General features: G+C 70.3%; 50 protein-coding genes and 1 tRNA gene (1 of these 51 running past the window's edge). 29 read left to right on the top strand and 22 right to left on the bottom strand.

Annotated features, from left to right (window positions below; genetic code table 11):
- On the top strand, window positions 1–429 hold the 3' portion of the coding sequence (locus QRN30_RS05900; protein ID WP_017888102.1) for a DeoR/GlpR family DNA-binding transcription regulator. The gene continues 426 nt to the left of window position 1, outside the view; 429 of the gene's 855 nt are visible here — the last part of the coding sequence; its start codon lies beyond the left edge, outside the window; it ends in the stop codon at window positions 427–429.
- A complete protein-coding gene (locus QRN30_RS05895; protein ID WP_284760628.1) occupies window positions 426–1,358 on the top strand; it encodes an aldose 1-epimerase family protein in 933 nt (310 codons plus the stop codon). Before QRN30_RS05900 ends, QRN30_RS05895 begins: the two co-directional genes overlap by 4 nt.
- Window positions 1,359–1,446: 88 nt before the next feature.
- On the opposite strand, the gene QRN30_RS05890 is transcribed toward QRN30_RS05895, so the two are convergent.
- The 4 genes from QRN30_RS05890 to QRN30_RS05875 form a co-directional block, all read right to left on the bottom strand.
- Window positions 1,447–1,767 carry a hypothetical protein gene (locus QRN30_RS05890; RefSeq protein WP_027466636.1) on the bottom strand — a complete coding sequence of 107 codons (321 nt, stop codon included), beginning with the start codon at window positions 1,765–1,767 and terminating at the stop codon, window positions 1,447–1,449.
- Between the two features lie 176 nt (window positions 1,768–1,943).
- Complete coding sequence (locus tag QRN30_RS05885) at window positions 1,944–2,780, bottom strand: SGNH/GDSL hydrolase family protein (RefSeq protein WP_081612335.1); 837 nt, start codon at window positions 2,778–2,780, stop codon at window positions 1,944–1,946.
- 37 nt (window positions 2,781–2,817) lie between these two features.
- Window positions 2,818–2,893, bottom strand: a tRNA-Lys gene (locus QRN30_RS05880).
- Between the two features lie 53 nt (window positions 2,894–2,946).
- Complete coding sequence (locus QRN30_RS05875) at window positions 2,947–3,108, bottom strand: hypothetical protein (protein WP_017888098.1); 162 nt, start codon at window positions 3,106–3,108, stop codon at window positions 2,947–2,949.
- Window positions 3,109–3,235: 127 nt separating this feature from the next.
- Here QRN30_RS05875 and QRN30_RS05870 point away from each other — a divergent pair, with 127 nt between their 5' ends.
- From QRN30_RS05870 to QRN30_RS05860, 3 genes are all read left to right on the top strand, one after another.
- Window positions 3,236–3,865, top strand: coding sequence for a hypothetical protein (locus QRN30_RS05870; protein ID WP_017888097.1), 630 nt, complete (start codon window positions 3,236–3,238; stop codon window positions 3,863–3,865).
- Window positions 3,866–4,401: 536 nt separating this feature from the next.
- Entirely contained in the window at window positions 4,402–5,001 is a 600-nt protein-coding gene (gene sigK / locus QRN30_RS05865; protein WP_056071845.1) for an ECF RNA polymerase sigma factor SigK, read from the top strand.
- Entirely contained in the window at window positions 4,998–5,864 is an 867-nt protein-coding gene (locus tag QRN30_RS05860) for an anti-sigma factor (RefSeq protein ID WP_284760625.1), read from the top strand. Before sigK ends, QRN30_RS05860 begins: the two co-directional genes overlap by 4 nt.
- A gap of 274 nt (window positions 5,865–6,138) precedes the next feature.
- Here QRN30_RS05860 and pstB read toward each other — a convergent pair whose 3' ends face one another.
- The 6 genes from pstB to QRN30_RS05830 form a co-directional block, all read right to left on the bottom strand.
- The gene (pstB, locus tag QRN30_RS05855) at window positions 6,139–6,918 is read right to left on the bottom strand and encodes a phosphate ABC transporter ATP-binding protein PstB (protein ID WP_017888094.1); all 780 of its coding nucleotides are present in this window, start codon (window positions 6,916–6,918) and stop codon (window positions 6,139–6,141) included.
- 49 nt (window positions 6,919–6,967) lie between these two features.
- Window positions 6,968–8,053: a phosphate ABC transporter permease PstA gene (pstA, locus tag QRN30_RS05850; RefSeq protein WP_017888093.1), complete on the bottom strand. Its 1,086-nt coding sequence runs from the start codon at window positions 8,051–8,053 to the stop codon at window positions 6,968–6,970.
- Between the two features lie 13 nt (window positions 8,054–8,066).
- A complete protein-coding gene (pstC, locus tag QRN30_RS05845; RefSeq protein ID WP_017888092.1) occupies window positions 8,067–9,017 on the bottom strand; it encodes a phosphate ABC transporter permease subunit PstC in 951 nt (316 codons plus the stop codon).
- Window positions 9,018–9,255: 238 nt separating this feature from the next.
- Window positions 9,256–10,362, bottom strand: a complete 1,107-nt coding sequence (locus QRN30_RS05840; protein ID WP_017888091.1) for a phosphate ABC transporter substrate-binding protein PstS — start codon at window positions 10,360–10,362, stop codon at window positions 9,256–9,258.
- 381 nt (window positions 10,363–10,743) lie between these two features.
- Window positions 10,744–11,691, bottom strand: a complete 948-nt coding sequence (locus tag QRN30_RS05835) for an NUDIX hydrolase (protein WP_071250259.1) — start codon at window positions 11,689–11,691, stop codon at window positions 10,744–10,746.
- On the bottom strand, window positions 11,688–13,853 hold the full coding sequence (locus QRN30_RS05830; protein WP_042539263.1) for an RNA degradosome polyphosphate kinase: 2,166 nt from the start codon (window positions 13,851–13,853) through the stop codon (window positions 11,688–11,690). The genes QRN30_RS05835 and QRN30_RS05830 overlap by 4 nt, the downstream gene beginning before the upstream one ends.
- Before the next feature lie 207 nt (window positions 13,854–14,060).
- On the opposite strand from QRN30_RS05830, the gene QRN30_RS05825 reads away from it, so the two are divergent.
- The 7 genes from QRN30_RS05825 to QRN30_RS05795 all read left to right on the top strand — a co-directional run bounded on the left by QRN30_RS05825 (window position 14,061) and on the right by QRN30_RS05795 (window position 22,690).
- Window positions 14,061–14,342, top strand: coding sequence for a hypothetical protein (locus QRN30_RS05825; protein ID WP_017888088.1), 282 nt, complete (start codon window positions 14,061–14,063; stop codon window positions 14,340–14,342).
- 107 nt (window positions 14,343–14,449) lie between these two features.
- Window positions 14,450–19,750 (top strand): DUF6531 domain-containing protein, encoded by a 5,301-nt coding sequence (locus QRN30_RS05820; protein WP_284760623.1) that lies wholly within the window; start codon window positions 14,450–14,452, stop codon window positions 19,748–19,750.
- 104 nt (window positions 19,751–19,854) lie between these two features.
- On the top strand, window positions 19,855–20,235 hold the full coding sequence (locus QRN30_RS05815) for a hypothetical protein (RefSeq protein WP_139179603.1): 381 nt from the start codon (window positions 19,855–19,857) through the stop codon (window positions 20,233–20,235).
- A 954-nt stretch (window positions 20,236–21,189) separates the two neighbouring features.
- On the top strand, window positions 21,190–21,720 hold the full coding sequence (locus tag QRN30_RS05810; protein ID WP_194590034.1) for a hypothetical protein: 531 nt from the start codon (window positions 21,190–21,192) through the stop codon (window positions 21,718–21,720).
- A gap of 111 nt (window positions 21,721–21,831) precedes the next feature.
- Window positions 21,832–22,071, top strand: a complete 240-nt coding sequence (locus tag QRN30_RS05805; RefSeq protein WP_284760622.1) for a hypothetical protein — start codon at window positions 21,832–21,834, stop codon at window positions 22,069–22,071.
- A gap of 39 nt (window positions 22,072–22,110) precedes the next feature.
- Window positions 22,111–22,392: a hypothetical protein gene (locus tag QRN30_RS05800; RefSeq protein ID WP_042539270.1), complete on the top strand. Its 282-nt coding sequence runs from the start codon at window positions 22,111–22,113 to the stop codon at window positions 22,390–22,392.
- Window positions 22,393–22,486: 94 nt separating this feature from the next.
- Entirely contained in the window at window positions 22,487–22,690 is a 204-nt protein-coding gene (locus QRN30_RS05795) for a hypothetical protein (RefSeq protein WP_071250265.1), read from the top strand.
- A 33-nt stretch (window positions 22,691–22,723) separates the two neighbouring features.
- On the opposite strand, the gene QRN30_RS05790 is transcribed toward QRN30_RS05795, so the two are convergent.
- Entirely contained in the window at window positions 22,724–23,317 is a 594-nt protein-coding gene (locus tag QRN30_RS05790) for a hypothetical protein (RefSeq protein ID WP_194590036.1), read from the bottom strand.
- Between the two features lie 391 nt (window positions 23,318–23,708).
- Between QRN30_RS05790 and QRN30_RS05785 the strand changes: the two genes are divergently transcribed.
- Genes QRN30_RS05785 through QRN30_RS05775 form a run of 3 tightly spaced genes read left to right on the top strand, consistent with a single transcriptional unit; the run spans window position 23,709 to window position 32,047 of the window.
- Window positions 23,709–26,327, top strand: coding sequence for a hypothetical protein (locus QRN30_RS05785; RefSeq protein WP_284760621.1), 2,619 nt, complete (start codon window positions 23,709–23,711; stop codon window positions 26,325–26,327).
- Window positions 26,324–27,742 (top strand): type 1 periplasmic-binding domain-containing protein, encoded by a 1,419-nt coding sequence (locus QRN30_RS05780; RefSeq protein WP_284760620.1) that lies wholly within the window; start codon window positions 26,324–26,326, stop codon window positions 27,740–27,742. Before QRN30_RS05785 ends, QRN30_RS05780 begins: the two co-directional genes overlap by 4 nt.
- A 39-nt stretch (window positions 27,743–27,781) precedes the next feature.
- A complete protein-coding gene (locus QRN30_RS05775; RefSeq protein ID WP_284760619.1) occupies window positions 27,782–32,047 on the top strand; it encodes a type VII secretion EssC family protein in 4,266 nt (1,421 codons plus the stop codon).
- 100 nt (window positions 32,048–32,147) lie between these two features.
- On the opposite strand, the gene QRN30_RS05770 is transcribed toward QRN30_RS05775, so the two are convergent.
- Genes QRN30_RS05770 through QRN30_RS05760 form a run of 3 tightly spaced genes read right to left on the bottom strand, consistent with a single transcriptional unit; the run spans window position 32,148 to window position 35,722 of the window.
- Window positions 32,148–34,163 carry a serine/threonine-protein kinase gene (locus QRN30_RS05770; protein ID WP_052481813.1) on the bottom strand — a complete coding sequence of 672 codons (2,016 nt, stop codon included), beginning with the start codon at window positions 34,161–34,163 and terminating at the stop codon, window positions 32,148–32,150.
- A gap of 48 nt (window positions 34,164–34,211) precedes the next feature.
- Window positions 34,212–35,039: a mycothiol synthase gene (gene mshD, locus QRN30_RS05765; protein ID WP_284760616.1), complete on the bottom strand. Its 828-nt coding sequence runs from the start codon at window positions 35,037–35,039 to the stop codon at window positions 34,212–34,214.
- Window positions 35,039–35,722: a response regulator transcription factor gene (locus QRN30_RS05760; RefSeq protein WP_017888078.1), complete on the bottom strand. Its 684-nt coding sequence runs from the start codon at window positions 35,720–35,722 to the stop codon at window positions 35,039–35,041. Before QRN30_RS05760 ends, mshD begins: the two co-directional genes overlap by 1 nt.
- Before the next feature lie 180 nt (window positions 35,723–35,902).
- Between QRN30_RS05760 and QRN30_RS05755 the strand changes: the two genes are divergently transcribed.
- The 3 genes from QRN30_RS05755 (at window position 35,903) to ygfZ (ending at window position 38,006) form a co-directional block, all read left to right on the top strand.
- Complete coding sequence (locus tag QRN30_RS05755) at window positions 35,903–36,184, top strand: hypothetical protein (RefSeq protein ID WP_140448504.1); 282 nt, start codon at window positions 35,903–35,905, stop codon at window positions 36,182–36,184.
- A 137-nt stretch (window positions 36,185–36,321) separates the two neighbouring features.
- Window positions 36,322–36,924, top strand: coding sequence for a heme-binding beta-barrel domain-containing protein (locus QRN30_RS05750; RefSeq protein ID WP_214518638.1), 603 nt, complete (start codon window positions 36,322–36,324; stop codon window positions 36,922–36,924).
- Window positions 36,924–38,006: a CAF17-like 4Fe-4S cluster assembly/insertion protein YgfZ gene (ygfZ, locus tag QRN30_RS05745; protein ID WP_284760615.1), complete on the top strand. Its 1,083-nt coding sequence runs from the start codon at window positions 36,924–36,926 to the stop codon at window positions 38,004–38,006. The genes QRN30_RS05750 and ygfZ overlap by 1 nt, the downstream gene beginning before the upstream one ends.
- A 96-nt stretch (window positions 38,007–38,102) precedes the next feature.
- On the opposite strand, the gene QRN30_RS05740 is transcribed toward ygfZ, so the two are convergent.
- Complete coding sequence (locus QRN30_RS05740) at window positions 38,103–38,876, bottom strand: class I SAM-dependent methyltransferase (protein ID WP_017888073.1); 774 nt, start codon at window positions 38,874–38,876, stop codon at window positions 38,103–38,105.
- Window positions 38,877–38,920: 44 nt separating this feature from the next.
- Between QRN30_RS05740 and QRN30_RS05735 the strand changes: the two genes are divergently transcribed.
- Entirely contained in the window at window positions 38,921–39,667 is a 747-nt protein-coding gene (locus QRN30_RS05735) for a phosphoglyceromutase (RefSeq protein WP_017888072.1), read from the top strand.
- A 183-nt stretch (window positions 39,668–39,850) separates the two neighbouring features.
- On the opposite strand, the gene QRN30_RS05730 is transcribed toward QRN30_RS05735, so the two are convergent.
- Window positions 39,851–40,399, bottom strand: coding sequence for a P-loop nucleotide/nucleoside kinase family protein (locus tag QRN30_RS05730; RefSeq protein ID WP_017888071.1), 549 nt, complete (start codon window positions 40,397–40,399; stop codon window positions 39,851–39,853).
- Between the two features lie 31 nt (window positions 40,400–40,430).
- Complete coding sequence (phoU, locus tag QRN30_RS05725) at window positions 40,431–41,099, bottom strand: phosphate signaling complex protein PhoU (RefSeq protein ID WP_017888070.1); 669 nt, start codon at window positions 41,097–41,099, stop codon at window positions 40,431–40,433.
- Window positions 41,100–41,245: 146 nt separating this feature from the next.
- Here phoU and QRN30_RS05720 point away from each other — a divergent pair, with 146 nt between their 5' ends.
- Both QRN30_RS05720 and QRN30_RS05715 read left to right on the top strand, forming a co-directional pair.
- Window positions 41,246–42,412 carry a sensor histidine kinase gene (locus QRN30_RS05720; RefSeq protein WP_017888069.1) on the top strand — a complete coding sequence of 389 codons (1,167 nt, stop codon included), beginning with the start codon at window positions 41,246–41,248 and terminating at the stop codon, window positions 42,410–42,412.
- Window positions 42,409–43,089 (top strand): response regulator, encoded by a 681-nt coding sequence (locus tag QRN30_RS05715; RefSeq protein ID WP_017888068.1) that lies wholly within the window; start codon window positions 42,409–42,411, stop codon window positions 43,087–43,089. Before QRN30_RS05720 ends, QRN30_RS05715 begins: the two co-directional genes overlap by 4 nt.
- 271 nt (window positions 43,090–43,360) lie before the next feature.
- Here the strand turns inward: QRN30_RS05715 and QRN30_RS05710 are convergent, their stop codons facing one another.
- Window positions 43,361–43,969, bottom strand: coding sequence for a hypothetical protein (locus QRN30_RS05710; protein ID WP_284760614.1), 609 nt, complete (start codon window positions 43,967–43,969; stop codon window positions 43,361–43,363).
- Window positions 43,970–44,110: 141 nt separating this feature from the next.
- On the opposite strand from QRN30_RS05710, the gene QRN30_RS05705 reads away from it, so the two are divergent.
- Genes QRN30_RS05705 through rlmB form a run of 4 tightly spaced genes read left to right on the top strand, consistent with a single transcriptional unit; the run spans window position 44,111 to window position 48,359 of the window.
- On the top strand, window positions 44,111–44,593 hold the full coding sequence (locus tag QRN30_RS05705; protein WP_017888066.1) for a CarD family transcriptional regulator: 483 nt from the start codon (window positions 44,111–44,113) through the stop codon (window positions 44,591–44,593).
- A gap of 4 nt (window positions 44,594–44,597) precedes the next feature.
- Complete coding sequence (ispD, locus tag QRN30_RS05700; RefSeq protein ID WP_489181449.1) at window positions 44,598–45,878, top strand: 2-C-methyl-D-erythritol 4-phosphate cytidylyltransferase; 1,281 nt, start codon at window positions 44,598–44,600, stop codon at window positions 45,876–45,878.
- Window positions 45,879–45,910: 32 nt separating this feature from the next.
- Complete coding sequence (gene cysS, locus QRN30_RS05695; RefSeq protein WP_042539317.1) at window positions 45,911–47,320, top strand: cysteine--tRNA ligase; 1,410 nt, start codon at window positions 45,911–45,913, stop codon at window positions 47,318–47,320.
- Between the two features lie 28 nt (window positions 47,321–47,348).
- A complete protein-coding gene (gene rlmB / locus QRN30_RS05690) occupies window positions 47,349–48,359 on the top strand; it encodes a 23S rRNA (guanosine(2251)-2'-O)-methyltransferase RlmB (protein ID WP_017888063.1) in 1,011 nt (336 codons plus the stop codon).
- A gap of 434 nt (window positions 48,360–48,793) precedes the next feature.
- On the opposite strand, the gene QRN30_RS05685 is transcribed toward rlmB, so the two are convergent.
- Together QRN30_RS05685 and QRN30_RS05680 are read right to left on the bottom strand one after the other, a co-directional pair.
- Window positions 48,794–50,101, bottom strand: a complete 1,308-nt coding sequence (locus QRN30_RS05685) for a DUF4032 domain-containing protein (protein WP_017888062.1) — start codon at window positions 50,099–50,101, stop codon at window positions 48,794–48,796.
- An 84-nt stretch (window positions 50,102–50,185) separates the two neighbouring features.
- Window positions 50,186–51,286 (bottom strand): ABC transporter ATP-binding protein, encoded by a 1,101-nt coding sequence (locus QRN30_RS05680; RefSeq protein ID WP_017888061.1) that lies wholly within the window; start codon window positions 51,284–51,286, stop codon window positions 50,186–50,188.
- Window positions 51,287–51,529: 243 nt separating this feature from the next.
- Between QRN30_RS05680 and QRN30_RS05675 the strand changes: the two genes are divergently transcribed.
- Window positions 51,530–52,462, top strand: coding sequence for a DsbA family protein (locus QRN30_RS05675; RefSeq protein WP_017888060.1), 933 nt, complete (start codon window positions 51,530–51,532; stop codon window positions 52,460–52,462).
- Between the two features lie 102 nt (window positions 52,463–52,564).
- Here the strand turns inward: QRN30_RS05675 and ypfJ are convergent, their stop codons facing one another.
- A complete protein-coding gene (gene ypfJ, locus QRN30_RS05670) occupies window positions 52,565–53,458 on the bottom strand; it encodes a KPN_02809 family neutral zinc metallopeptidase (RefSeq protein ID WP_284760612.1) in 894 nt (297 codons plus the stop codon).
- A gap of 100 nt (window positions 53,459–53,558) precedes the next feature.
- Here ypfJ and QRN30_RS05665 point away from each other — a divergent pair, with 100 nt between their 5' ends.
- Window positions 53,559–54,701 (top strand): glycerol dehydrogenase, encoded by a 1,143-nt coding sequence (locus QRN30_RS05665; protein ID WP_284760611.1) that lies wholly within the window; start codon window positions 53,559–53,561, stop codon window positions 54,699–54,701.
- A 13-nt stretch (window positions 54,702–54,714) separates the two neighbouring features.
- Here the strand turns inward: QRN30_RS05665 and QRN30_RS05660 are convergent, their stop codons facing one another.
- Window positions 54,715–55,518 carry an NAD(P)H-hydrate epimerase gene (locus tag QRN30_RS05660; RefSeq protein WP_284760610.1) on the bottom strand — a complete coding sequence of 268 codons (804 nt, stop codon included), beginning with the start codon at window positions 55,516–55,518 and terminating at the stop codon, window positions 54,715–54,717.
- Between QRN30_RS05660 and QRN30_RS05655 the strand changes: the two genes are divergently transcribed.
- Entirely contained in the window at window positions 55,517–56,302 is a 786-nt protein-coding gene (locus QRN30_RS05655; RefSeq protein WP_042539307.1) for an alpha/beta fold hydrolase, read from the top strand. The genes QRN30_RS05660 and QRN30_RS05655 overlap by 2 nt on opposite strands.
- Before the next feature lie 53 nt (window positions 56,303–56,355).
- A complete protein-coding gene (locus tag QRN30_RS05650) occupies window positions 56,356–57,387 on the top strand; it encodes an aldo/keto reductase (RefSeq protein ID WP_056071789.1) in 1,032 nt (343 codons plus the stop codon).
- The last annotated feature ends 284 nt before the right edge of the window (window positions 57,388–57,671 follow it).

The following is a 57,671-nucleotide window of genomic DNA, read 5'->3' as shown; positions in this document are numbered from 1 at the left end:
GCGCTCGCGCTCGAGCGAGCGGTCCCGCGCTTCACCGTGATCGTCACCGGCGGCACCCTCCGGCCCCTGCAGCACTCGCTCGTCGCACCCTTCAACGGCGCCGTCCTGCCGATGATCGCGGCCGACCTCGTGTTCCTCGGCGGCACCGGCCTCGACGTCGACCACGGCCTGACGAACGTGAACCTGCCCGAGACCGAGGCCAAGCGGATGCTCGCCACGACGGCCCGGCGTACCGTCGTGGTCGCGGACGGGTCGAAGTTCGGCCGGGCCCACATCGGGGTCGTCCGCGCGCTCGAGGACATCGACGTCGTCGTCACCGCCGAGGCCGACGCCGACGCGGTCGCCACGATCCGGGCGGCCGGGGCCCAGGTGATCGTCGCCGACGGCGAGCAGCGCACCGAACCAGCCGGAAGGAAGAACACCCCATGACCGCAGCACCCACTGGTGGGCAGTACCGCCTCCACCACGCCGGACCCGACGGGGTCGTCGAAGCCGTGGTCACCGAGGTCGCCGCGGGCATCCGCGAACTCCGTGTCGCCGGCTTCGACATCACCGAGCCGTTCGCCGTCACCGAGCAGCCGCCGGGCGCGAACGGCATCGTCCTGGCGCCCTGGCCGAACCGCGTCGCCGGTGGTGTGTGGGAGCTCGAGGGCAAGCGGCAGCAGCTCGACATCTCGGAGCCGAAGTACGGCAACGCCTCGCACGGGCTGCTCCGCTTCGCCCCGTACCGGGTGGTGTCGCAGGCCGAGACGTCGATCCAGCAAGAAGCGACGATCCACCCGCAGCACGGGTGGCCCTTCACCCTCGAGACGCGCGTGCTGCACGAGCTCGTCGACGACGGCATCCGTGTCACGCACGAGGTCACGAACCGCTCGGGCGTCCGCGCACCCTTCGCCGTCGGCGCGCACCCGTACCTGCGTGCCGGTGACACCCCCGCCGACGACCTGGTCGTCACGCTCGACGCCGCGACCGCGTTCACCGTCGACGAGCAGAAGGTGCCGAACGGGTCGGTGCCGGTCGAGTGCACGCCGTACGACCTCCGTCAGGGCCGGCGGGCCGGGGACTCGGACCTCGACACTGCGTACACGGACGTCACCCCCGACGCCGAGGGGATCCGCCGCACGACGATGCACGGGCCCGAGGGCGACGGGGTGGAGCTCTGGCAGGACGCCTCGTTCCCGTACGTGCAGGTCTTCACGTCGCGCGAGTACCCGCGCGGCGACGGGAAGGGCCTGGCCGTCGCGGTCGAACCGATGACGGCACCCGCGAACGCCCTGAACTCCGGCGAAGGTCTGCGCTGGCTCGAGCCGGACGAGACCTGGACCGGTTCGTGGGGGATCCGCCGCGTCTGGTCCTGAGGACTCCGGTCGGCTCGCACCGCTGACACGACGAAGGCCCCGCCGGGTGTCCGGCGGGGCCTTGTGCGTTCGTGTCGGAAGCCGGGCGTCAGCCGCGGCGCATCCGGAGCGCCTCGACCGCGAGGGACTCGGTCGCGTACCGGCCGACCTCGTGTGCCCAGGCCGGGTCGTCGCCGCGGAGCGCGATGAAGTCCTTGCGCTGGCGGCAGACGTAGCCGAGCACGGCGGTGGCGGTCGCGACCTCGATGAAGTCCTTGCGGATGTGGCGGGTCGTGACCTGGGCGTTGCGGCGGAGCGTGTCGAGCAGGAGCTCGTTGCTCATCGTCGTGTTGGTCGCTGCTGCGAGCTCGACGATGCGGCGCGCGTCACCGGTGGTGCTGGTCTGCGTGGCTTCGATGGGCTCGATCACGGTGTACCCCGTTCGTTCGTGGTGGTGCGGTGCTGCAGGATCCGGTGATCGGATCCGGGAACGACACTATCGGCGGGAGCCCAACAGTCCGCTGGGGACCGACTGTGCTGTGCAGGGGATCTCCCATGAGCTCGCTGGGGACGGGTTGTACCCCGTTCAGGAGCGGACGGCACCCGTCAGGCGCACCGGGCACTGTCGGCGGGGGTGGCGAGGGCGTCCAGCGCCTCGCTGACGCGGTCAGCCAGGTACTGGTGGCCGGCGTCGTTCGGGTGCCCGCCGTCGGGCGCCGAGTACCCGGGACTGTTCGTGGTCGTGAACCACCGGCCGGCGAGGGCATCGATGTAGGGGACCCCGACTGTGGCTGCAGCCGACGAGACCGAGGCGGCGACACCGACCGTGGTCTTCGCGTGCGGCAGGGGTGCCGACGGACCGAACGCGACGACGACCGCGTCCGGCCAGGTCTGCTGCGCCGTGCGGAGCGTGCGCTCGACGGCGGCGCGCAGGGTGTCGGCGTCGACGAGCCAGTCGTTCTGGCTGCCCTGCACGATCACCAGTTCCGGGTCGAAGGAGGCGTCTCGTTCGATCCGGGGACCGAACGTGAAGTGCGACGAACCGGAGGCGCCGACGTCGACGTAGCCGGTGCCCGGGTAGTCGTCGATCTTTGCCTTCCACCCGCGGTCCTCGCTGATGTCCTGGGCCCAGCCGTGGATCCCGCTGGTCGACCCACGACCGGACGTGTACGAGTCGCCGACGATCAGGACACGCGATCCGGGCTCGATCGCCGCCGCGATCCGCTCGGCCGAGACCCCGGGGGCCGCGACGGCCGAGGCCGAGGTCGACGAGGAGACGGGCTGGCAGGCGCTCGACACGCTCGGCAGGATCAGCAGGAGTCCGGAGACCCCGAGTGCCATGGCGCCGAGGGCGAGTGCGGGGACGAGTCTGCGGCGGCGTCGCGGCATCGTCGCCGGGTCGTTGGGGGTGCCCGGCCGTTCGCGCTGCGATCCTCGGCCCATCGGACCGATTGTAGACAAGAGCAACAGGGAAGACTGGTGGTGGGCCCCGTGGGGCTCGAACCCACGACCCTCGGATTAAAAGTCCGGTGCTCTACCAACTGAGCTAGAGGCCCTCACCCGCAAGGCTAGCGGGTGAGGGCCTCTGGGACAGAACCGTGCGAGCGGGTCAGCCCCGGCGTCCGGTGAGCGTTCGCAGCAGCCACGCGATGACCGCGATGATCAGCAGCACGATGCCGACGTAGAGCAGGAACTTCAGGCTCGCGGCGAACCCGCCGACGAACAGCAGGATGACTGCGATCACAGCCAGGATGATGAGCAGGGCGTTCATGGAAGATCCTCTCCTTCACGTGCAGGGAGGAGCGCCTCCCTGCCGCAACACGGTACGCGCGGCGCAGTCGTTGCGTTCTCGGCGAACGGGCCGCGGGCGTGTCACCGGCCGCGCCTACACTGCTGCGGTGCCTCGCGATCACCACCGTCCTGTCCACTTCACCGACGCCGAGTTCGCCGCCATCCAGGGCGGTGAGGACCCGGCGCTGGTGAACCGTGTCGCGCACGAGACCGCGAACGCCCTGCTGCACCGTGTGCGTGAGGACCCGGACCCCGCCGTGGTCGAGCGGCTCGTCACCTACACCGACGTGCACGGCATCGACGCCATCGCGGAGCTGTGGGCGCGGGTGGGGGCGCACACCCTGCCTGGGGCGCTCTGGCGGGTCTACCTGGTGCGGATCGTCATCCGGCAGAACCCGGAGGAGATCGCGTACCTGTTCGAACGGGGCACGGCGCAGATCGGCACGATCGACCAGGCGGTCGCGGGTGCCGAGGAACCGACCGGCCCGGCCGAGATCCTGACGCTCGCCGACCGCATCCTGCACGGCCTGTACACGGGCGACCTCGCGGTGGCGCTGGACCGCGGGGCATCGTTCTGCCGCCTGACCGCCGCCGGTGCGACCGCCGTGGCGGACGAGTCCGACCTGGTCGCGTCCGAGCGGGCGGGCGAGCTGACGACGCGGGCGCTCCGCCTGACGGAGTTGGCGGCCGACCTGACCGAGGCGGCGGCGCTCTGGCGTCGCGACAGCCTGGACTGAGCGGGCGGCGGGGCGGACCCGCACCCAGCCTCCAGGCCAGGGGCGCGGAGCTTCGCGACGACGCGCACGGTCGCGACCGGACGCGCGAGCGCGGAACGCATCCGGGCATGGAGAAGCCGAGCCGCAGAAAGCGCCTCTCGGCGCGAGGCCGCTCGAAGCGGCGAATTTTGGAGCCCGGGGCTTGCTGCGGCCCGGCGATCACCAGTCTACGAGACGTCGGCTGATCACTCGACCCTGTTCACTCATGGTGGACAGAACCGGCCCCGGGCGTGCCAGCGCACCGCCCGCGGGGAGCCCGCCGCGCCCGCGCCGCCGAGAAATCCCGATCCCCGCCCAATCCACAGCGGGGACCGCGCCGAATCATCATCGTGGCGGACGGAATGCCCGTCACGAAGCGAGAGGCCCGGTGTGACCCGGACCGGCACCGCCGGTCAATTCCCTGTGGGTCACGCCGGCCCCTCGTCTCGACCGCCCATGCGGGGGCTTCGTGCTACCCGCCTGGTCAACGAAAGCAACCGAGAGGAGGGAAACCTGCAATGCTTGCCCTCGTGGATAGCGACACCGAACGCTGGAGCTCGTCAGAGCCAGCTCAGGCATCGCCGGACGACCTCCTCGCCCGGGTCGCCTCCGGTGACCAAGCCGCCTTCGCGGACCTCTACGACGCACTGTCCGGCCGGGTCCTCGGTCTGATCACGCGGCTCCTCCGGGACCGCGCGCAGTCGGAAGAGGTCACGCAGGAGGTCTTCCTGGAAGTCTGGCAGCAGGCCACCCGCTTCGACCGGAAGCGCGGAACGGCCGCCAGCTGGGTCCTCACCATGGCCCACCGCCGCGCGGTCGACCGGGTCCGCGCCTCGCAGTCCTCGCACGACCGCGACACCAAGATCGGCATCCGCGACCTCGAGGCCGGTTTCGACCAGGTCTCCGAGTCCGTCGAGATCCGCATCGAGCACGAGCGCGTCGGCCGAGCGCTGGCGAAGCTCACGGAGTTCCAGCGGCAGGCTGTGCAACTCGCGTACTACGGCGGCTACTCGCACAGCGAGATGGCCGAACACCTCGGTGTCCCCATCGGCACCGTCAAGACCCGTCTCCGTGACGGGATGATCCGACTCCGAGACGAGATGGGGGTGACCTCATGACCGAACGCCACGACGACCCCGCACTGATGACGGGGTCCCACGCACTCGACGCGCTGTCCGATGACGAGCGCGCGCTCCTCGAGGACGCCCTCCGGACGTCCCCCGAGCTGCAGGCCGAGAACGACTCGCTGCGCGAGACCGCGCTGCAGCTCGCCTACGCCGTCGCACCGATCGAGCCCCCCGCGTCGCTGAAGGCGTCGCTGCTGGCCCGGATCGCCACGACCCCGCAGGCCGCACCCCTCGCCGACACGACGGTCGACCAGACCCCGGTCGCCGAGACCACCCCCGCCCAGGAGGCCCGCCCTGCGCCCGTCACCTCGATCGCCGACGGCCCCACCGCCGGTGGCCGGGCGTCGTCCGAGGCTCGCCGCCGCTGGTTCCAGCGTCCGGCGGTGATGCTGACGGCCGCTGCTGCCGTCGCCGCGGTCTTCTTCGGGGGACTCGGCGTCGGATCGGTCTTCGACCCGAACGGCTCCGGACCGGGCACCACGCAGGCCTCGAGCGGCCTTGACCGCATCTACGCCGCGTCGGACTTCCAGCGCACCACGACCAAGGTCGCGGGCGGCGGTTCGGCGACGGTCGTGTGGTCGAACGACCTCGGCAAGTCCGCGGTGATCCTGGACGGCGTCGAGCAGGCGCCGAAGGGCAAGACGTACGAGCTCTGGTACATCGGCTCCGAGGAGCAGGGCGGTGCCATCAAGTCGGCCGGCCTGGTCGACGGCGCGGCGGACGGTGTGCACTCCGCTGTGCTGAAGGGTGCGATGTCCGAGGGTGCGACGATCGGCATGACGGTCGAGCCCGCCGGTGGTTCGAAGCAGCCGACCTCGTCGCCGATCATGGCGGTCCCCACCACCACGGCCTGAGATCCTCCGGAAGGTGCCCGTGCAGTCGATGCGCGGGCACCTTTCGTCGTTCCACGAGTCGATCGACGCGCGGACTGTCGGAACATGCGCACGCAACGTCTGCGTGCGCATCGAACGACGAACCACGAGTCGATCGACGCGTGGATCGTCGGAACATGCGCACGTCTTGCGGGCCGCCGCGGCACCCGGCGCAACCACGAAGGCCCGGTGCGCGTCCGTGGCGGACGTGCACCGGGCCTCCAGGCCGTCCGTCAGCGCGACGGACGGATGCCGATCAACCGAAGCGGCCCGAGACGTAGTCCTCGGTGGCCTGCACGGACGGGTTCGAGAACATCGTCGCGGTGTCGTCGAACTCGATGAGCTTGCCCGGAGCGCCGGTGCCGGCGATGTTGAAGAACGCCGTCTTGTCGCTGACGCGCGACGCCTGCTGCATGTTGTGGGTCACGATCACGATCGTGAACTCCTTCTTGAGCTCCTCGATCAGGTCCTCGATGGCCAGGGTCGAGATCGGGTCGAGGGCCGAGCACGGCTCGTCCATCAGCAGCACGTCCGGCTCGACCGCGATCGCGCGGGCGATGCAGAGCCGCTGCTGCTGGCCACCGGACAGGCCCATGCCGGGCTTGTCGAGGCGGTCCTTGACCTCGTTCCACAGATTCGCACCCTGCAGCGAGCGCTCGACGATGTCGTCGGCCTCGGAGCGGGAGACGCGCTTGTTGTTGAGCTTGACGCCCGCGAGCACGTTGTCGCGGATCGACATCGTCGGGAACGGGTTCGGTCGCTGGAAGACCATGCCGACCTGACGGCGGACGAGCACGGGGTCGACGCCGGGGCCGTACAGGTCGTCGCCGTCGATCTTGACCGATCCCTCGACCCAGGCGCCGGGGATGACCTCGTGCATGCGGTTCAGGGTGCGGAGGAAGGTGGACTTGCCGCAGCCCGACGGGCCGATGAAGGCCGTGACGGTGCGGGGCTCGATGGTGATGTCGACACCCTCGACCGCCTTGAACTTCGAGTAGTAGACGTTGAGGCCGTCGACCTCGATGCGCTTGGACACGTTGATCCTTCTGGGTGGGTGGTGACGCTGGATCCGCGGGGGCGGACGGTCAGCGGCTGAGCTTGGGGGCGAAGAGGCGGGTGATGATCCGGGCAAGCAGGTTGAGCAGCATCACGATCAGGATGAGCACCAGGGCCGCGGTCCACGCCCGGTCGACGAACGGCACCGGGTTGGCGCCCTGCTGCGAGTACTGCGTGTAGGCGTACACCGGCAGGGTCATCATCGGGTCGCGGAACAGGTTGTAGTTCATGCTCGCGGTGAAGCCGGCCGTGACGAGCAGCGGGGCGGTCTCACCGATGACGCGGGCGATCGAGAGCATGATGCCGGTCATGATGCCCGCGAGGCTCGTGGGCAGAACCACCTTGAGGATCGTCAGGTACTTCGGGACACCGAGGGCGTACGAGGCCTCGCGGAGTTCCATCGGGACGATCTTCAGCACCTCTTCGGTGGAGCGCACGACGATCGGGATCATCAGCACCGACAGGGCGACGGAGCCGACCAGACCGAAGCGGGCACCCGGGCCGAGGAACAGGGCGAAGAGCGCGTAGGCGAACAGCCCGGCGACGATCGACGGGATGCCCGTCATGACGTCGACGAAGAACGTGATGCCCTTCGCCAGCGCGCCACGACCGTACTCGACCAGGTAGATCGAGGTGAGCAGACCGATCGGCACCGAGATGAGCGCCGCGAACAGGGTGATCTCGAGGGTGCCGATGAGCGCGTGGACCGCGCCGCCGCCCTCGGAGATGACCCCGCGCATCGAGTACGAGAAGAAGTTCGCGTCGAGGCGGGCGACGCCCTTGGCGATGACCGTCCAGAGCAGCGACACCAGCGGCAGGACCGCGATGACGAACGCCGTGATGACGAGCGAGGTGACCAGGCGGTCGACGGCCTTGCGACCGCCCTCGACGATGCGCGAGACGACGACGATGAGCACGTCGAACAGGACCGTGCCGAGGAAGATCGCGGCGACGACGTTGAAGTCCTTGACGGCGCCACCGGCGTTGAGCAGGGCGAAGACCAGGACGAGGGCGACCCAGCTGCCGACCAGCAGCAGCCACGGGACGGACGCGTGCAGCTTGCCGTTGGCGTAGACGTTGCCGGCGGTGCCGGTCTGACGGAGCGCGAGGGACATCGGGTGCGACCTCTCAGCTGACTCGGCTGCGGACGATGTACCGCGCGAGCATGTTGATGACCAGGGTGATGACGAAGAGGATGAGACCCGACGCGATGAGCGCGTTCAGTGCCGTCCCGGAAGCCTCGGCGAACTGCAGAGCGATGTTCGCGGCGATCGTCGAGGGGTTCTGCGACGTCAGCATCTCGAACGTGACGTTCGTCGAGACCGACAACACCAGCGCGATCGCCATCGTCTCGCCGAGTGCACGACCGAGGCCGAGCATGATCGCGGACACGATGCCGGACTTCGCGAACGGCAGGACAGACAGGCGGATCATCTCCCAGCGGGTCGCGCCGAGGGCCAGGGCCGCTTCCTCGTTGAGGGTCGGGGCCTGCAGGAAGATCTCACGCATGACCGCCGTCATGATCGGGATCGCCATGACGGCGAGGACGATCGAGGCCGTCAGGATCGTGCGGCCGGTGCCGGACACCTGACCGGAGAACAGCGGGAACCAGCCGAGGTACTCGTTCAGGAACACGTAGAAGGGCTTCACCAGGGGAGCCAGCACGGCGATGCCCCAGAGGCCGTAGACGACCGACGGCACCGCGGCCAGCAGGTCGATGACGTAGCCGAGGACCGGAGCGAGTCGACGCGGCGCGAAGTGCGAGATGAAGAGGGCGATCCCGAGGGACAGCGGCACGGCGATCACGAGCGCGATGAGCGCGGACCAGACGGTGCCGAACACCAGGGGGCCGACGAAGTCCCAGAAGTTCGTGGCCTTCCCGGGCAGCTCGCCGACCTTGGCGGAGAACGCCGGGATGCTCTGCCAGACGAGGAACGCGGCGACGAGCACGAGCACGAAGAGGATGAGGCCGCCGGCGATGACCGAGGCGGCGGAGAAGATCCGGTCACCGACGCGGACGACGGCCTTCGGCTTGATCGGGGTGACGGTGGCCCCTGGCTGGGCCGGTGCGGTCGTCATGGGGTACTCCAGTCGGAGGAACGCCGGGGGAGGCGACGGGTGCGGGTGGTGGAGCGGGGTGGGACGTCCGGGTGCGGGCTCTTCCCGGTGGGAGCGGTGATGCTGTGCTCCCGGTGGCGGCAGTCGTGCTGCGCTCCCGGTGGCGGCGGTGGTGCTGCACTCCCGGTGGGGCCCGGACGGGCGAGGGCCCGGACGCCGGTCATGTGGGTGGGACCGGCGTCCGGGCGCTCAGGGGGCCTTACTTGATGGACGCGACCGCGTCCTTGGCCTTCGACGCGAGGTCGGAGGAGAGGGCGGCCGACTTGGCCTCCTTCGCAGCGGCGTCCTGAGCAGCGCTCGAGACGACGTAGTCCAGGTAGCCCTTCACGAGCTCGGCCTTGTCGGCGTCCTTGTACTCCTGGCACGCGATGGCGTAGGAGACGAGGACCAGCGGCCAGGCACCGTCAGCGGTGTCCTTGCGGTCGATGTCGATCGCGAGGTCGTTGTCCTCGCGGCCGGTTGCGATCTTCGAGTCGGCGACGACCTGCGCGGCACCGTCGGCCGAGATCTCGGTCGCCTTGTCGCCGACCATCAGCTTCGCGCGGTCGAGGTCACCGGCGCCGGAGTCGTCGATGTAGGTGATGGCGTTGGTGGCGTTGCCCATCGCGGAGGCGACACCGGAGGTGCCCTTCGCGCTGTCACCGACCGAGTACGGGAAGGTCTGGCTCGGCTCTTCGGTCCAGACGTCGCCGGCGTTCGCGGAGACGTACTCCGAGAAGTTCTGCGTGGTGCCCGAGTCGTCGGAGCGGTGCACGACCGTGATGTTCGCGTCCGGCAGCTTCGCGTCCTTGTTCAGGTCGGCGATCTCCGAGTCGTTCCACTTGGTGATCTTGCCCGAGAAGATGCCCGCGATGGTCTTCGCGTCGAGGGTCAGGTCGCTGACGCCGTCGACCTTGTACGCGATGGCGATCGGGGAGATGTAGACGGGGATGTCGATGCCCTTGGTGTCCGCCTTGCAGGACTCGAACTTGCCCGAGAGCTCCTCGTCCTTCAGCGCCGCGTCGGAGCCGGCGAAGTCCGCGGCACCCGACATGAAGTTCTCGCGGCCGGCGCCGGAGCCGTCCGGCGTGTAGTTCACCGTGACGCCCTTGGCTTCGTCCTGGAAACCGGCGGCCCAGGTGGCCTGCGCGGTCTGCTGTGCGGACGAGCCCGAGCCGGTCAGGGTGCCGGAGAGCTTCGAGTAGTCGCTGCCGCTGGTGGAGGAGGACTTGGTGCTGCCCGCGTCCTCGTTTGCCGCGCACGAGGAGAGCACGACTGCGCCGGCGATCGCGATTGCTGCGATCGAACCGATTCGCTTGATGTTCACAGGGGTCCCTTCGGGAATGGAATGCAGTGGGACCACTGCGGTCCCTGGGCCGGTGCCGACCCGGGAGCGACTGTAGGGACGCGAGGTGACGGGGATCACCCCCGCTGGTGAACGGAAGGTGAACGAGGGGTTGTCCGCGTCGGGGCGGCGTGCGCCGCGCCCGCGCAGGGAGCAGGATCGGGGGCACTGTGCGCGCGTTCGGAAGATACGCACGCATGATCGCGGAAGGGCGGTCGGGAGGCCCGGATCGCGTTCTCCGGGCGCGGCGCGGCCCCGTCATGTGGTCGGGTGCCGAGCGCGTCGGCTGCGGCGCTCTGGTCCGGCGGCGCTGCGGTCCGGCGGCGCTGCGGTGCGGCGGCGCTGCGGTCCGGCGGTGGCCGGCTACGCCGGGATCGTGTTGCGGTGCGTCTCGACCGCGACGAGCGTGTCTCCGGCGATGTGCATGACGGAGAAGTCCCCGACGGACAACATCGCCGCACGACGCAGGTCGAAGCGGCCGGAGTCGTCGGCGGTCACGGTGGCGATCCGGGCGATGATGTCGGGCAGCACCGGGCCGTGCGAGCAGAGCACGGCGGTCTTGCCCTTGTCGAGGCGGCGCCGGACGACACCCTTGACGTCGGCGGCTCCGCGGTCGTGAGCGTCCTGGCTGATGTCCGGGGTGCTCGAGACGCCGAGCTTCGTCGCGGCCGAGAGCGGTTCGACGGTCGCGAGGCACCGCGCCGCCGTGCTGCTCACGATCTTCTTCGGGCCGAACGCCGCGACCGGCGCCGCGGCGGCCTTGGCCTGCGAACGGCCGACGGGCAACAGCGGTCGGGTGGCGTCGGGACCGTCCCAGTCCGAGCCGGGCACGGTCTTCGCGTGGCGCAGCGTGATCAGGGCGAAGGTGCGGTGCTGTCCGGCGGCGGCGCGTTCGGCGAAGCGGTCGAGGATCGCGACGTCCCGCTCGTACGTCAGACGGTTGCGGGCGTCGTCGATGGTGACCCACTCGAGTGCGGCGACCTCGTGGTTCGGCTCGAAGGCCCCGGCGCGGGCGTACTCCTTGGCCGAGACCCGGGCCGCCCAGTAGTGCACGACCTTGTCGCGACCGTTCGGCAGCACGTACTCGGCGGTGCCGAGCGGAGCGCCGAGGTGGACGCGGTAGCCGGTCTCCTCGTCGATCTCGCGCACAGCGGTCGTCGGGACGGCCTCGCCCGGGTCCACCTTGCCCTTGGGCAGGGAGACGTCCTTGTGGTGGTCGCGGTGGATGAGCAGCACGAGGGGTGTGCCGTCCTGTTCGCGCCAGACGACCGCACCCGCAGCGACGACGGGGCCCGAGGGACCGCCGCTCACCGAGTCGAGCGCTTCCGAGCCGAGATCTTCCGCATGGTCACATTCTGCACGTCCTCGAGCGGACGGCCCGCATCGTCGGTGGAGTGCCGCGTCCACTCGCCGTCGGACTCCAGGTGCCACGAGCTGGCGGTGTCGGCCATCGCCAGGTCGAACATCTCCTGGACCTCGTTGATGTGGTCCGGCGCGACCAGCCGCACGAGTGCCTCGACGCGACGGTCGAGGTTGCGGTGCATCATGTCGGCGCTGCCGATGAAGACCGCCGGGTCGCCGTCGTTGTGGAACGCGAAGGCGCGGGAGTGCTCCAGGTAGCGGCCGACGATGCTCCGCACGCGGATGGTGTCGCTGACGCCTTCCATCCCCGGCTTGAGCGAGCAGATGCCCCGGACCCAGACGTCGATCGGCACACCGGCCTGGCTCGCCAGGTAGAGCGCGTCGATGATCTGCTCGTCGACCATCGAGTTGACCTTGATCCGGATGCCCGAGGGCTTGCCGGCACGGGCGTTCGCCGCCTCGGTCTGGATGCGCTTGAGCAGGCCCTTCCGCAGGTGCAGCGGTGCCACGAGCAGGCGCTTGAACTTCTTCTCGATGGCGTAGCCGGACAGCTCGTTGAACAGGCGGGTGAGGTCCTTGCCCACGGTGTCGTCCGAGGTGAACAGGCCCATGTCCTCGTAGATGCGCGAGGTCTTCGGGTTGTAGTTGCCCGTGCCGATGTGGCTGTAGTGCTTGAGCGTCCCGCCCTCTTGCCGGATGACGAGCACCAGCTTCGAGTGCGTCTTCAGCCCCACCAGGCCGTAGACGACGTGCACGCCGGCCTTCTCGAGCTTGCGGGCCCAGGTGATGTTGTTCTGCTCGTCGAAGCGCGCCTTGATCTCGACCAGGGCGAGGACCTGCTTGCCGGCGGCCGCTGCGTCGATGAGCGCTTCGACGATGGGGCTGTCGCCGGACGTGCGGTACAGCGTCTGCTTGATCGCCAGGACGTTCGGGTCGGCCGCGGCCTGCTCGAGGAACGCCTGCACGCTCGTGGCGAAGGACTCGTAGGGGTGGTGGACCAGGACGTCGTTCGCCTTGATCGCACGGAACAGGTCGGGCTTCGTGTTCGGTTCACCCGGCTGGAACTGCACCGGGGTCGTCGGCACGTGCTTCGGGTAGTGCAGGTCCGGGCGGCTGATCTTCGAGATCTCGAACAGCCCGCCGAGGTCGAGCGGCGACGGCAGCCGGAACACCTCTTCCTCGGTGATGTCGAGTTCACGCACGAGCAGGTCGAGGGTCACCGGGTCCATGTCCTCGGTGATCTCGAGGCGGATCGGCGGGCCGAACCGGCGGCGCAGGAGCTCGCGCTCGAGGGCCTGGATGAGGTTCTCGGCCTCGTCCTCCTCGATCTCGACGTCCTCGTTGCGGGTGACCCGGAACACGTGGTGCTCGAGGACCTCCATCCCCGGGAACAGGTCGTCGAGGTGGTTCGCGATGAGGTCTTCGAGCGGGATGAAGCGCATCCGCCCGGAGTTGTCGTCCGGCAGCTTGATGAAGCGGGAGAAGTTCTGCGGCACCTTGAGGCGCGCGAACTCCTGGCGCTGCGACTTCGGGTTGCGGACCCGCACCGCCAGGTTGAGTGAGAGCCCGGAGATGTAGGGGAACGGGTGCGCCGGGTCGACCGCCAGCGGCATGAGCACCGGGAAGATCTGCTCGTTGAAGTACTCCCGCATCCGCTGCCGGTCGGCTTCGTCGAGGTCGGACCAGTGCTCGATGTGGATGCCCGCGGCGTCGAGGTCCGGCTTGAGCGACCCGATGAACGCCTGCGCGTGCCGGTCCTGCAGCTCGTGGGCCTTCTTCGCGATGTCGCGCAGGACGTCACTGGGGGCACGGCCGACGTTGGTCGGGACGGCGATGCCGGTGTCGATGCGGCGCTTCAGGCCGGCGACGCGGACCATGAAGAACTCGTCGAGGTTGGACGCGAAGATCGCCAGGAAGTTCGCACGCTCCAGCAGGGGCTGCGTGCGGTCTTCACCCAGCTCGAGCACGCGCTGGTTGAACCTGAGCCAGCTGAGCTCGCGGTCGAAGTAGCGGTCCGTCGGCAGCGACTCGTGCTCGATCTCGACGACCTCGTCGAAGTCGTCGAGGTCGGGTGCGACGGATTCGCCGTCGAGCTGCGGTTCGGTGTCCATCCCCACATCCTGCCACCCGGCCCCTGCTGTCGGAGGGGCCCCGGTGGACGCTGTGGAAACCGGTGGTGAACCGTTCGTGTGTGGAGGAACGGTCACGATATACCGACGGTGACATCTGCCCGGGTTTGTGGGTATGGTGGGCCGTGTCAGAGCCTCCGGGGGGATTCCACTGCGCGGGGGTGCAGCTACGAATGAAAGAGGTTCATCATGTCGCGTGTCCTTTCGACCGAGCAGGCCAAGACCGCCATCCGTCAGGTCCAGTCGATCGTCAACGGTGGTTTCACCGATCAGATCTCGCAGCTCGACGCTCAGGGCCGGATCCTCTCCGACTCGAACGTCTGGGACGGCCCGCTCGCGGCGACGTTCCGTGGGTCCACCTGGCCGGAGACCAAGGCTGCTCTCGACAAGGCGAAGACCGAGCTCGAGCAGCTCCGTACGCAGCTCGACAAGATCTCGCAGGACATCTTCACCGCAGGCGGCGGCGCGTAAGCACCAGCATGTTCCCGCCCGGACCGTCGCATTCGCGGCGGTCCGGGCGTTCGCGGTCGGTGGGGCCGCTTCACCAGCACGATCAGCACGACTTCGGGGGATGAACCATGGTTGACCTGCACGGCAATGAGCCAGTCAAGTTCGACAACGGCACGGCCGATGCACTCAGCACGGCGCTGAACGGCGCGGCCGAGTCGATCGAGGGCCAGGCCGGCTCGCGGCAGTCCTACGTCAACACCGCGTCCCAGGAGTTCCGCGGGCACTTCTCGGAGCTCTTCGCGCAGAACGCCGGTACCGCGAAGAGTGACGCCGAGGACATCGCCACGAACCTGCGCACCGTCGCGGGCTGGGTCGACGAGATGAAGGCGGCCGCCGAGCGCGAGAACGCCCGTCGCAAGAAAGCCCGCGACTGGTACGCCGAGTACGGTGACCGGAACTTCTTCGAGTGGATGCACGACAAGGTCGCCGGCGCACCGGAGCCGCCCAAGGTCGAGCACGAAGACCCTCCGACCTTCGCGCCCGCGAGTGCCAAGTCGACCACGCGCCAGACCCCGAACCCGGGCGCGGGTGGGAGTGGTGGCGGCGGGACCTCGTCCGCCAAGCCGGAGGATCTGCGTTCCTTCGCCGCCGGATCGACCTCGCTCAACAGCGACCTCACCGGGAAGCCCGCGGGGCTCCGCGGCAAGCTCGACGACTTCGCGACGAAGTGCTCGTGGGGCACGATCAACGCCGACGGGCTCGTGTCGGCGTTCGACAAGTGGCTTGCTGCCAACGACCAGGACGTCAAGTGGGCGAACACGATCGCCGATGCATTCGCGGCCGCTGGCGGCGAGGGCTCCGTGTCCACCGTCTCGGATGCTGCGCTCGCCGCAGCCCTGGCTGCCGCCGGGGTCGCGCAGTCCCGCACCGACCTGCAGTTCGATCCACCATCGGCCTACGGCGCTCAGCCCACCACCGGATTCTCGATGGACCCGGTGAACACCACGACGGGCAACTTCCTCGAGCCGGAGCTCGACCTGGCGTTCACCGGTGCATCTGCGGCGCTGCAGGTGACCCGCATGTACAACTCCCTCGACCAGCACGTCGGCCTCTTCGGTCCGGGGTGGGCGTCGATCCTCGAGACCCGCCTGCTCCTCGACGACGAGGGCGCGTCGTTCGTCGGCGCCGACGGTCGTCAGGTGCGCTTCCCACGTGACGGCGAGGGGTGGGCCCGCGGCGTCGGCGAGAACCGCTGGCTCGCGGCCGAGGGCAACCGGCTCGTCGTCCGCGACAACCAGGGTGAGCGCATCGACTTCTCGCCGTCCGGGCTGTGGCTCGGACAGCGCGGTGGGGCCGGCACCGCGGTCCGCGTCGAGCGGGACGCCGACGACGTCGTCGTGCGCCTGCTGCACGAGCGCGGGCGCTCGATCGACATCGACCACGTCGACGGCCGAGTGGCGGTGCTCCGCGCCTCCGACGGTCGCCGGGTCGAGTACGGGTACGACGAGCGCGGCCGACTCGTCTCGGTGACCGACGCCGTCGGCACCCGGACCTACGGCTGGAACGACGACGACCTCATCACGACGGTCACGAGTGCGGCCGGTGTCGTCGAGGTCGACAACACCTACGACGACCAGCGCCGCGTGGTCGAACAGATCAGCCCGCACGGCCGCACCGTGCGCTTCGCGTACCTGCCCGGCCGCGTCACGGTGGTGTCCGACCACGACGGATCGCGGTCGAACTCCTACATCGCCGACGCCAAGGGGCGTCTCGTCGGGGTCATCGACTCCGACGACCGACGCCAGTCGATGAGCTACGACCGGCACGGCAATCTCGTGTCCGCGACCGAGCGCGACGGCTCGGTGACCGTGCACGCGCACGACGACCGAGGCCGGAAGACCCGGACCGTCACGCCGTCCGGCGGCGACCTGACCTACGGGTACGACGACCAGGACCGCGTGACGACGGTCGTAACCGAGGCCGGTGCCGTCGTGAGCTACGAGTACGTGGGCGACGACCGCGACCCGTCGGTCATCGTCGACCCGGTCGGCGGCCGGACGGAGCTGACCTGGCAGGACGGCTCCCTCACCCACGTCGTCGACCCGACCGGCGTGGTCCTGACGCTTTCCTACGACGCGTTCGGTGAGCTCGTCTCGACCACCAACGCCGTCGGCGACACCGCTCGGATCGAGCGCGACGCTGCCGGTCACCCGGTCGCCGCGATCAGCCCCTCCGGCGCACGGAGCGAGTACCGCTACGACGCCGCCGGGCTCCTCGTCGAACGACGTGACGCCGACGGAGCCGTCTGGCGTTTCGAGTACGCCGTTGGAGCGCGGATCGCTGCGATCACGGACCCGCTCGGAGCACGGACGACGCTCGAGTACGCCCCGAACGGCGAGCTCGCGACCACGACCGACCCGCTGGGTCGCCGCGTCTCACGGACGTTCGACGACCAGGGGAACCTGGCGGAGCTCGCATTGCCGGGCGGCGCGGTCTGGACGTTCGCGCACGACGCCTTGTCGCGCCTCCAGGCCGTCATCGACCCCGCGGGCGCGACGTGGCGTCGCGAGTACGACGTCGTCGGCGAGCTGACGGCGACCGTCGACCCGACGGGCGTCCGCCAGGAGTTCTCGGACGACGTCGCGACCGGCGTCGCGACCTTGCGCGACGCCTTCGACACCGCGACCGTCCGGTTCGACGAGTACGGCCGACCTGTCGAGTCCACGTCTGACGAGACCGGTTCCGAACTCATCACCTACGACGCCGCCGGTCGCCCCGTCGAACTCGTCGACGGCGAAGGCGGACTGACCCGACTCGAGCGCGACCTCGCCGGTCGCGTCGTCGCGTTGGTCGCCCCCTCGGGCGCGCGCTCCACGTACGAGTACGACGCCTGCGGGCGTCCCGCCGCAGCCACCGACGCCGCGGGGGCGCGGACGACGCTCACCTACGACGCGGACTCCCGTGTCGTGGCCCGGACCCTGCCCACCGGCGAGGTCGAGGAGATCACGTACGACGCCGTCGGGCGCGTGGTCACGCAGACGACTCCGGGTTCCGGTACCGCGCGGTTCCGCTATGACCAGGCCGGGAGGCTCGTCTCCAGCCATGACGCACGCTTCGGCCGTCGTCGGTTCCGCTACGACCCCGCCGGGCAGCTGATCCAGGTCGTCAACGGTCTCGACGGGGTCACCTCGTTCGAGTACGACGAGCGCGGGCGCCTGGTGACGATCACCGACCCTGTCGGCGGGGCCACCCGACGCGAGTACGACGCCGCTGACCACGTGGTCGCTGTCACCGATCCGCTCGGACGGACCACCACGGCGGCCTACGACCCGGCCGGGCGCCAGATCCGCCAGACGGATCCCGACGGCCGGACCACGGAATGGACCTACGACGCGGCCGGTCGACAGCGGGCCGTGCTCGTCGACGGTGCGGTGCAGTCGGAGATCACCCGCGACGCCGTCCACCGAACTGTCGTCGTGTCGGACCACACCTGTGGTGCAGGGCGGACGATCGAGCACGAGCTTCAGCACGACCGCCGTGGCCTGCTCGTCCGCCGAGCCCGGGGCGACCAGTCCGTCGCGTGGGAGTACGACGCTGACGGCAACCGCGCCGCTCGGGTCGACCCGAACGGCACCCGAACCACCTACCGTCGCGATGCCGTCGGCCGTGTCGTCGAGGTGGACCGTGACGGCACCGCTGCCGGCGCGTTCACCTACGACGCCTCGGGTCGTATCGTCCAGGCGGCCACGGGCGACCTGGTGCAGTCGTGGTCGTACGAGGGAGGCGCCCTCGTCGCGCACACCTCGACCACGCTCGACGGTGCCACCAGTACGCGGATCGAGCGCGATGCCGACGCGCGGATCACCGCGGTCGACGGACCGTCCGGGGCGGTGTCGTACGAGTACGACGCCGCCGGGCAGCTCGTGCGCGCCGGGGACTCGACGTGGGCCTACGACGACGGTGGGCGACTCGTCGTCGAATCCGTCGGCGATGTCGAGACGCGCCACGAGTACGACGCTGCCGGACAGCTGGTCGCGACGACCACCGAGGCCGGCCGCACCGAGTACGTCCACGACGGTCTCGGCCGCCGCATCCGGCGGACAGCAGCCGATGGTTCGACCACCGAGTACGCATGGTCCGACCTGGGGCACCTCGCTGCCGTCGTCGACCGCGACGCCTCGTACGCCGAGACCGGTCGGCTCGACGTCTGGGTCGACGCGCTCGGTGAGCTCGCCGAGGTGGGTGGGGTCGCCACGTGGTGGGACTCCGCCGCGGTCGTGCCGTCGCTCATCAGCATCGCCGACACGTCGCTGCTCGACCTGCCAGGGGGTGTCACCGCGATCGGCGATGCCGTGACGCAGCCCGCCTGGCGCAGTGCTCGCGCGACCGATGCTGCGGACCCGTGGGCTGCGCTCGCTGCCGTTACCGACGTCGGGCTGCCCGCGGGGGTGTCCCTGACCGGCTCGGGTGGGGTGTCCGTCGCAGGGCTGGAGTGGCTCGGGGCCCGTGTGTACGACCCTGCGGCGCGGGGCTTCCTGACGGTTGATCCGCTCGTGCCGATCCTGGGTGCCGCGTGGTCGGGGAACCCGTACTCGTACGCGGGCAACGATCCGTTGCAGGCCGTCGACCCGCTCGGGTTGCGGCCGGCGACTGACAAGGACTTGCAGGCGTACCGGGATGCGAATCAGGGTGCAATCGCCAATGTGCGTGACTGGGCCGACGAGCACTCGGAGCTGATCTCGAACATCGCCATCGGCCTCGGCGTCGCAGCGACAGTCCTCGCGATGTGCACACCGATCGGCCCGGTAGTCGCGATTGCCGTGATGGCAGGCGGCGGAGCTGCTTTGGCCGGGGGGCTATCGATCAAGGAAAACAGGGGGGAGAACGGCAAGGTCGATTGGGGAAAGGTCGGCCTGGACACTCTCGTTGGTGGTGTGTCGGGAGCTGCCGGAGGGGGAAGCGCGCTGGGTCTCTCGAAACTCGGGACAGCGGCTGCTCGCGCAGGTGCTCCAGTGCTCCAGCGGATCGGCACGCAGGCCTTGACATCGACTACTCGCTCGGCGATCTCGTCAGGAGTGTCAGGTGCCACGCAGAACGTCGGCGGGTACATGTTCGACGAAGACGTCTCGCACACTGCCGGCGGTTACGCGGCGTCTGCGGCGTCCGGCTTCGGTCTGGGGGCGGGCTTCAGCCTGGGATCCGGGGCGCTCGGAGCTAAGATCGTCAAGAACTTGGACCTCAGTTCTCCATCAGCGACCGCTTTGATCGGTGGTGCGGTGAACCACAGTGCAGGCGGCTTTGGTGCCGTGGCAAATGAGCTGGTCCGCCCGGGCGGGGATCAGAGTCGCGCAAACCTTGTCCAGACCTTTGGAACAGGGTTCCTTGCAGGGGCGCGGGGTCCTACCGTCACTTCACATCGTGCGCCATGAGTGGCGGGCGACGAGAGAAAGAGAGCGTAACCGTGCCGAATACGGAGACCCGGCTTGGGACGGACGTCGCCCGGCGGCGTGTATTTCGGAACCGCACCATCGCCGTGCTCTTGCTCTTCCTCGTCGTTGTCTTCCCGATCTTGGCATTCTTTGTAGCGCCGATCGCTTTGGGCGTGTACGACGATTCTCACCCAATGTCCGTAACTTGCACTGTTGAATCCGCAAAAGCGGGGAGTACTTCGAGTCGTTCCTTGAAGGGCGTCGGGAGTTCGGGCAGTCAGGTTGTCATCGAGACAAAAGGCTGTGGGCGGTTGCTGATCGACTCAGGTATCAACAAGGACAATGTCGATCGGGTGGCCGACGAACTCAAGGCGGGGCAGCGCTACCGATTCATAGTTGGAGAGGGGACCTACCGGTTGCGCTCGGTTCTTCAGCTGGTCAAGGTCGCACCTGATGTGCGCGACTTCAAGGCAACCCAGGAGTAGCGTGCGACGCGGTCTCGACGTTCACGCATGGTCTCTAGGGGTTGGGTCCCCGCACGCGGGTGGCGTCGAGCAGCATCGCGGCGTCCTCATGGCTGCGGCGACGATCGGTGCACTCGGAATCGCCTTGCCCCTCGTGCTCGCTGGTGATCATGCTTTCGCAGCGACGCCGTACTCGGTCCTCGGCGGTCCGTGCCCTCGATGGCGGTGGCCGGACGTGCAAGGCGATGATTTCGGCAGGACCTTACTGAGCGGGGCCATACGCGGCGCTGAAGAGCCGATGTGCGGGTCCCAGCCGCGCACAGAGGCCAGGGTCGGCTGGTGAAGTCCACCGAAGACGATCGGGTTGCGTCGAAGCTGCTCCGAAAGAGGAAAAGCAGGGCACCCGTCTGGGGGAATCGAGTGATTGCAGTAGCAATCGTGCTAGGCGTCATCGTGATTCCTCTCCTGGCATTAACGGTCGGACCGACCTGGCTCGGGCGATACGATGATTCTCATCGAATCAAAGTAACCTGCAAAGTTGATTCCGCCGAAGCAAACATTGCTTCTTCACGGTCTGCGAAAGGCGCGGGAGGCTCGCGACCGCAGGTGACCTTCCATACAGACTGCGGGAATCTCATCTACGCAGACGGGGTCGAACGATCGAGTATGAAACGAATAGCCGGCTCGGTTGAATCGAACGCGCCGTATCGGTTCGAAGTTAGTGCTGGCTCGTTCAATCTGCGGAAGGGTCTCAAGTTTGTCAAAGTAGCTCCGACGGTTTACGGCTATAGCCAAGTCCGCAAGTAGGGGCGAAAGAGTTCAGTGAAGCACCTAGCTGCTTTCCTCTACGGGATTTCGAACAGGTTTGTGTGGAAGATGAGCTATCGACCGAAGCCAGTGACCTCGCTTTTTCTACTATCCACCTCGACCCCGGACTTCCCAGCGGAGCGGACGCGATGCGGGGATCCATGGCACGTGGAGACACCGAACGTCCGGTTGGCGAAGAAGGCGGCTGGAGGCGATCATTTACTGGTGAGTGCTGCTTCTGATGGCACGTTTCGTCCTGCTCATAAGAGCCCTGCACGTGTCTTTCTTGAGCGGTTGCAGGCCGTCGGACTGTTGTTCTTGATCATCGGGCTCCCGGTGGCCACGTTCGGTTTCGGCCCGTCGATTCTCGGGCGGTACGACGATGGGCACCGCATGAAGGTCGTGTGTCGGGTCGATTCGGCAGAGGCGAACATGTCGTCTTCCCGGTCCGCGAAGGGAGCCGACGGTGCACAACCCCAGGTCACCTTCCACACGAATTGCGGGAATCTCCTCTACCTGGAAGGCGTCGATCGGTCCAGCATGCAGCGGATAGCGTCCGCGGTGGAACCAGGCGAGCGCTACCGATTTACTGTCGGTGCTGGCTCTTTCAGGCTGCGTGCCGGCCTCAAGGTCCTGAAGGTAGCGCCGGAGATCTACAGCTACACCGCAGTGCTCGCCTCGGAGACGCCCCGGCGTTGATTGCGTGACAGCCCAAACGACGAGTGAGCCGGAGCGGTGATGTTGAGACGAAGGAGCACACGGGACGAGGTCGTCGTGCTGTGCAACGAGGTGGCCGGATTCCTCTGCCGGATGGGGGCTCGTGAGGCGGAGGGCTTCTACCTCCGCCAGGCCGAGGCACTCCGCGTCGAGGAGGCGTGGCTTGCTCGGCGGCGGATCTACCGAAGGATCTACTCCGCGTCGAACACGGGGGCAGGGGGCATGGGCGACATGTTCGTGGTCACGCCTGACGGCGCGGGCGATGTCCCTGCGACCGAAGCGTTCCAGCGGTCACTCTCCGCGCTGCTGCGGGTGACGCGCACATTCCCGTGATGGACTCGCTGTTCCAGCGCTGAAGGGGCACGGCAGAACATGACCTTGTCGGAATTGCTCAAGCAACTCGACGACCACGCCGTCGAGGACGCCGCGTCGGCTGTGCAAATAGCCGCCGTACGATCTGTCCTCATTGCCGCATTCGAGCAGGCGCCCGACCATCCGGCATACCGCAGCGGGATACAGGGCGCCGCCCGCCTTGTTGCCGACACTTGGCCCTACGAGAGCGAGCTGGGGGCGCTGGTGCTGGCCTTTTCCGAAGCGGTGCGACGGAAAGTTGGCCCGCACCGTACGACGGACATCGGGGCTGCAGTCGAGTGACCCAGGACTAAACGGCTGCAGCGTCAGCTCCGCGCACAGCAGTGCGGACTCGTCTCACTCCCTGAAGGGCGTCGGCTCGTCGACGTCGCAGGTCGTGCTCGAGACGTCCGACTGCGGAACGCTCGTGCAGAGCTGGGGTGTGAGCCGCGACAACGAGGACGAACTGGCGCGGGACGTCATCGAGGGGGAGCGCTACCGGTTGAACGCCGGCGAGGGTTCCTTCACGATGCGGGCATTCCTGAACACGATCCGCCAGGCAGTGTACGTGAAGAGCTTCGAGCCCGTGCGAACACGGTAGGTCCGTCGGCCCAGTGCAGCAGCAGCGCGCCGCTCAGCGCCCGAAGGCCCCGACGAACTCACCCCACTGCGCGGGCGCCCGCTGCTCGAGCCATGCACAGAGCTCGGGATAGGCGGCGTCGATCGACAGGACGCTGATCACGCCGCGTTGGCCGTTCACCTTGATGTCCAGGCCACCGAACCGGTTGGTGGTGGGCCGGATGCGCTTGATCGCCGCCGGGTCGACGGTCCGCGCGGCACGGAACATCGGCGTCACGACCAGCTGCGAGTCGTACGCCTCGACGCGACGGCGCTTCTGACCGACGCCGAGGTAGACGAACAGGATCCCGAACAGCACCATGCCGACGCCGGCGATGAGCATGCCGATCGCATCGGGGTCGTCGAGCAGGCTGAGCGTGGCCAGGAAGAAGAACCCGCCGACGACGACGAAGACGATGCCGATGATGCGGAGCAGCAGGTAGCTGAACCGGCGCGCGCGGACGGTGAAGAGCACGCCGTACGCCTCGTCGCCGACGACGGAGGACGGTGGCCGCTTCCTGTCGCTCTGACGGACGAGCGCGCTGACGACGGCCGGGATGGCGACCATCGCGGCCAGGGCTATCACCACCGGCGACAGGTTGATGTTCACCGGCCCGCCCCTGTTCGTGCGTTCGTGCGCGGTCGTTCGAAGGGCATGACGCCCTGGTCCCCCTGGATCATGCGTGCAGAGTATCAGCGGGCTGTGGACAGGGACGGGCAAGCCCGTAGATGCTCTATGTTGGATTTCAGCGGCGAGCTGTGGCCCGAACGGGGGTGGCTGACGGGGCCGACCCGCCCGGACCCGACGCTGTTCAGCAACTAGCATCGATGTGCTCGACGATTCTCTTGGGGGGAAGACCGTGATCAACCAGCGTGCCGGGAACACCGGAACACGAAGCACCAGTCGCCGACTCGTGGGGGCGGTCGCCGTGACGGGGATCGCTGCGCTGGTACTCGCTGGCTGCACTTCCGACGACAAGCCCGTTGCTGACCCCTCGCGGGTGCTGCAGACCGTCGACACGCGCCTCGCCGCGGACGGTTCGATCACGTCGATCTCGGACACAGCGATCTCGGTCGCCGGCAAGGACTCGTCGTCTGCGATGACCGAGCACGACCCCGCGAAGGCGGCGAGTGACCTGCCACTGCGCATCACGACGCAGTACTCGACGAAGAAGAAGACCGGGACGGACCTCGCCGACCTCGACGGCTACTCGGGTCGGGTGTCGATCGACCTGACGATCGAGAACCTGACGGTCAAGTCGAAGAACCTGACCTACGACGTCGCGGGCACGTCGCGTTCGACCCCGGCACTCGTGGGCGCGCCCTTCAGCATCGCTGCGTCGACCGTGCTGACGGGGACCGCCGCGGACCGCGTCGTGACGGACTCCGCCGACTCCGGCTCCTCGACCGACGGTGTCGTGAGCACCAACGAGGACGGCGACGCGGTCGTCCAGTGGGGACGGCTGCTCGCCCCGCCGACCTCCGGCGCGAGCAGCACGCTGCACCTCGTCGCCGACGTCGAGGACTTCACCGCGCCGACCATCGACGTCGCGGCGCAGCCCGGGCTGTCGACGGACCTGTCCTCGACCGGCGTCGTGAACGCGGCGTTCGGGTCCGACAACGATTCCGAACTGGCGCTGCAGCGCCGCACGATCGACCTCATCGCGCAGGTCAACGAGGTGCTTGCCCGTGCCGGCGGCACCATCACCGAGGTCCGGTCCAACCTCGAGACGACGTCCGAGACCCTCGGCGTCAGGACGGCGGAACGCCTGAAGGAGAGCAGCTCCTCGCTGGCGAGCACGATGCAGTCGCTCTCCGGGCAGCTCGGCTCCCTGAACGGCGATCTCGGCACCACCGTGAAGGCCACGCAGTCGACGGTGTTGCAGCAGCTCCAGCAGACCACCACGAGCCTCGACAGCCTGCTCGGCGACACGTCCGCGACCGCGCCGGCAACGGTGCTCGACGGCAACGGCTGCGCGGCCACACCGAAGACCCCGTCCGCCGGGGGCAGCGTCTACGGCAACCTGCTCCGCGTCTCGGCGCAGCTCACCGGCTACGCCGACGCCAGCGAGGCGTGCAAGCAGCAGGTCAGCACGCAGCTGGCGGGATCCGTCGGCCCGGCGTCGCCGGACGTGGCGACGTGCGCCCCTCAGGAGGCCCGTGGTTCGTTGACCTGCGCGCTCTGGGAATCGTCGCGTGCGGTGAGCACCTCGTTGATCGGTCTGGTCAACACCGGGCAGCAGCTCGCCGACCAGCTCGACCCCAAGCTCGCGGACGCGGCGATCGAGCAGTCGGACGCCCTGCGGGCCAAGCTCGGGGAGATCGACACCGCCGTGCAGGCGCTCGGCAGCGACGGCACCGGTGAGGTCGCGCGCACCCTGCAGGCGTTGCAGGACCTGCGTGACCAGACCGCTGACGACCTCGGCCCTGTGCGCGACGCCGTCACGACGGTGAACCGGCAGGCCATCGCAGCGCGCGCCCTCGTGGGCGGCGCCGGCGACGGTCTGTTCAGCACCTCGATGCAGGCGCAGAACCGCGAGGTCGCCGACCAGCTCTGCGCTCTCGCGGCGACCGACCAGCTCGACGCGGAGCAGGCGGATGCGCTGCGCGGGTACCTGACCACGACGCCGTGCCCCGGTGCCGAAGAAGGCACGACGCTGAAGCCCGGTGGGCGGTTCAGCACCCCGATGGACGAACGCCTCACGGACCAGGCGGAGCAGTGGGATGCGGTGGTCGCGGCGACCGATCTCCGTTCAGCGACCGGTATCGGTGCCGCGGTGACGACGCTGTCCGACGACGTCGAAGCGCTCGACGACGGCATCGCCGAGGTGCGTCGAGCGGTGCGCGACGACGGTGGCTCGGTCGACGGCGCAGCCCGCCAGCTCGAGGAACTCGTCGAGCAGGCAACGAAGTCGAGCGCAGTGGTCGGCACCCAGCTGACCGCGATCAGCACGCAGCAGACCGAGCTGCAGGACGCCGTCCGCAAGGCCTTCGCCGACGCGTCCACCCAGTCCGAGAAGGACGTCCAGAAGATCATCGACCAGCAGGTGCGGCAGGTCAGCGAGACGGCGAAGGGCAGTCGTGACGCCGTCATCTCGGCCTTCGACAAGTCGATCGCCGGCCTCCGTTCCACCTCTGGCGAGGTCACGAAGGACTCGAAGGGCACGATCGACGAGCAGCGGGGGACACTGGAGCGGGAAGGCTCCGAGCTGGCGTCCGCCGTCGACCGCCAGACGGCGTCGAGCCTGGAGCAGATCGCCGCGAGCACGAGTGCTTCGACGCGCGACGTCCAGGGCGCGTCGACACTGCTGACGGGCGACCTCAACCGGGTGATGCTCGACCTGGGTGACCGCAAGGTCAACGGATCCGGCATCCTCGGCGCGATGGCCACGAGCGCGGCGAAGTCCGACTCTGCGGACTACCAGCTCGCCCTGGCATCGCAGAACGCCGCCGGCTACGCGAACGTCCGCGCCGAGGACGTCGCCGGGATACTCCTCCAGCAGGAGCAGTTCCGCGCCTCGATCGACGCGGCGACGACGCTGCCGGCGTTCCAGCTCAAGGTGCCGGCCAGTGCGACGTCGACCACGCTGTACACCTTCCGGATCGGGGCTGAGCGATGAGCGACCAGACGACCGACCAGACGATCGACCAGACCGAGGGCACCGACGCCGGGCGTCCGCGCAACCGACGCCGACTGCTCATCGTCGGCATCGCCGTGCTCCTGGTGGCCGCGGTGGTCGCCGCCGTCCTGACGTTCCGGGCGATCGCCAGCAGCGCGCCTGCCGAAGCCGTCCCGGCCACGGTGCCCGTGGGCGTCACCGTCAGGGGCGTTCCGGAGGACACGAAGATCGGCGTCGTCGTCACCCTGGGCGACGGCGAGGGCTCCGAGTGGAACGAAGCGGCGCAGGGCGCCCTCGTCGCCGAGCGACGACTCGCGCTCGGCGGAACCGACATCACCCTCGTCACGAAGAACGACGGAGGGACGATCGCTGGGGCGAAGGCCGCTGTCGCCGACCTCGCCGAGAGCGGCGTCGCGGGCATCGTCGTCGCTTCGTCCGGAGCGCACGTGACCGGAGCGCTCACCGCTGCGGCGGCGAAGGGCGTCCCGGTCGTGCTGCCCTACGCACCCGCCGAGAAGGACTCCTGGACGACCGCCCCGGCAGCCGGCTCGGTCAGCAGTGCCATGACTGCTGCGCTCGGTGACGCCGGATCACCGCTCCTCGTCGACCTCGGCGGCGGTGCTCCTGCAGGGCTCCGGGTGGCGCACGTCATCGACGGCGACGACACCTCGGACACGGGCTCGCTCGCCGAGACGATCGCCGCACGGACCGGTGTGAGCGGTGCGGGCGAGGGTGCCGACGAAGCGCAGGACACCGACCGCAAGGTGGACCCGGACTCCGATGCGGTCGTCATCAGCGGTTCGGCGCAACGACAGGGCGCCCTGGTGGCAGCACTCCAGGCCGCCGACGTCACGGTGCCGGTCATCCTCACCCCGGACGCGACGAGCCCGGCCTTCGGCGCAGCGCTCGTCGACGGCGGTGGCAGCCTGAGCGGCACCTTCCGGACAGTCGGAGTGGCCACCGACGACGCACGGGCGCTCTCCTCCGACGCCGAGGGGCGGGCGATGTCCGCGTTCCTCGGTGGTGTCCGGGTGCTCGCGGACGATGCAGACGCCCAGAACCTGACGGGCGACCGGCCCTTCTCGGCGGTGGCGGGAGCAGCGGACTCCCGGAGCCACGACGCCGTCGTCGCGCTCGTCCGCGCGGTCGGGAAGGCCCAGAGCGTGGAGCCGACCGACGTCACCGACGCCCTCGCCACGCTCGACCTCGACTCCGCGGCGGGGATCGCCGGCCCGCCGCTCGACTTCACCCGGCAGCAGGCGCTCGGCGCGCGCGCGACCGTGCTGTCGGCCTCGGCGCAGCAGCTCGGTCTCCGACCCGCCAACGTCGCCGCTGGCGGCTCCGATGACGCATCCGGCGACGACGCGGCCCAGGCAACCTCGCTGGTGTGGTTCGAGGACTCCACCGCACGCTGACCCACCCACGCACGGACCCCCGAGAAGGACAACGCGAGCATGCGCCTGCTGATCGAGCTCGACGACCGTCGCGAGGCGGTCGAGGTGGACGGATGGTCCGGCGCGTCCTCCCTCGGAGAACTCGTCGCCGCCGCGATCGGCGTCGAGCTCGACGCCGAGACCTCTCTCGCGGTCGACGGACACCGAACCAGCGCGGCGACTCCGCTGCGTGACCTCGTCCTGCTCGAGGGGTCCCGTGTCGGACGCACGCCGCAGGAGCGCCCGCAGTTGGTCGACGACTGGAGTGTCACACTCGCCGGGGGGCTCGACGCGGGTCTGGTCGTGCCGATCCCGCGCAGCCGGAAGCTCGTCGTGGGCCGGGCACCGCAAGCCGATGTCGTGCTGCCCACCGAGAGCGCGTCGTGGGAGCACTGCACGATCGAGCGCGAGGACGACGGGGTCCGGGTGCGCGACGCCGGTTCGACCAACGGCACCGTGATCGCGGGCGAGCGCATCGATGCCGACGGTGTGCTGCTCACCGGGACCACGAGCGTCATCGTGGGCGGCGCCGTGCTGTTGGTCCGGCCAGCGCTGGACGAGGTCCCCGTGCCAGCCGCGGGCTCGCTGGCCAACCTGACGCCCGCGGCGACCGCGCCGTTCAACCGCCCGCCCCGAGCCGGGCGGAACACCGAGACCGAGACCGTCGACCCACCCGCCAAACGCGAGGTCCCCCAGGCCTCCAAGTTCAGCTGGATCACGGTCGCAGCGCCTCTGGTCCTCGCCGGGGCGATGGTGCTCCTGCTCGGCGACGCACGGTTCGCCCTGTTCGCGCTGCTGTCTCCGGTCACCGCGATCGGCATGTGGTTCGAGCAGAAGCACCGTCGGGCGAAGAACCTGAAGGAGGAGGACACCCGCTTCGCCGAGGCAGTGGAGTCCTTCCGGGGTGAGATCGCCGAGGCCGCAGCGGTCGAGGCCGCCCGTCGGCAGGAACTCGTCCCCGACCCGGCCACCGTCGTCCGCCGGGCCGAGCTCCCCACCACCCTGCTGTGGCAGCGACGCTCCCAGGACACCGACTTCCTGAGCCTGCACGCCGGCACCGGAGACGCACCGTGGCGCCCCGAACTCGATCAGCGGGCCGCGTCGTCCAAGCTCGAGGACGAAGCGAAGGCGGCCATCGCGGACAGTCGCCTGACCGCAGCACCGGTGGTGGCCGACCTGTCCGACGCCGGCGTCGTCGGGATCGTCGGTGACCGCGAGGGAGCACTCGCGCTGGCGCGCAGCCTGCTCGCGCAGGCCACCGTGCACTGCGGTCCCGCCGACCTGACGGTGGGCATCTTCTGTGACGCTGGCCGTGCCGATGACTGGGGGTGGGCCTCGTGGCTGCCGCACGCGCGCGTGGCGGGGAGCAGCACCGGTGCACGTTGGATGTCGGCACAGCGCGACCAGAGCGCGGCGATGCTCCGAGGGCTGCGGGAGTCGCTCGACGAGCTACCGACCCCGAACCTGCTCGTCGTGGTCGACTCCGAGGTGCTCACCGAGGGGCGCGATGCGCCCGCCCGCAACCTGCTCGGCGAAGGGCGCACCGTCCCCGGACAGTCGCTCCGTCCCGGTGAGCAGCCACGCCGGGTGAGCGGGATCGTCATCGCGACCAACGAGCAGCAGCTTCCCGCAGCCTGCACGACGATCGTCACGGTCGGTGCCGACGCCGCCGCGACGGTCTACCGGCCGGAGGACCGGACCCGCGTCGAGGACGTCGTGCTCGCCGGACTCAGCGTCGAGACAGCCGAACGGAGCGCCCGCAGCGTGGCGCACTTCGACGATCCCGAACTGCTGGTTGCGGGGGCGTCCTTGCCGTCGCTCGTCCGCCTGCCGGAGCTGCTCGCGGGGGACGACACGGTTCCGCGAACCCAGACGGCCACGAGCCCCGTCGACACGATCCGAGCGGCGTGGGGCGCCCGCACCGGCTTCTCGACCCCGATCGGGTCCTCGGAGAGCGGCGTCCTCGAGCTCGATCTGGTCCGCGACGGGCCGCACGGTCTGGTCGGTGGCACGACGGGTTCGGGCAAGAGCGAGTTCCTGCGCTCGCTCGTCGCCGGGCTCGCTGCACGCAACGATCCCACCCGCCTCAACTTCCTGCTCGTCGACTTCAAGGGCGGCGCCGCGTTCGCTGCCTGCGAGCGACTGCCGCACACCATCGGCACCATCAGCAACCTGGACGAGCAACTCGCCGACCGTGCGATCCGTGCACTCGAGGCCGAACTCGAGCGTCGTCAGCGGGTGTTCGCCGCAGCCGGCGCGGACATCGACAACCTCGACGCCTACCTGGCGACGAAGCCCGACGAACCGATGCCGCGCCTGCTCCTCGTGGTTGACGAGTTCGCGATGCTGGCGAAGGACTTCCCCGACGTCCTCACCTCGCTCGTCGCCGTCGCCGCGGTCGGTCGGACACTCGGCGTCCACATGATCCTCGCCACCCAGCGGCCTGCTGGCGTCGTGAGCGAGGACATCCTGGCGAACACCAACATGCGGGTGGCGCTGCGGGTGCAGAGCCGCGAGGACTCGACCAACGTGATCGGCGTGCCCACCGCCGCGGGTATCGGTCGCCAACAGACCGGTCGCGCGTACGTGAAGCTCGGGCAGGACGACATCACCCCGGTGCAGACCGCGCTCGTCACCGGCCGTGCTCGCGACGAGCGTGCGGAGCAACCGGTGTCCGTCCGACCGACCGACGTCTTCGGCGTGCCCGCTCCGATGCCCGCTCCGGCGCCGACGGCGGCCGACGTCACCGACCTCGACCAGCTCATCGAGGCGATCGCGCAGGCGAACGCCGCCGCCGGGCACGCCCCGCCGCGACCGATCTGGCCCGAGGCCCTCGGCGATCGCGTCGAGCTGGCCGAGCTGGCGCCCGTCGTCGGACCGCTGCGGACCGTGCCCGTCGCCCTGGCCGACGACCCGGACCACCAGCGCCAGGTCACGACCGGGTGGGACCTCGACGAGGGCAACCTCATGCTCATGGGCATCCCCGGCAGCGGGACGAGCACGGCCCTCGCCACCCTCGCCTTGCAGCTCGCCGAGGCGACGAGCCCGGACGACCTCGACCTGCTGGTGCTCGACATGGGTCCAGGCGACCTGGCGCCCCTCGCGCAGCTTCCGCACACGACCGCCTACGTCGGCTCCGGTGCCGGCGCGGGGGAGGTGCAGGCGCGGTTCCTCCGGCACCTGCGCGTCGAGCTCGAGCGACGTCGCGCCACTCCGGGTGGCCGCCGGGCAGTCGTGTTGATCGACGGCCTCGCGGCCCTGCGCGACGAGTACCAGGACTTCGAGGGGCAGCTGCTGCTCGACGCCCTGTACCGCGTCTACGCCGAGGGGCCCGCGCTCGGCATATCGTTCGCCGTCTCGACGACCCGCGCCAAGGCCGTGCCGTCCGCGATGGACGAAGTGACGACCCAGAAGTGGATGTTCCGCCTGGCCGACCCGTACGACTACGCCTCGATCGGCGTCCGCCCGAAGGACGTCCCACCGCCCGTACCCGGTCGCTTCATCGACTCGATCCTGCGGCTGCAGTCCCACGTGGCGACGCCGGACGTCCCGCTGGCGCAGGCCGTCGATCGCCTCGTCGAGCGCTGGCCCGGCACGGCTCCGAAGGCGAGTGCGGTCGGTCGGCTGCCCGACGCCGTCCTGGTCGACGAACTCGGTACGGGTGCGGTGTTCGCGGGGGAACCGTGGCGGATCCCGATCGGGGTCGCCGAGGACGATCTCCGTCCCGCAGCGCTCGAGGTCTACGACGGCGAACACGTGCTCGTTGCGGGTCCAGCCCGGTCGGGCAAGTCGACCGTGCTCCTGGCGCTCGCGGCCCTCGCTCGCGCCGCGGATGGCGTGCGACCGGCGGTCTGGGCGATCTGTGATCGCCGTTCGCCGCTCGCCTCCGGGGCCTTCGACCGCATCGCCGTCGGCCCCGACGAGGTCCCGGCTCTGCTGGCCGGGCTGCGGCTCGAGCGTGGACCGGTGCTGCTGTTGATCGACGACGCGGAACGCTTCGATGACGGCGACCAGGCCATCGCGACGCTGCTCGCGACCGAGCGCCCCGGGCTCTGCGTCGTCGCGGCGGGCCGCTCGGCGGACCTCCGATCGCTCTACAGCCACTGGACACGAGCGGTCCGCAAGTCGCGTTGCGGCGTCCTCCTGCAGCCGGACGTCGACTACGACGGCGAGTTGCTCGGCGTCACGCTCCCGCGCCGAGCACCGGTGGCGCTGACCGTGGGTCGCGGCTACGCGTCCTCCGGCGGCGCCGTCCGCCTCGTGCAGACCGCGTCCGCAGGCAGCTGACCGACTGACTGACGGACTGGAGGCCCGTGGCGACGCCGCCACGGGCCTCCACGCTGTCAGCTGGTCGCGCGACCGACGCGCTCAGCCCAGACAGGCCCGCTCAGTCGCGCGTCGTGATTCCGAAGGGCGAGCTCTCGAGGTTCGTGAAGTTCCCCACCGTCGCCCGGACGGTGCACGACGGGGCGACGGACAGTGCGGTGACCACGAGCCCGTCGGACGACACGGCCAACGCGCCCGAGCAGCCGTCGGCGAACCGGACGCCGGACTCACCGCCGGCCACGTCGACGAGCATCTGCGACGGCCGCCCGCTGCTCGGACTGCGGTAGAGCGGGTTGAGCTCGTCGGCACCGTTCGGCCACACCGGCACCAGGGTCACCGGCAGCGCCGTCTGGCTGACCGTCCGGTCGGGCGTGCGGACCTCGACGCCCTGCAGCCGCTGGACGGGGTAGGCAGTCCCGCGGACGGCGTCGTCGGTCACGGCTGTGGTGGTCGCCTCGCCGACACCCTCGAGCCAGGTCTGCAGCGCGGCACCGTCCTTGACAGAGAGTGGCACAGAGGCCTCGACCGTGACGTCTCCACCGGCGGGGACCTCGACGCCGGACAGGCTCCACGCACACGCCGTGTCCACACCGGTCAGCGACGGCTGGTTGCGCTTCGCCGTGATGCCCTCGCCGGACCAAGTGGCCGCGGGGCAGGAGGCTCCCGACCGAGCACCTGGCAGCACCTCGAGGAACGGTCCGCTGAGGGTGGCCGCCTGCGCCGCGTACGTGATGCGCAGGTCCACGGTGCCCTTCGCCGGGTCGATGGTGGCACGCCGTGTGGTCGCGAGGCCGGTGGGAAGCGGCTGGTCCTGCTGGTAGGCGTTGGCGGCCTGTGCGGTCGCGGAACCGGGCCCCGGCGTCTTCTGGAGAGCTCCGGGCAGCCACACGACGCCACCGACGATCAGTGCGGCGACGAGCACGACGCCGATGCCGCCGAACAGGAGCGCACGGTTGGTCAGCCATTCGGGGCGGGCGAACCGACGCGTCGGTTCGGGCTCGGCGGCCGGTGCGGCGGGCAGCGGCTGCCGCGCCATCGGCCGGATGACGGTCTGCGACCCGGCGGGGCCGAGCTCCGGGGCCGGCCCGACGACCGCGGTGTCGTCCCCGGTGGCGGTGGTCTGGGATCCCGTCGCGTCGTCGGGGCGGACCCCACGGACGACGGTCGCCGGACGCTCGACCTCGTCGAACGAGTCCGGGTCGCTGGAAGCGACCAGCGCGGATGCCGAGGCGAGGGACCGTGCGAGCCGACGGAGAGTCCCCGCCGCGTCGGCCGCCGACGGCCGGGCGTTCGGGTCCTTCGCCAGCAGGGCAGACACCGCCGTCCACAACGGGTCCGGCACGTCGAGTGGGGGCGGGTTCGACGTGACGTGCCGGTACGCCACTGCGAAGTCCGTGCCAGGCCCGGCGAACGGCGTGCGACCGGACAGCAGCTCGTAGAGCATGACCCCGGCGCCGTAGACGTCGGCGGCCGGACCCGAGCGGCCGTGGCTGATCGACTCGGGTGCCATGTACTGCGGTGTGCCGAGGAGCCCGGTGGTGGTGCGCTCGCGCTCGGCGACGACGGAAGCGATGCCGAAGTCGCTGACCCGGACGTCGCCGGTCGCGCCGGACTCCCACGGGGCCTGGAGCAACACGTTGTCGGGCTTGACGTCACGGTGGGTGACGTCCTGCTCGTGCGCCGCAGCGAGGGCGTCGAGGGTCTCGGCGGTGATGGTCAGGGCGTCACGCGGAGTGAGCGGCCCGTTCGCCGCGAGCAGGTCGCGGGCGGATCCGCCCGGCACCAGGTCCATGACGATCGCGAGCCGGTCACCCTCGACGACCAGGTCACGGACGCGCACGACGGACGGGTGCTGCAGGGCGAGGAGCACGGAGCGCTCCCGGACGAAGCGCTCGACGATCTGCGGGTCGGCGGCGAGTTCGGCACGCAGGAGCTTCGCTGCGAAGGCCTCACCGGTCGCAGTGTGTTCGACGCGCCAGACCTCACCGGTGGCACCGGTCCCGAGCAGTTCGACCAGTCGGTAGGACGCACCGAGCGGTTCGCCCTGGCCGTACTGCCCTTGACGGTCCTGCGCCACGCGTTCCCCGATTCCCCCGATGGCCGACCCCTCGCCGACCACGCAATGTTACCGGCCGGGCTGCTCCGGCGCCGCGTACTGCACGTCGATCGCGTGCTGCGTGAACCCCGAGCGCCGGTACAGCGCGAGCGCCGGCTCGTTGTCCCCCTCGACGTACAGTGCGGCGGCGGTCAGCCCGCGGCCGTGCAGCCGGGCGGTGCCCGCACGCATGAGCACACCACCGAGCCGCTGTCCCTGCAGGTCGGGCCGCACGGCGACGGCGTAGAACTCGCCGATGCCGTCCTCGACCTTGAGCCAGCACGACCCGGCGAGCTGCCCGGAGGCATCGCGGAGCAAGAGCAGGTCGTCGCCGGAGAACCAGGCGTCGGCTTCTCGGGCGTGCAGGTCGTCCAACGTCATCCGCCCCTGCTCGGGGTGGTGCGCGAAGGCTGCGGCGTTCAGCGCGAGCCAGTCGGTCTCGTCGTCGGTGCCCGGGCGGAACGCCGACAGGTTGAACCCGTCGGGCAGCTCGACGTCGGCGGCGACGTCCACCTCGGAGTCGGCGACGGGCGCCCGGAGCTGCAGCAGCGTGCGGACCGCGCGCCAGCCGAACCGGTCGGCCAGCGCCCGCGCTGCCGGGTGGTCCCCGTGCGCCCAGGCGAGCCGGGGAGCGGCCCCGCCGCCCAGCGCGAGCGCCTGCGTCACCAGGGCGGTGCCGATGCCGCGGCCGCGGGCCTCCTGGAGGACGACCATCTCGAGCTCACCGTCACGGACCACGGCGACCCCGTCGCCGACGGACAGGACGCTCGCGCGCCCGGCGCGGACGTCCACCAGGGTCTGGTCGGAGAACGGTGGGGCCTCGCCGGGGGCGACGAAGGCGCCGAGGTCGGGCAGCACTACTGCCCCATCAGGCGCTCGGCCTCGTCGTCGTAGACGTTGAAGCGGTACCCGACGTTGCGGACGGTGCCGATGAGTGACTCGAGGTCGCCGAGCTTGGCGCGGAGCCGTCGGACGTGCACGTCGACGGTGCGGGTGCCACCGAAGTAGTCGTAGCCCCAGACCTCGCTGAGCAGCTGCTCGCGGGTGAAGACGCGTGACGGGTGGGTGGCGAAGAACCGCAGGAGCTCGAACTCCTTGAACGTCAGGTCGAGCGGCCGACCGCGAACCTTGGCGGAGTAGCTGGCCTCGTCGATGACGACACCGGACGCCTGGATCTTCGAGCTCGTCTGGCCCTTCGCGGCACGACCGGCCGACAGGCGGATGCGGGCATCGATCTCGGCGGGGCCGGCGCTCTCGAGCACGACGTCGTCGACGTTCCAGTCGCTGTTCACCGCGGTCAGACCGCCCTCGGTGACGACGAGCACGATCGGCGTGGTCGACCCCGACGATGCGAGGATCTTGCACAGGGCCTTCGCGCTGACCAGGTCGGTGCGGGCGTCCACGAACATCAGGTCGCTCTGCGGGGCGTTGACCAGCTGCGCGGCCTCGGCCGGCACGTGGCGGATCCGGTGGCTCAGGAGGCCCAGGCTCGGCAGGACGTCTCCGGGCGCGGTCGAGGTGAGTACCAGGAGCTGTGCCACAGGACCTCCGGAGGTGGATGACGTCGTGGAGACATCCTAGTGATGCTCGGGAAGGACTCATCCGGCCGGACGGATTGCGCGCCGTCCCGCACAGCACCGCACCGACGGTGCGAGCGTCCCGCACGAGCACCGCACCCGACGGTGCGAGCATTCCGCACGTCCCCTGTCATGATGGATCGCGTGACCGAGCCCGTGCACCCCACCGACCAGCGTCGCCTGCGGCTGACGTCCGTCCTGCCGGTCTGGGTGCTGGCGGTCGTGGGGGCGGTGCTCGTCCTGACCCTGGCCGAGCGTGACTCGTTCGCCTGGCTGCTGCTCGTCTTCGTCGCCTGCGTCATGGTCAGCTTCGTGCTGCAGCTCATCACCGCCACCAAGGACGGGCTGGTCGAACGGATCAGCATCGCGTCGTCCGGGGCGTTCGTCGTGGTGCTCGTCACCGCGGTGGTGCTCCTGGCGCGTTGAGCCGAGCCGCGTAGACTCCGGACCATGGATTCGCTGCTTGCGCTCGAGCTCTTCTACGTCGGCCTCCTCGGCCTGGCGTCGCTCGCGATCGCGTTCATCTCGGTGGTCGTCGTCGTGAAGCTGTTCAAGGGTCAGCGTTGATCGAGCTGCCCGAAGGCCTCGCCCCCGAACTGGTCCCGCTGTCGTGGCTGGTCGGCGTGTGGGAGGGCACCGGTGTGGTCGAGTACCCGGTCGGTGACGACGACGAGGTCCGGAACTACGAGTTCGGCCAGCGCGTCAGCTTCAGCCACGACGGCCTGCCCTACCTGAACTACTCGTCCACCACGTGGCTGCTCGACGACGACCACACCCCGCTCGCCGCCGAGATGGGCTACTGGCGGATCGACCGTCCGACCGAGCCCGGCGACCGCGGCCCCGCGATGCTCCTGGGCGAGGGGCCCACGCCCTTCAGCACGGTCGAGAGCGTCGAGGCGCTCCGCAACACGACCGACGGCTTCGACGTCGAGGCCGCGATCATCCACCCGACGGGCGTCAACGAGCTCTACGTCGGCCGTGTGCTGAAGGGCCGGATCGACCTGTCGACCGACGCCGTGCTGCGCTCGCCGAACGCGAAGGACTACTCCGCCGCGACCCGCCTGTACGGCCTGGTCGAGGGCAAGCTCTTCTGGGCGTGGGACATCGCCGCACTCGGCCGTGAACTCACCTCGCACGCCTCGGGGCAGCTCGCGAAGGTCGAGTGATGTCGGTGTTCGCCGCGCGGGACGGCTTCGTCGCGGCCGATTCGGTCGCCGCGCACTTCGGCAACCCGATCGGGGAGCAGCGCCTGCTGTCCCGCGGCCGCGCCGTCGTCGAGCTCGGTCTGGGTGTCGTCACGGTCTCCGGGCCGGACCGCCTGTCGTGGCTCAACTCGATCACCTCGCAGCAGCTCACCGGGTTGCCCACGGGCGTCAGCACCGAGACGCTCGTGCTCGACCAGGCCGGACGCGTCGAGCACGCGGCCCGGATCGTGGACGACGGTGCGACCGCCTGGCTGCTCTCCGAGCGCCCTGACGCTGCGCCGCTCGCCGGCTGGCTCGACTCGATGCGCTTCATGCTCCGGGTCGAGGTCGCCGACCGTTCGGCCGACTTCGTCACCCTCGGCTGGCTCGGCGAGGCCGCACCGTTCGCCTCCGTCGAACTGCCGAAACCACCCGTCGTCGAGTGGGTCGACCCGTGGGGCGTCGTCACGCCCGGCGGGTGGGGCTACGCCGCCCAGGAGGCCCACCCCGGCTCCGACTGGACCCTCCGCATCGCCGTGGTCACCCCCGGCACTGCGGCCGCGATCGCCGCGTCGGACGTCCCCGTCGCGGGGCTCCTGGCGTACGAGGCGTTGCGGATCGCCGCCTGGCGACCGGTCCTGTCCGACGTCGACGAGCGGACGATCCCGCACGAGCTCGACTGGCTGCGTTCCGCCGTGCACCTGTCGAAGGGCTGCTACCGCGGGCAGGAGACCGTCGCCAAGGTCCACAACCTCGGGCACCCGCCGCGTCGGGCCGTGCTGCTGCACCTGGACGGGTCCGACGGCGTGCTGCCGGCACCCGGCACCCCCGTGCTGCTCGACGACAAGCAGGTCGGTCGGCTGTCGGCGTCGGCGATCCACCACGAGCTCGGTCCGATCGGGCTCGCCGTGGTCAAGCGTTCCCTCGACCCCACCGCGACCCTGCGGCTCGAGGCCGACGACGTCGTGGTGACCGCGGCGCAGGAGACCATCGTCCCGCCCGAGGCCGGTGCGACGGCGAACGTCCCGCGCCTGCCCCGTCTCGGAGCCGTGAAGCGCTCCTAGCCTGCGCGTTGACGGTCGCAAGACACCGGTGTTCGCCGGTCGCACCGCGGTTCGCGGGTGTTCGGAGCGCGAACACCGGTGTTCTGCGCCGCTGCGTCAGGCGGGCTCGACGGCCGACCAGGGGACGCTGAGCTCGCCGAGCCGCCACCTGGTCACGCCGTGCAGCACCGGCCACCCGCGGCCGCGCATGCCGCGCACCGTGGCGATCCACCGCTGCCGGGGTCCGTACGTGCCGAGCGGAGCCGCGACCGCCCACGACAGGTCGAGGTCGCCGAGGAACGCGTGCACCCGTTCGCCGGGCACGTTGCGGTGGATCAGGGCCTTCGGCAGGCGCTCGGCGACGATGGAGGGGACGTCGAGCCCGGCGAGGCGGAGCGACACCGTGAAGGTCCGTGGCGCGACGTCGTCGAGCGTCACCCACGATGCGACCCGGCCGACTTCGTTGCACGTCCCCTCGACGAGCGCACCGCCGGGCTGCAGCCGGTCCTGCATGATCCGCCACGACCCGACCACCGCGGACTCGTCGTACTGCCGCAGCACGTTGAAGGCCCGGATGACGGCGGGTCGGCGCTGCCCGGGCGTCGGCGTCTCGAAGCCACCCAGGCGGAAGGTCACGCCGTCGCGGGTCCCGGCGTTCGCGAGCGCGACCCGCGAGGGCTCGATCTCGATGCCGGTCACCTCGACGTCCGGTCGGACGGCCGCCAGCCGGTCGCGGAGCTCGAGGGTGGTGGTCGGCGATGCCCCGTAGCCGACGTCGGCGACGAGCGGGTCGTCCGTCCGGCGCAGCACCGGCAGGGTCGCGATCCACCGGTCGACGCGGCGGAGCCGGTTGTACCCGGTCGTCCCGCGCGTCACGTTCCCGATGGGCATGCGTCAAGGGTACGGGGCCGGTACCGCTCGGTAGACTCGGAGGCATGACCTCCACGCTCGTCCTGCTCCGTCACGGCAACAGTGACTGGAACCAGAAGAACCTGTTCACCGGTTGGGTCGACGTCCGGCTCAGCGAGCTGGGCGAGAAGGAGGCGAAGCGCGCCGGCGACCTCATCGCCGAGTCCGGCATCGTCCCCGACGTCCTGTACACCTCGCTCCTGACCCGCGCGATCCAGACCGCGGACATCGCGCTGCTGCAGGCCGACCTGGCCTGGCTGCCGGTGAAGCGCGACTGGCGCCTCAACGAGCGCCACTACGGCGCCCTGCAGGGCAAGGACAAGGCCCAGACCCTGGCCGAGTACGGCGAGCAGCAGTTCATGGAGTGGCGCCGCTCGTTCGACGTCCCGCCGCCGCCCATCGCAGACGACGCCGAGTGGTCGCAGTCCGGTGACCGCCGCTACGCCGAGCTCGGCGACCAGCTGCCCCGCACCGAGTCGCTCAAGCTCGTGATCGACCGCCTGCTGCCGTACTGGGAGTCCGACATCACGAAGGACCTCGCCGCTGGCAAGACCGTGCTCGTCACTGCCCACGGCAACTCGCTGCGTGCGCTCGTGAAGCACCTCGACGGCATCTCCGACGATGACATCGCCGGTCTGAACATCCCGACCGGCATCCCGCTGGTGTACGAGCTCGACGACGACTTCACGCCGACGAAGCCCGCGTACTACCTGGACCCCGAGGCCGCCGCTGCCGGCGCCGCCGCCGTGGCCGCCCAGGGCGCCAAGAAGTAGCGCCCACGTAGAACGCCCCGTCCGGCATCCGGGCGGGGCGTTGGTGCGTGTGCCGTACTTCCCGGAAGCGACAGTGGGCCGCCAACGTTCCGCCGACTCCTGTCGCTCTGCCAGGAGGAACGGATCGCCCCGTCGACGACGTGTCGCTTCGGCAGCATGGTCGGCTCGACGAGCCGTGGCTGGTCAGACGAAGTGCGACGCGATCTCCTGCACCAGGGCCCCGACGTCGTAGGGCTTCGTGGTGTCGACCCGGATCACCGGGACACCGGCGAGCCCGACCGGGTGCGCGTCGTCGCCGTGCTCGTCCCAGAAGGCCAGCACGTCGGCCATGTCCCCGTGCACCTCGTGCCGCACCGGCACGGTGCCCGGGTCGTACCGGTCCCGCAGCCGCTGCTCGGCGGTGACGCGGTCCGTGTCGCACCACACCTCGACGGCGCGCGGCGACCCGGCGGAGGCGAGCCCGGCCTCCAGACGGTCCCGGTCGCGGGACGGCAGCCAGACGGCGTCGAGGACGACCCCGTTCTCGACGGCCCGGGCCATGGACCACATCGTGTCCATGGCGATGCCGCCGAGCGGACGGGAGGCGATCATCGGGCCGACGACGTCGGCCAGGGGCTCCTTGATGCGGTCCTTCGACAGGAACGGGCAGCCGAGCACCTCGGCGAGTGCCGTGCCGATCGTGCTCTTGCCGGAACCGGGCATGCCGTTGACGATGATCGCGACCTGGGCCATGCCACGATCCTCGCAGACCGATCGGGTCGGGTCAGACCGCCGCGGTCGAGGTGGACGCGCCGGTCCAGTCGCCGGTCGCCAGGTACTCGACCTTCTTCGCGATCGAGACCGCGTGGTCGGCGAAGCGCTCGTGGTAGCGGGAGGCCAGGGTGGCGTCGACCGTGTCGATCGGGCCGCCCTTCCAGGCCTCGCCGAGCACGAAGTCGAAGACGCTGGCGTGCAGCTCGTCGACGGCGTCGTCCTCGTCGCGGATCTCGGCCGACAGTGCGATGTCCTCGGTGGCGAGCAGGCGCGTGAGCTTCTGCGCCATCGCGACGTCGTGCTTGCCCATCTCCTTGAAGGTGCTGCGGAGGCCCTTCGGCACGACCTTCTCGGGGAAGCGCTGGCGGGCGAGCTGCGCGATGTGCTCGGCCATGTCTCCCATGCGCTCGAGCGAGGAGCTGACGCGCAGGGCGGTGACGACGACGCGCAGGTCGCGGGCCACCGGCGCCTGGCGGGCCAGGATGTCGATCGCGATCTCGTCGAGGCTGTTCGCAGCGAGGTCGATCTTCTCGTCGTCGGCGATCACCTCTTCGGCGAGGGCGACGTCGGAGTCGCCGAAGGCCTGCGTGGCTCGGGTGATGGCGGACTCGACGAGCCCGGCGATCTCGGTCAGTCGCTCCTGGACGTCCTGGAGTTCCTGCTGGAAGACTTCGCGCATGGGGGAGTACCTCTCTCTGCGTACCGGACGAGTGTCGTCAGCGCAGGTGAACGAACGGTGACGCGGGGCTGAACGCTTCGCGTTCTGGCCTTCCGCGGACGGTGAACGGTACCGGAACCCCGCATGACCATCCCTACACTGGCGGCATGGACAACGCGTGGCTCGTGCCACTGTCGATGCTCCTCGGCGGGGTCTTCGGCGCGGGCGTCGTGGTGCTGATCATCACCGCCGAGCGCACGGCACGTGCTGCCGACGTGGCGGAGCGGACCCTGCCGGACGGTGTCGCAGCGGTCATCTCGACGATGCACAACCCGGCGGTCGTCATCGACCCGTCGAACACCGTCGTCGCGGCATCGCCCCAGGCACTCACCGCGGGGCTCGTCGTGCGCCGACGTCTGGTGCACCAGGAACTGCTCGGCCTGATCGACCGGGTGCGCAAGAGCGGGGAGATGGGGGCGGAGGACCTCGAGCTGCCACGCGGCCGCCACGGGGAGCTCATCGGCTACCTCAGCTTCCGCGCCGCCCAGCTGGGCAACCGGTACGTCCTGCTCACCGCGGACGACCTGACCGAGAGCCGCCGCATCGACGAGGTCCGCCGCGACTTCGTCGCCAACATCTCGCACGAGCTGAAGACCCCGATCGGTGCCATCGGGCTGCTGTCGGAGACGCTCGTCCTCGCCGCCGACGACCCCGCGCACGTCAAGAAGTTCGCCGCGCAGCTCATCACCGAGTCCGAGCGGCTCGGGGCGCTGACGAAGGACATCATCGAGCTGTCCCGCCTGCAGTCGGTCGACGCGCTCGAGAACAGCGAGGAGACCGGCATCGACAAGATCGTGCAGGCCGCCATCGACGGCAACGAGGTCGTCGCCCGCGCCCGGTCGATCGAGATCATCCGCGCCAAGAAGTCGAAGCTGCGGGTGATGGGCGACCCGGGCCTGCTGCAGGTCGCGGTGTCGAACCTCATCGCCAACGCGGTGAAGTACTCGCCGGACGGCACCCGCGTCGGTGTGGGCGTCCGGTCGTCGAAGGGCTTCGTCGAGATCGCCGTCACCGACCAGGGTGTCGGCATCCCCGAGGCCGACCTCGACCGCGTCTTCGAACGGTTCTACCGTGTCGATCCCGCACGGTCGCGCGCCACCGGGGGCACCGGCCTCGGGCTCGCGATCGTCAAGCACGTCGTCAGCAACCACGGTGGTGACGTGCGCGTCTGGTCGCAGTCCGGCAAGGGCTCGACCTTCACCATCCGTCTGCCCGAGGCAGATCCCGAACTGACCACAGCCCTCGAAGAGCAACTGGAAGAGCAGCCATCGTGACCAAGATCCTCATCGTCGACGACGAGCCGGCCCTGAGCGAGCCCCTGGAGTTCCTGCTGCAGCGTGAGGGGTACGAGACCTCCGTCGCTGCCGACGGCGTGACAGCGCTGTCGAAGTTCGACACGGAGAACCCCGACCTGGTGCTCCTCGACCTCATGCTGCCGGGCCTGAGCGGCACCGAGGTGTGCCGGCAGATCCGGACCCGCTCGAACGCGCCGATCATCATGCTGACCGCGAAGGACTCGGAGGTGGACATCGTCGTCGGGCTCGAACTCGGCGCCGACGACTACGTCACGAAGCCGTACTCGACGCGGGAGCTCCTGGCCCGGATCCGTGCGGTGCTCCGACGGCGTACCGAGGACGACCCGGCCGACAGCGGCATCCTGCAGGTCGGCGGCATCCGGATGGACGTCGAGCGCCACACGGTGTCCGTCGACGGGTCCGAGACGCCGATGCCGCTCAAGGAGTTCGAGCTCCTCGAGCTGCTGCTCCGGAACGCCGGCCGCGTGCTGACCCGTGGGCAGCTCATCGACCGGGTGTGGGGGTCCGACTACTTCGGCGACACCAAGACCCTCGACGTGCACATCAAGCGCATCCGCTCGAAGATCGAGCGGGTGCCGTCGACCCCCGAGATCCTGGTGACGGTCCGCGGTCTCGGCTACCGCATCGAGGCGTAGGCCCCGCGACCGGTCACGACTCACCGCGCGTCGTCCTGGGAGTGGTCGCAAGTCGTCGCCTCCGGCGCCTTGCAATGACGGTTCGTGACCACTCGACGAGTGGTCTGCGACGAGTCATGACCGGGCCGCGCGCGAGGGCGCGCGCGACGGCTGGCGACGGCTGGTGTGTGCACCGCACGGACAGGAGGCCCGGTGCCGGTCCCTGGGACCGGCACCGGGCCTCCCGGTCTGCAGTGGTCGAGCGTCGCGTCAGCGCGTCAGCGCGGACGGACTACTGGCCGTCCGTCGGCGTGGCCGTCGGGGTCGAGGTCGGCAGCGTGACCGTGTCGGTCGGCTCCGGGGTCGGGCTCGGGCTCGGCGCGAGGGTCTGGTACTCCTCCTGCGAGCTGGTCAGCACCGGCACGTTCGCCGAGGTGCCCTCGGCGTCGGGGTAGCTGAAGTAGACCTTGACGAGCGACCCGGGCTTCGCGTCCGCGTTGTCGAACACGATCGGCTCGGCGTCGGCGGCGGTGGTGCCCTGGGTGGTGTCGCCCTCTTGCACGCTCGACTCGGCGTCGCTGCCCGCACCCGCTGCCATGGCGAGGTCGACGTGGCTGTTCGCCGGCACGTCGACGGTCCGGGTGTCGCCGCCGATCTCGATCGAGACGGTGTAGTCGTCCTGGTCGTCGTTGTTCACGAGCGTGCCGATGAAGCGGGCGCTCTCGCCGTCGTCCGAGATCAGCAGGGCGTTCCGCACGTCGACCTTGCCGGTCGAGACGTCCACGCCGTCGGTGATCTGCTTGATGTCGACGGTGTGGGCCGGCGACATGAACTCGCACCCGGTGGCGCCGAGCGCGATGGTTGCCGCAACGGCGACGGACACGAGTACCCGAGGTCGCAAGAGATTCCTCCGTAAGTCACGATGAGGACCGGGCGGTCCCCGCGCCCATCCTAGCGATCACCGGGAGGGGTGAGCGTTGAGGGTCCCCTTACCGGAACGGCCCTTGTGGTAAACTGGAGGTCTGGGAACGGAGCCTGATACATGCAATTCGAGGTCGGCGAGACCGTCGTCTACCCCCATCACGGGGCGGCAACCATCTCTGAAGTCAAGACTCGCGTCATCAAGGGCGAGGAAAAGGTCTACCTGAAGCTGCGGGTGACGCAGGGCGACCTGACGATCGAGGTCCCGGCGGACAACGTCGACCTGGTCGGCGTCCGCGACGTGATCGGCAAGGAAGGGCTCGACAAGGTGTTCGAGGTCCTCCGGGCGCCGTTCACGGAAGAGCCCACGAACTGGTCACGCCGGTACAAGGCGAACCTCGAGAAGCTCGCTTCCGGTGACGTCATCAAGGTGTCCGAGGTCGTCCGCGACCTCTGGCGGCGCGATCAGGACCGCGGGCTCTCCGCGGGTGAGAAGCGGATGCTGGCCAAGGCCCGGCAGATCCTGATCTCCGAGCTCGCGCTGGCCGAGAAGACCGACGAGGACAAGGCATCGACCGTCCTCGACGAGGTCCTGGCCTCCTGAACGCCTGAACGCTGAACCACTGAGCGCGACAGCACGAACGACGACCGCACGGTTCCCCGACGGGGTGGACCGGGCGGTCGTCGTCGTTGCAGCGGGGTCCGGCACCCGGCTCGGCATCGGGACGGCGAAGGCGTTCGTGCCCGTGGCCGGTTCGCTGATGCTCGCGCGGGCACTCGAGCCCCTGTTCGCGTTGCCGTCGCCGACGCTCGTCGTCGTGGTCGCACCGGCGTCGCACCTGGACGAGTGCCGGCAGGTGGTCGGTTCCGTCGCGGGTGCTGCGGTCGCGTACACGGCCGTCGTGGCCGGAGGCGCGGATCGCCACGGTTCGGTCGAGGCCGGCCTGGCCGTGCTGCCGGACTCCGTCACCACGGTGCTCGTGCACGACGCGGCACGGTGCCTGACACCCGCGGCGCAGTTCGCGCGGGTGTTCGACGCCGTCGCCGCCGGGGACGGTGCGGGCGTCGTGCCGGCACTCCCCGTCACGGACACCGTGAAGCGCGTCGACGGTGACGTCGTCGTCGAGACCGTCGACCGTGCCGCACTCGTCGGGGTGCAGACGCCGCAGGGCTTCCCCCTCGCCGCACTCCGGCGGGCGTACGCGGTGTCGTCGCAGTCCGAGACGGACGATGCCGGCGTGTTCCAGGCCGTCGGGGGCACCGTCCGGTTCGTGCCGGGTGACGCCGACGCCTTCAAGATCACGACGCCGTGGGACCTCGGCCGGGCCGAGTCGATCGTGCGGGCGCGGTCCGAAGCCGGTCCTGGTGCTGGTGCTGGTGCTGGTGCCGGTGCGGCGGGTGCCGGCCAGGCGGACGCCGTCGCGGTCCGACTCGGGCTCGGGGTGGACGTGCACGCCTTCGACGACGCCTCGCCCTGCCGCGTCGGGCTGCTCGACTTCCCCGGCGAACCCGGGCTCTCCGGCCACAGCGACGGCGACGCGGTGGCGCACGCGGTGTGCGACGCCCTGCTCTCCGCCGGGGGGCTCGGCGACATCGGCGGCCGCTTCGGCACCGCCGACCCGCAGTACGCCGGCGCCACGGGCGACGTCTTCGTCCGCGGCGCGGTCACGCTGCTCGCCGACGCGGGGCTCGTGCCGGTGTCGGTCACCGTGCAGGTCATCGGGAACCGGCCGCGCATCGGTCGTCGCCGTGACGAGATGCAGGATGCCCTGTCCGCCGTGGTCGGCGCACCCGTGGCGGTGTCCGGCACCACGACGGACGGACTCGGGTTCACCGGCCGCGGTGAGGGGCTCGCCGCGATCGCCACCGCGCTCGTGCGTCCCTCCTGAAACCGCGGCCCCGCGCCGATTAGGGTTGAGGCGTGACCGTTCGCCTCTACGACTCCCGCGCCGCAGCCGTCGTCGACCTCGTGCCCCTGGTCGACGGACACGTGAGCGTCTACGTCTGTGGGCCGACGGTGCAGTCGTCGCCGCACATCGGGCACCTGCGGTCCGCGCTGGTCTACGACATCTGGCGCCGGTGGCTCACCCACCGCGGGTACCGGGTGACCCTGGTGCGCAACGTCACCGACATCGACGACAAGGTCCTCGACCTGGCTGCCGGCACGGACGAAGCGTGGTTCGCACGCGCCTACCGGGTCGAGCTCGAGTTCACCGCCGCGTACAACGCCCTCGGCATCCTGCCCCCGACCTACGAGCCGCGGGCCACGGCGAGCGTGCCGCAGATGCACGAGATCATCCAGCGTCTCATCGATCGCGGGCACGCCTACGCCGCAGACGACGGCTCGGGCGACGTCTACTTCGACACCGGCAGCTGGGCCGACTACGGGGTGCTCACCCGGCAGCGGCGCGAGGACATGGTCGAGGCTGCCGACGCCGATCCGCGTGGCAAGCGCGACGCCCGTGACTTCGCGCTCTGGAAGGGTGCGAAGCCCGGCGAACCGTCGACCGCCAACTGGGACTCCCCGTGGGGCGCCGGCCGTCCGGGCTGGCACATCGAGTGCTCGGCGATGTCACGTCGGTACCTCGGCCCCGCGTTCGACATCCACGGCGGCGGGCTCGACCTGCGCTTCCCGCACCACGAGAACGAGCTCGCGCAGTCCACGGCCGCCGGGGACCCGTTCGCGTCGTACTGGCTGCACAACGGCCTGGTGACGGTCGAGGGGCAGAAGATGTCGAAGTCGCTCGGCAACTCGATCTTCGCCGCGGACTTCATCGGATCTGCTCGTCCCGCGGTCGTCCGGTACTTCCTCGGCGCCGCCCACTACCGCTCGTCGATCGACCACCACGAGGGCTCCCTGGCCGAGGCCGAGGCGGCGTACGACCGCATCGCCGGGTTCCTGGAGCGCGCCGAGCCCCGGCTCGAGGGCGTCCACCTCACCGATGCCCCATCCGTGCCCGAGGCCTTCGCCGCGGCCATGGACGACGACCTCTCCGTGCCCCAGGCCCTGGCCGTGCTGCACGAGACCGTGCGCACCGGCAACGCCGCCCTGGACGCCGACGATGCGGAAACGCTCGGGACCGCGTACCATCAGGTGGCTGCGATGGTGGAGGTGCTCGGCATCGACCCGCGAGCCGCCCACTGGTCGGGCGGCGGCCACGACACCTCGGCAGGCCCGCTCGCCGCCCTCGTCGAACGCCTCGTGCAGGAGCGCGCGGACGCCAGGGCAGCACGGGACTTCACCGCGGCCGACCGCGTGCGCGACGACCTCGCCGCCGCGGGCATCACGATCGAGGACACGCCGTCCGGAACACGCTGGAGCATCGCCTGAACACGGCAGTGCCGAACAGGAGCTACGCATGAAGAACGTCTCGGGAAGCAAGAAGGGTCGGCCCGGCGCCGTCCGCGCCGGTCGCAAGGGCAACAAGCAGGTCGGTTCCGGCGGACAGGGCGCGCAGGCGCTCGAGGGCCGCAAGCCGACCCCGAAGGCCGAGGACCGCCCGTACCACCCCGCGGGCAAGCGCAAGGCCGCGAAGGACCGCTTCGAGGCAGCCAAGGGTCGGCACGGTTCCTCGAGCACCCCGCAGGGTCGCACCGGCCGTCCGCCGGCACGCAAGACCGACGACTCCGAGCTGGTGACCGGGCGCAACTCGGTGCTCGAGGCGCTGCGCACGAAGACCCCGTCGTCGACGCTCTACATCGCGTCGCGCATCGAGGTCGACGACCGTGTGAAGGAGATCCTCGCGCTCGCGAACCACCGTGGCGTGCCGATCATCGAGCTCATGCGTCCCGAGCTCGACCGCATCACCGGGCACGACAGCGTGCACCAGGGCGTCGCCCTCAAGGTGCCGGCGTACCAGTACGCCGTGTCCGAGGACATCGTCGAGCAGGCGTTCTCGCGCGACCAGGTCCCGCTGCTCGTCGCCCTCGACGGCATCACGGACCCCCGCAACCTCGGTGCGATCATCCGCTCGACCGCGGCCTTCGGTGGACACGGCGTCATCGTGCCGCAGCGTCGCTCGGTCGGTGTGACGGCGTCGGCGTGGAAGACCTCGGCCGGTGCCGCGGCCCGCACCCCCGTCGCGATGGCCCCGAACCTGACGCAGACCCTGAAGTCGCTCAAGTCGATGGGCCTGTTCGTCCTCGGCCTCGACGGCGACGGTGACGTGGAGCTCGACGGCCTCGAGCTCGCCGACCGCCCGATCGTGATCGTCGTCGGTTCCGAGGGCAAGGGCCTGTCGCGCCTGGTCACCGAGACCTGCGACGCCATCGTGTCGATCCCGATCTCGAGCGCCACCGAGTCCCTGAACGCCGGCATCGCCGCGAGCGTCACCCTGTGGGAGGTCGCGCGGCGCCGCCGCACCGCGTAGCCCCGGCGCTTCGTCCGCAGCAACGGTCGCCTCCCCTCGTGGGAGGCGGCCGTTCCTGCGTGCGGCGCCGACCGGGGCAGGCCCGACGGGTCAGGACACGTCGGATGATGCCCGCCGTGTGGTCACGAGTCGTCGCTGCGCGACGCCGCAGGCGACGGTTCGTGACCGGCCGACGTGCACCTGTGGGGTGTCGTGACCGCTCGACGTCCAACGGCACCACCGGCGGTGCAGGTGACGGTCTGGAGGGCCGGCACCGGTTTCCGGGACGCACGCCGGGCCTCCAGGCGGTCGCGTTCTCGAACCCCGAGCGGCCACGACCCGTCGGCGGGTGTCGGCCGTGTGGTCACGCGTCGTCGCTGCGCGACGCCGCCAGCGACGGTCTGTGACCAGTCGGCACCCACCCGGCGGGGCGTCGTGACCGACCGGGGACCGCGTCAGACGGTGGCGCGCCAGTCGTCCACGTCGTCGGACTCATCGGCGGCGTCGTCGTCGAGCACCGGGATCGGCACGGTGATCGACGAGGTCGGCGGGTTGATGAGCAGGCGCTCGTCGCGACGGTGGCGGAGCACGTCGTTGATGTACGCGGTCGTGGCCTCTGGCAGGGAGACGGAACGCTCCTCCTGCTGGGACATGAACCAGCGGTGCTCGAGCAGCTCGTGAAACACCTCGGCGGGTTCGAGCCGACCGCGCAGGTCACGGGGGATCGACCGGACGACGGGCTCGAAGACCCGTGAGACCCACTCGTGCGCCACCATCTCCTCGTCGAGTTCGTCACGGCCGTTGCGGGCACGGTACGAGTCGAGGTCGTTGAGCAGGCGCCGGGCCTGGTTCTCGCCGGCGTCGAGCCCGGTGAGCCGCAGCAGTCGGCGCTGGTGGTGCCCGGCGTCGACGACCTTCGGCTGGATCCGGACCTGCGAGCCGCCCTCGGTCGTGTGGATCGACAGTTCTTCGATGTCGAAGCCGAGCTCGTTCAGGCGCTCCACGCGGTCGTTGATGCGCCAGCGTTCCTTGATGTCGAACTGCTCGGTGCCGGTGAGCTCGGTCCAGAGCGTGCGGTACTGGGCGACGATGCGGTTCGAGACGTCCACGGGGTCGGCGTTCTCGTCGAGCCGTCCGCCGGCCTCCAGGTCGAGGAGCTCGCCGGCGATGTTCACGCGGGCGACCTCGAGGTCGTTCTCGCGCTGGCCGTTCGACAGCCCGCCGGGGTAGAGCTTGCCGGTCTCCGCGTCGACCAGGTACGCGGCGAAGGCTCCGGCGTCGCGACGGAACAGCGTGTTCGACAGGGACACGTCGCCCCAGTAGAAGCCGATGACGTGCAGGCGGACGAGCAGCAGCGCGAGGGCGTCGACCAGACGGGTGGCGGTCTCCGGGCGCAGCGTCTGCGAGTAGAGCGCACGGTAGGGCAGCGAGAACCGCAGGTGACGGGTCACGAGCACGGGGTGCAGTGGTTCACCGTCGGCATCGGCGCGGTTCGTGATGACCGCGACCGGGTCCACGCACGGCACGTCCATGCGCTGCAGGGTCCGGAGCATCTCGTACTCGGACCGGGCGACCTCTTCGCCGGTCTCCTTCACCGCGGCGACGTACCCGCTCAGGTGCACGAACCGCACGAGGTGCCGAGAGATGCCCTTCGGCAGCGCGACGATCGCGTCGTCGGGCCAGTCGGCGAGCGGCAGGTCCCACGGCAGGTCGAGCAGGCCGGGGTCGACGGTGGCGGCGGTGATGGACATCGAGTCGGGCACGGTGGTTCCTCTGGTGTCGGGGACAGCCGAGAGCCCGCGTCCGGCCTGGTGAGGCGGGCGCGGGCTCTCGGGGGAGTGCGCTGGTTACGCGCTGACGACGGCCTTGTCGTCGAGGCGGTCGCCCGACTCGGTGTCGAAGGCGTGCACGTGGCCCTGCTTCGGCGTGATGACGATCGTGTCACCGATCGACGGGTGCGCACGACCGTCGACGCGGGCGACGATGTCGGCGCGCTGGCCGTTCACGTCGGCGTGACCGTAGAGGTAGCCGTCGGCGCCGAGCTCCTCGACGACGTCGACCGTGACGGGCAGGCCCTCGCCGGACTGCGACACGACGACGTCCTCGGGGCGGATGCCGACCGTGATCTGTGCGGCACGGGCGTTCGACAGGGTGTCGCGGTCGATCGCGTGGTTGAGCGTGCCGAACTTGATGCCGCCCTCGATGACGTCGGCGGGCAGCAGGTTCATGGCCGGCGAACCGATGAAGCCGGCGACGAACACGTTGTTCGGCTTCTCGTACAGGTCGCGCGGGGTGCCGACCTGCTGCAGGATGCCGTCCTTGAGCACCGCGATGCGGTCACCCATCGTCAGTGCCTCGGTCTGGTCGTGCGTGACGTAGACCGTGGTGACGCCGAGACGACGCTGCAGCGACGCGATCTGCGTGCGGGTCTGGACGCGGAGCTTGGCGTCGAGGTTCGACAGCGGCTCGTCCATGAGGAACACCTGCGGCTGACGGACGATCGCACGGCCCATCGCGACACGCTGACGCTGACCACCGGAGAGCGCCTTCGGCTTGCGGCCGAGGTAGTCCTCGAGGTCGAGGAGCTTGGCGGCTTCCTGCACGCGGGTGGCGCGCTCTTCCTTGCCGACGCCGGCGATCTTGAGCGCGAAGCCCATGTTCTCGGCGACGGTCATGTGCGGGTACAGCGCGTAGTTCTGGAACACCATCGCGATGTCGCGGTCCTTCGGCGGGACGTCCGTGACGTCGCGGTCGCCGATGCGGATCTGACCGGAGTTGACCTCTTCGAGGCCGGCCAGCATGCGGAGCGAGGTGGACTTGCCGCAGCCCGAGGGGCCGACGAGGACGAGGAACTCGCCGTCGGCGACGTCCAGGTCGAGGGAGTCGACCGCGGGACGGTTGCCTCCGGGGTAGAGACGGGTTGCCTTGTCATAGGTGACGGACGCCATGAGCGTTCGGTCCTTCCTTCACCGGCAGGTACGTGCCGGACGATCCGAGTGAAGCGGTGTGCCCGTACGGGCCCCGGACAGTCGTCGTCGACTGTCGAGCTTCATACAACACGAGTTCACCCGGGTGCGCCAGTGTTTTCCCCCTTGGTCGGCTGCTTCCCAGAGCGCCCCACTACAATCGCCGGGTCCGTCCGCCGAGCAGGGGAACGCCGAGCGGACACCGATCAGGAGGACGACGCACCGATGAACAACCGCCCCGAGGGTGCTGCCCGCGCCGCGCGGAACGAGCGCCGTGAAGCCGCCCGCCAGCGAGCCCAGCGTGCCCGGACCCAGCAGAAGCGACGCCAGCGCGGTGTCCGGCTCGGACTGCAGATCGGGCTCGGGGTCGTGCTCCTCGCCGCCGCGACGATCGTCACGCTCGTGCTGGTCGACTCCGTGAAGCCCGCCGGGCCCGGACCGTCGACGATGTCGCAGGGCGGCATCACGATCGGACAGGACCTGAAGCCGGTCACCGCGTCCGCGTCCGGATCGGCCTCTGCTGCCCCGAGCAACGCCGAGACCGACGGTGCCGGGACCGTCCGGATCACCCTGTACGTCGACTACCTCTGCCCCGGCTGCGGCCAGTTCGAGCGGGCCAACGGTGACTACATCAAGGACCTGGTCGACTCCGGGGCGGCCACGGTCGACATCCACCCGGTCGCGATCCTGTCGAACCGCTCGCAGGGCACGAAGTACTCGCTCCGCGCCGCGAACGCCGCTGCCTGCGTCGCCGAGCACTCGCCGAACCAGTTCTACGCGGTCAACCAGGCGCTCTTCGCGAAGCAGCCGGACGAGGGCACGGCGGGCCTGACGGACGCGGAGCTCACCGACGTCGTCACGGGTGTGCAGGGACTCCAGGAGCGCAGCGCCGTCCGGAGCTGCATCACCGACCAGGACTACGCCAAGTGGGTGGACGAGCAGACGTCGAAGGTGTCCGACGGCACCATCCCCGGGTCGACGCTCAAGGAGTTCCCCGGCACGCCGCTCGTGCTCGTGAACGGCCAGCGGTACGAACTGACCTCGCCGGTCACGAACGACGACTTCCGCACCTTCGTGGTGACGGCCGCCGGGACGACCGACGCGACCCCGACGCCCACCCCGAGCGCGACCCCGACGCCCACGCCGACCAAGCGCTGACGTCCGGACGAGCGCTGACGTCCGGACGAGCGCTGACGCGCTGACCACGGACGGGAGGCCCGGTGCCAGCTGGCACCGGGCCTGACGTCCGCAACGGCGCGGCTACAGGGCCGAACCCGGGATGCTCAGGGTGTCGCAGTGCGTCGCACCCTGCTGGTAGCCCCGCAGGAACCAGCGCTGCCGCTGCTCGCTCGACCCGTGCGTGAACGAGTCCGGGTCGACGCGGCCGGTCGAACGCTCCTGGATGCTGTCGTCGCCCACCGCACTCGCCGCCGACAGGGCGTCCGTGATCTGTGTCCGGGTGATCGGCTCGAAGAAGGTCTCGCCGTCCGCGTCCTCGGTGGTCGCGGCGTCGCCGACCCAGGCCCCGGCGTAGCAGTCCGCCTGCAGCTCGACGCGGACACTGTCCGACGACGCCCCCGTGCCGGAGCGGTCGGTGCTCGCGAAGGATCCCTGCAGCTGCTGGATGTGGTGCCCCCACTCGTGCGCGACGACGTACATCTGCGCGAGCGGACCGCCTGACGAGCCGTACTGCGACTGCAGGTCGTCGTAGAACGCGGTGTCCAGGAAGACCGCCCGGTCCGGCGGGCAGTAGAACGGGCCGGTCGCGGCGGACGCCTGCCCGCACGCGGTGTCGGTGGAGTCCTGGAACAGGAAGAACTCCGGCGAGGTGTACGAGATGCCGAGGGATCGTGCCTCGGACGTCCAGTAGGCGTCGAGGGACTCGGCTGCGCCCTCCATCCGGCACTCGACGCGCAGGTTGGCATCCCGCCCGGTCCGGCACTCGGGGGCGGCGTCGGCGGACTCGCCCCCCTGCTGGATCGTCGTCAGGCCGTTGTCGCCGCCGACGATCCCGCTCAGGTCGACCCCCGTGAACTGCAGGATCAGGAACACCACGACGGCGCCGACACCCACGGCACCACCGCCGATCGCCGTGGTGCGACCCCGCCGCTTGACCTTGCCGCCCCGAAGCCGAGCATCGTCGTTGAACGTCATGGCCCCGAACCTACCGATCAGCGGCCCCGCGTACCGTCGGCGGCGTCGGCCACCCCGACACCTGACGTACACCTGTCGTACAACCGGAAGGAACCGCACGATGGCCACTCCCATCAGCACCGTGATGAGCCCCGCCCGCTACGTCCAGGGCAAGGACGCGATCACCCGCGTCGGCGAGTTCATCGCCCCGATCGGCAAGCGGCCCCTGATCGTCGCCGACGACGTGGTCTGGGGCATCGTCGAGACCGCCGTCACCGAGAGCTTCCGGTCCGCCGACCTGGCCGTCGAGCGTGTCGGGTTCGGCCGCTTCGCCACCCCCGAAGCCGTCGACGAGCTCGTCGAGCAGATCGCCGCGAAGGACGCCGACGTCATCGTGGGACTCGGCGGCGGCTCCGCCATCGACGCCGCGAAGGCCGCCGGACACCTGGCCGGCATCCGGTGGGCGAGCGTCCCGACGGCCGCGTCCACCGACGCCCCCACCTCGGCGCTCGCCGTCATCTACACCGCCGAGGGCGAGTTCATCGAGTACCGCTTCTTCCCGCACAACCCGGACCTCGTGCTCATCGACACCAGGCTCGTCGCCAACGCCCCGGTGCAGTTCCTGGTCGCGGGCATCGGCGACGCGCTGGCGACCTGGGTCGAGGCCCGTGCCGCGAAGCGTGCCAACGCCGACACCATGGCCGGCGGCCTGCAGACCCAGACCGGCGTCGCGCTGGCCGAACTGTCGTGGAAGCTTCTGCACGAGAACGCCCTGCAGGCCATCGAGGCCGTCAAGTCCAAGGTCGTCACCCCCGCGCTCGAGAAGGTCGTCGAGGCGAACACGCTGCTGTCCGGCCTGGGGTTCGAGTCGGGCGGGCTCGCCGCCGCCCACGCGATCCACAACGGGCTGACCGCCGCTCCGCAGGCCCACGGCCTGGCGCACGGGCAGAAGGTCAACATCGGCACGATCGCGCAGCTCGTGCTCGAGGGCGCCCCGGCGGAGGAACTCGAGGACTTCGTCGTCTTCACCACGAAGGTCGGCCTGCCGAACACCCTGACCGAGATCGGCCTGACGGTGGACGACCGCGACGTGCTGCAGGCCGTGGCCGAGGCGGCGACGGTGGAGGGCGAGACCATCCACAACATGCCGTTCCCGGTGACGCCGGAGCTCGTGGTCGACGCCCTGGTCGCGATCGAGGGCATCGCGCGCAGCATCCGCGCCGAGCACGGTCTGCCGGAGCCCGTGCTGTACGAGCACCACTGACCCCGGCGCGGGATCAGGTGCGGATCAGCGGTTCCATCGCCGCCAGGTCCGCACCGATCCCGACGTCGACGAGTTCGATCCGACCCGCGAGGGTGGCGGCGGGTCCGGTCAGCAGTCCGGCCTTCACGCCGCCGAACGTGACGGTGACGTCGGCGTGCAGGACGTGGTCGTCCGCGACACCGCCGGTGTCCACGTCGACGCCGCTCGGCACGTCGACTGCGACGACGAACGGCGCGCGCTGGTCGCGGGCGAGCTCGCGGATCGCGTCCACGACCTCGCGGGCGGGGGACCGCAGTGCGGTCGCGCCGTGCACCCCGATGCCGAGGATGCCGTCGAGCACCAGGTCGGCCTCGAGTGCCGCCTCGGTCGCGACGTCGGCCAGGCGCTCGCCGTCGCTCCGGCCGGCTGCCCGCAGGATGTCGGCCGCTCCGCCCGCGTTCGGTCCCGAGGTGCCGGACGCGCCGTCCAGCAGACGGGCGCCGGCGTCCAGCGCCGCTGCCAGGCCGGCCTCGTGGACACGGGAGCCGACGCGCAGGACCGCCACGTGCCTCCCGGCTGCTGCCAGGCGAGCACCCGCGAACAGGGCGTCCCCGCCGTTGTCGCCGCTGCCCGCCAGCACGAGGACCGATCCCGGCCCGTCGATCGGCCGCACGGCCGGGTCGTCCAGCAGGTCGCCGACGATCCGCGCGAGCCCTGCGGCGGCTCGCTGCATGAGCGGTTCCCCCGCGTCGAGGTGGGGGCGTTCCGCCGCCCGGATCTGATCGCCGCCGTAGCCGTCCATGGCGACCACACTGCCCCGATACGCTGGAGAGGACATGTCACTCGTCCCCGAAGCGCCCCGCCCCCGGTTCGTGATGTCGCCCGACGGGCTGCGACTCGCGACCTACGACTTCGGCGACCCCGACGCCCCGGCCGTCATCGCGGTGCACGGGTTCGCCTCCGGCGCAGTGCTCAACTGGCACGCATCGGGCTGGACGCGACACCTGGTCCGTGCCGGCTACCGCGTGCTGGCGCTCGACCAGCGGGGGCACGGCGCGAGCGCGAAGCCGCACGATCCGGGTGCCTACTCGATGGACCTGCTCGTCGCCGACGTCACCACGGTCATCGACACGTACTTGCTCGACGACGTCGCGTACCTCGGCTACTCGCTCGGCGCCCGCGTCGGCTGGCACACCGCCGAACGCCTGCCGGGCCGGATCTCGCGAGCAGTCTTCGGCGGGATCCCGGACGCCGACCCGATGCGCCGCGTCCGCGTCGACCAGGCGAAGGCCTACATCGCCGACGGCACCCCGATCGAGGACCGCGTGACGAACGGCTACCTGACGATGGCGGGCAACGTCGAGGGCAACGACCTCGGCGCGCTCGTGGCCATGGTCGAGGGGATGCGGAACAGCATCGAGCCGACCCCGCAGAACGCCCCGGCGCAGCCGCTCCTGATCGCGGCCGGCAGTGAGGACGGCATCCGCGACAGTGCGGTCCGGCTCGCCGAGGCCGCACCGGACGCCACCTTCTTCGAGATCCCGGGGCGCAACCACTTCAACGCACCGACCTCGCGGCCGTTCCGCGAAGCGGCGCTGCGGTTCCTGTCCGCCCCGCGCTGAGGGGTACTCGTGGGTCCCCTCGGTCGGACCCCACCGGGCGTACCGTCCCCGCCATGGACTACAGACTCCTCGGCAACAGCGGGACATCGGTGTCGACGCTGACCCTCGGCACCATGACGTTCGGCAGCGAAGCCGACGAACCCACCTCACACGCCATCCTCGACGCCTTCGTGGCCGCCGGTGGCACGCTCGTCGACACGGCGGACGTCTACTCCGGCAACGAGTCCGAGCGGATCATCGGCCGCTGGCTCGCAGCACACCCCACCGAGGCGGCGCAGGTCGTCCTCGCCACCAAGGGCCGGTTCCCGCAGGGCGACGGTCCGAACGACCTCGGGCTGTCCCGACGACACCTGCGCGTGGCCCTCGACGCCTCGCTCGAACGGCTCGGCGTCGACCACATCGACCTGTACCAGATGCACGCCTGGGACGCCCTGACCCCCATCGACGAGACCCTGCGGTTCCTCGACGACGCCGTGTCCGCCGGCAAGATCGGCTCGTACGGGTTCTCGAACTACCTCGGCTACCAGGTCACCAAGGCCGTCTACGAGGCGAAGGCGCACGGCTGGGCACCGCCGGTCACCCTGCAGCCGCAGTACAACCTGCTCGTCCGCGACATCGAGCACGAGGTCGTGCCCGCCTGCCTCGACGCCGGCATCGGCCTGCTGCCCTGGTCGCCCCTGGCCGGCGGCTGGCTGTCGGGCAAGTACCAGCGCGACGAGGCCCCGTCCGGCGCCACCCGCCTGGGCGAGAACCCGGAGCGCGGCATGGAGGCGTGGGAGGCCCGCAACGGCGACGAGCGCACGTGGGAGGTGCTCGACGCCGTCTCCGAGGTGGCCGACGCCCACGACGCGTCGAAGTCGCAGGTCGCACTCGCCTGGCTGCTGGCCCGGCCCGCGGTCACGAGCGTGATCCTCGGTGTCCGCACCCTGTCGCAGCTCGAGGACAACCTCGGTGCCGCGGACCTGGTGCTCACCGACGACGAGCTCGCCCGGCTGACCGACGCCAGCGCTCCCCGCATCGACGACTACCCCTACGGCACGGCCGGCGTCGCGCAGCGGGAACGGAAGATCACCGGCGGGCGCTGAGCCGGCGGGCGCTGAGTCGGCGGGCGTCGGCCGGACCGCGCCGTTTCGCGTTCGTGCACATCGTGCGGATTTCCGCGGATGTGGGGTCAGGGTGTGGACGCGCGGGTCGGTGAGGTGTCATCCTCGTCGCACGACCGGCTGGTTACCGCGTCCAGCGCCCGGAACGCCCCCTGATCCGCGTTCCGTGTGCCGATGCCCCGGGCGAGACTTCGCCCGGGGCATCGCTTCGTCTGGGGCCGGCAGCGGGACTTGAACCCGCAACCCCCGTATTACAAGTACGGTGA

Source organism: Curtobacterium sp. MEB011, from assembly GCF_030209655.1.
GTDB classification, from domain to species: Bacteria; Actinomycetota; Actinomycetes; order Actinomycetales; family Microbacteriaceae; genus Curtobacterium; species Curtobacterium poinsettiae.
This window is presented reverse-complemented; position numbering and strand designations above follow the sequence as displayed.

What these genes read in the sequence shown, in the direction of transcription:
- QRN30_RS05895 (WP_284760628.1), top strand. Translation starts at nt 426, where the DNA reads ATGACCGCAGCACCCACTGGTGGGCAGTACCGCCTCCACCACGCCGGA.
- QRN30_RS05885 (WP_081612335.1), bottom strand. Translation starts at nt 2,780, where the DNA reads ATGGGCCGAGGATCGCAGCGCGAACGGCCGGGCACCCCCAACGACCCG.
- QRN30_RS05875 (WP_017888098.1), bottom strand. Translation starts at nt 3,108, where the DNA reads ATGAACGCCCTGCTCATCATCCTGGCTGTGATCGCAGTCATCCTGCTG.
- sigK (WP_056071845.1), top strand. Translation starts at nt 4,402, where the DNA reads ATGCTTGCCCTCGTGGATAGCGACACCGAACGCTGGAGCTCGTCAGAG.
- QRN30_RS05860 (WP_284760625.1), top strand. Translation starts at nt 4,998, where the DNA reads ATGACCGAACGCCACGACGACCCCGCACTGATGACGGGGTCCCACGCA.
- pstA (WP_017888093.1), bottom strand. Translation starts at nt 8,053, where the DNA reads ATGTCCCTCGCGCTCCGTCAGACCGGCACCGCCGGCAACGTCTACGCC.
- pstC (WP_017888092.1), bottom strand. Translation starts at nt 9,017, where the DNA reads ATGACGACCGCACCGGCCCAGCCAGGGGCCACCGTCACCCCGATCAAG.
- QRN30_RS05830 (WP_042539263.1), bottom strand. Translation starts at nt 13,853, where the DNA reads ATGGACACCGAACCGCAGCTCGACGGCGAATCCGTCGCACCCGACCTC.
- QRN30_RS05825 (WP_017888088.1), top strand. Translation starts at nt 14,061, where the DNA reads ATGTCGCGTGTCCTTTCGACCGAGCAGGCCAAGACCGCCATCCGTCAG.
- QRN30_RS05820 (WP_284760623.1), top strand. Translation starts at nt 14,450, where the DNA reads ATGGTTGACCTGCACGGCAATGAGCCAGTCAAGTTCGACAACGGCACG.
- QRN30_RS05805 (WP_284760622.1), top strand. Translation starts at nt 21,832, where the DNA reads ATGGGGGCTCGTGAGGCGGAGGGCTTCTACCTCCGCCAGGCCGAGGCA.
- QRN30_RS05800 (WP_042539270.1), top strand. Translation starts at nt 22,111, where the DNA reads ATGACCTTGTCGGAATTGCTCAAGCAACTCGACGACCACGCCGTCGAG.
- QRN30_RS05780 (WP_284760620.1), top strand. Translation starts at nt 26,324, where the DNA reads ATGAGCGACCAGACGACCGACCAGACGATCGACCAGACCGAGGGCACC.
- QRN30_RS05775 (WP_284760619.1), top strand. Translation starts at nt 27,782, where the DNA reads ATGCGCCTGCTGATCGAGCTCGACGACCGTCGCGAGGCGGTCGAGGTG.
- ygfZ (WP_284760615.1), top strand. Translation starts at nt 36,924, where the DNA reads ATGTCGGTGTTCGCCGCGCGGGACGGCTTCGTCGCGGCCGATTCGGTC.
- QRN30_RS05740 (WP_017888073.1), bottom strand. Translation starts at nt 38,876, where the DNA reads ATGCCCATCGGGAACGTGACGCGCGGGACGACCGGGTACAACCGGCTC.
- QRN30_RS05735 (WP_017888072.1), top strand. Translation starts at nt 38,921, where the DNA reads ATGACCTCCACGCTCGTCCTGCTCCGTCACGGCAACAGTGACTGGAAC.
- QRN30_RS05730 (WP_017888071.1), bottom strand. Translation starts at nt 40,399, where the DNA reads ATGGCCCAGGTCGCGATCATCGTCAACGGCATGCCCGGTTCCGGCAAG.
- phoU (WP_017888070.1), bottom strand. Translation starts at nt 41,099, where the DNA reads ATGCGCGAAGTCTTCCAGCAGGAACTCCAGGACGTCCAGGAGCGACTG.
- QRN30_RS05720 (WP_017888069.1), top strand. Translation starts at nt 41,246, where the DNA reads ATGGACAACGCGTGGCTCGTGCCACTGTCGATGCTCCTCGGCGGGGTC.
- QRN30_RS05705 (WP_017888066.1), top strand. Translation starts at nt 44,111, where the DNA reads ATGCAATTCGAGGTCGGCGAGACCGTCGTCTACCCCCATCACGGGGCG.
- rlmB (WP_017888063.1), top strand. Translation starts at nt 47,349, where the DNA reads ATGAAGAACGTCTCGGGAAGCAAGAAGGGTCGGCCCGGCGCCGTCCGC.
- QRN30_RS05680 (WP_017888061.1), bottom strand. Translation starts at nt 51,286, where the DNA reads ATGGCGTCCGTCACCTATGACAAGGCAACCCGTCTCTACCCCGGAGGC.
- QRN30_RS05675 (WP_017888060.1), top strand. Translation starts at nt 51,530, where the DNA reads ATGAACAACCGCCCCGAGGGTGCTGCCCGCGCCGCGCGGAACGAGCGC.
- ypfJ (WP_284760612.1), bottom strand. Translation starts at nt 53,458, where the DNA reads ATGACGTTCAACGACGATGCTCGGCTTCGGGGCGGCAAGGTCAAGCGG.
- QRN30_RS05665 (WP_284760611.1), top strand. Translation starts at nt 53,559, where the DNA reads ATGGCCACTCCCATCAGCACCGTGATGAGCCCCGCCCGCTACGTCCAG.
- QRN30_RS05655 (WP_042539307.1), top strand. Translation starts at nt 55,517, where the DNA reads ATGTCACTCGTCCCCGAAGCGCCCCGCCCCCGGTTCGTGATGTCGCCC.
- QRN30_RS05660 (WP_284760610.1), bottom strand. Translation starts at nt 55,518, where the DNA reads ATGTCCTCTCCAGCGTATCGGGGCAGTGTGGTCGCCATGGACGGCTAC.
- QRN30_RS05650 (WP_056071789.1), top strand. Translation starts at nt 56,356, where the DNA reads ATGGACTACAGACTCCTCGGCAACAGCGGGACATCGGTGTCGACGCTG.